We start from the raw sequence: 54953 nt of genomic DNA, 5'->3' as shown, positions 1-54953 counted from the left end.
TGGCAACAAGGTTTCTACATGAGCCAAAGCAGCGTCTACCCTGCTTACAAAAACCTGCATTGCCGCCCAGGTAGCAGGGCCGCCGTTTTTCATCGCCAGGTCATGCCAGTGACGCGTCTGGATTTCTTTGAAAAGGTAGTGGGCATTTTTTGAGCGGAGTGCCATGGCCATGCCTGCTTTATGCGAATCAAGTTGTTTCGGCTTATCCAGATAAGGCCATACCGATAATACATCGTACAGAGGAGTCATTTGATACACATCACTGCGCCCTAAAAAGAGGGAATAATTTTTTGCGTGGCCGTCTGTGGCTCTCAGCAAGAAAAAGAGCAATTGCGTCAATATAAAAAACAGGGTGTCGCTCGCTTGTGAACTGCGCTGAAGTAAACGCAGGCATTGCTGCATGCCGGGGCCACCATCGGCTTCATATTTTTGATCAGGTGATATACCAAGTGCCTGACAAAAATCTTCTTGCGGCAAACGGGCTATCCAGCGGCCATCGTCCATCCATGCGCGATCAAAACGCTCGACAATCAGGGCTTTTTGTTCCCCAAATGTAGCCATGGAAGTAGTGGCGACTGGCAAACCCATCGCAGCGATAATTTGCGCGCACAGCCATTCGTTTTCGACAGAATCCGACAGACCCAGACGTTGTCCACCAATAAGTCCTAACGGTAATTTAAATATATGCGTGGTGGGCGTGGCACCATGTGGGCGACACCATTGATGTTGATATCGAAGGAAAGCTGTTTTTTCCTGTGCGCCAGCAATGGAGATACGAAACAGTTCGTCATCTTGAACGAATCGCTGATCAGAAGGAACAGTTTGCAAATGCCTCTCAACTTCTTCATCAGAGAGCGCCTCATAGGCCATGCGATTCCATCCATCTGGCGTGGCGTCATCAGGAAGCAATTGCACGGCACCTACGCAGTCACGGCCTATAGCTTCAAGCAAACCGAAAATGTCTGTACCTGCCTTAAAGCGTTTCCCTAGCCTTTTTCGGATCTGATGATTGTCAGGCAGCAAATTATCGAAGTAGTTTCTGACGGCATCGCCCTTTATCTCCAGCGAAATACTTATCGGCATTGAAAGTGACAAAGACCGGCTATGGGGCGACTCCAGCCAGGTCGTCTCATATCTGAATGTATGAGAATCACGGTCAACCTTCCAAGCTCCTACTAGCTCGCCATTCATCCACACATGTAATGACCGGGTCACCAGGAGCCTTTCTTGACATTGTCCAGGTCACGCATTTGCCTCAGTGCCTCATTGTTGATGCTTAGTTTTTTGAGCTTTTGCAATGCTTCATTGGTGCTGTCCTGTTCTTTAATCTCTAGTGGCACGACACTACTCACCCCACTACCATACGTCGAATTTTGCTCAGCAGTATTTGGTGATATTTCGCTTAATACTATGCTCACGTCCAGTATCGACAGTAATTGCATCATTTGATCAAAACTAACCAGACCGGGATTTGCTTCAATTTCTGCAATTCGCCCTTGACTTACACCTGTGAGAGCACCTAGTTGCGCTTGTGTCAGGCCACGCTTCTTCCTGAACGCACGAAGATGGTGACGTAGCTGGGTGGCAAATTGAATTGGATAAGAATTAGCCATGATATAACTCGCACATAAATGCCTATTTATAAAGTTATTTAGATAAGCCAGGAACTGCAAGCATTACTGCATTACTTCAAAAAATCTTCTGAACTTGTATTTCAATATACATGCTGTGACCAATATTTTCAATATATATCCCGTATCCTATATTATAAAAATATAAGTTATAGCCTATATTATTCATTTTCAAGCTTCATTGGTTAACATCAAATATTAGTCATAGGCAATATTAATAAATAACAGGAAATAGCTAATATTTCTCAATGACATCAATGAGCATGTTTCCATATCACTTTTGAATATCAAGCTCCACAGGGTGAGTCATAACGCACCGTGCTGATAAACGAAAGCATAAGACCTGAAATCTCCCCACAGAGACACAGAGACACAGAGACACAGAGACACAGAGAAAGACTGGGGGCTGGAAATTTCTGCGTACCGCTGTGGTGAAATTCACTAAGCTTGATGTCTGCACGAGAAATTCATTCCCCCGCATCCAGATACCCAAACACCGCCCGCCTCACCCGCCTGCGCAAATTGGCGGCACTCGTATCTGCGCGCACACCCGCCGCATCGACCATGCCTTTGATGATGCCCATTAAATCGACCATGACTTCTGCATCGCTGGCACCTTCTGGCATATCTGCCTGGGAGAGTATGTCGCGCATGGTTTTGCGCAGGCGGGTGGACTGGCGTTTGAGGTCTGCGGCTACAGGCAGGCGCAGTTCTTCTGCGTCGAGTATTTTTGCCAGCGCCGGTCTTTTTAACTGATGGGTGACGGCAACGGCTATCAAGTCTTCCAGTGCCTTGCGACCGCCCTGTTCCAGGTCTATTTTCTCGGCATCTTCAACCAGTGCGGTGGTCTGTTCCAGTATCAGCGCCCTGCTGATGGCATCTTTTGAGGGGAAGTACTGGTAGAGCGAGCCTATGCTGACGCCAGCCTTTCTTGCCACGGCATTGGTGGAGCAGGCGCTCAGGCCTTCAGTTTCGAGAATGTGAGCAGCAGCTTGCAATATGGCTTCTACTGTTGCGACAGAGCGGGCTTGTGTGGGGCTTTTACGAGGGGCCAGCGGGGTGGCGGCTTTGCTGATGGGCTTGGGCATGAATGCGAGTTTTCAATATGAGCGATAGCTCATATTATATCTCTACTTTATTGAACTTAACGAACTTAAGGAAAGCAAATAATCATGCAAACACAAAACCACCATCAACAACGAAGCGATCAACAACAAAGCGATCAACAGTTATTAAACGCCACCGTCATCGCCGTACGCCAGGCGGCTGACCTGCTGCTCCAGCGTTTCGAGCCAGATGCACGTCCCGCAGACTTGCCGCAACTGCTGACGATGATAGAAGACAATGACTCTGCCGTGACCGCGCAATTGCGGGCGTCTTTGCTGGCTCTGCACCCTGGTGCGCAATGGCTGGACGATGAAAAATCCGGTGGCCCTCTGCCTGCTGGTGAATGGTGGGTGGCTGATCCGGCAGAAGGCAACGTCAACCATATCCATGGCACGACTGAATGGGCGGTGACGGCGACGCTGGTGCGTGACAACGTGCCTGTGCTGACGGTGGTTGCTGAACCGCTGGCAGCAAAGCTGTATACGGCGGTGCTTGGCGGTGGTGCTTATCTGAACGGGCAGCCCCTGCATGTATCGCAAAAAAACAGCCTGGCGGCGGCCCTCGTCAGCACTGGCCAGGCGACGCCGGGTGAAGGCAAGCTCGCTTACAGCAAGATAGGCCAGTCTGTCACGGCCATGCTGGAGCATGCGCTGCTGGTACGCATGGCTGTGCCTGCGACCATGCAACTGGTGCAGGTCGCCAGCGGGCAACTCGATGCGTTCTGGCAGCACGGCAATGTCTTGTCTGGCCTCGTCAGCGGTGCCTTGCTGGTGACTGAAGCCGGTGGCCAGATAACGGACTGGACTGGCCAGCCCTGGACTTTATCCAGCCCCAATTTTATTGCCAGCGCACCTGCGATGAACAGTCAGTTGGTAGCCGTTTTGAAAAATATATAAATAGAATAAATAACAGAAAAGAATCGATATGAAAGAATACGCAGTCGTCGGTGCCAGCAGCGGCACAGGTTTGGCAATTACCCATTTGCTGGCCAGCCAGGGTCACACTGTGCGTGCCATTGCACGCAAGCCACCCCCAGCAACAGAATTTATCAAGCCCGTCATTGCCGATGTAAGCAATCCGCCAGCCATTGCCGCAGCGCTGGCAGATGAGCTGGAGGCAGTATTTTTTACGGTGGATATCCACAAGGCATTTGCGACAAAACAGCTGATACGCTCGGTGATGTTTGATGGTTTCGTGAATATGCTGAATGGTGTACAGCGTCACGCAAAACCACCACGCATTATCCTGCTCTCGGTCATGGGGCCAGGCAAATCATCAATGACCTGGCATCTGCTGAACCTGGCAAAGCGCGGCATGCAAAAGAATATCGTGGACAGGGAACAGGCTCTAAAGGATAGCGGCCTGCCGTATGTGATAGTGCGTGCGCCGCGCCTGGTTGATGTGAAAGTTGACGCAGTCAGGCAATTGACGGCAGCAGTACCATCTGCCCAGGCAAACCATCGACTCGACATGAAGCGTACGATCGCAAGACCTGATCTGGCCGTTGCCATGATCGCAGCCGCAACATCAGCACCAGAGCACAGTGTGTGGGATGTGTATGGCAGTGATGCGGGGCCTGTGCCTGCATGGCTGGGCTAAAACCTGAGAATGAAGAGTCAGCAGAAAACCTCGAAAGAACTGTCCAGACTTTCTTGATAGCATTATAATTATTGCACTTGTATTAATTGAATTATTTCATTTTTTGATTTGATTTGTCACAGGGCTTGCCGGATTTTTATCTACCCGGCAGGTTTTTTCTTTTTCGCTCAGGTTTTTAAAACTGAACCTGCCTCAGGCGATACATCCACCATGGTATTCAATGAATTCTATCTACAAAAAACTGTCGTCCTGTAGTACTTATCTCATCGTATGTGCAGCACTTGCACTTGCCCCTGTTGCGACTCACGCGCAAACCACGCAAGATGCGAAGCCAGATACAAACAGCGCTGCACCTGGCGTGCGCCGCATTGCCATCACCATTGATGACTTGCCATTCGAAACCCGGCATTTGAAACTCGCTGACGTGCAGCGTGCGACAAAAACCATGCTGGCAACTTTGCAAGCGCACAAAATCAAGGCACTGGGTTTTGTCAATGAAGACCGTTTGCTGGTCAAGGGCGAGGTCGATGCCCGCATAAGATTGCTGGAGTCATGGCTGGATGCGGGCATGGAATTGGGCAATCATAATTTTGCTCATCTGGGTTTTCATGGCAGCAGCCTGGCAAAGTATCAAGAGGCCGTGCTGCGCGGTGACACTGTCACACGCTGGCTGCTGCAAGAGCGCAAGCAGGTGCCGCGCTACTATCGTTTTCCCCACAACCAGACGGGCGATAACGCTGAAGTCCAGATGCAATTTGAACAGTTCCTGCACCAGCATGGCTACAAGATCGCGCCTTTCACGATAGAACATGATGATTTCATCTATGCCCGCGTGTATGAAGATGCGGTTCTGAAAAACCGCAAGGATGATGCAGAGCGCTTGCGCAAAGACTACCTGGCCAATCTCGATCGCGCCGTCAACACTTTCGAAACCATGAGTGATGAAATGTTTGGACGGCAGGTTTCTCACATCCTCAACATCCATGTCTCGCTATTGAATGCCGACATGCTGGACAAAATGCTGGGCAAACTGGAACAGCGCGGCTATCAATTCATTACCCTGGAAGAGGCATTGCAAGACCCGGCCTATCAACTGCCGGCCGGGCCTAGCGGTCAATATGGCATGTCATGGCTGGCGCGCTGGGCACGCATGGCAAAAAAACGCCTGTCAGTATATGGCCAGCCAGACCCTGAAGAATGGATCATGAAGCGGGATCAGGAGTTACAACATTGAGGGATTTTCCAATCGTTGGTTGGGCCGGGCCTCGCTAGGCCGGGCCTCGCTAGGACGGGCCTCGCTAGGCTATGCTTCATCAGCCCAACACTCGGCATTTAAATAACTTATACGTTTGTTGAGGCTCAGTGTTGGGCTAATACACCGTAGCCCAACCTACGGGCAGCCAGCAGCCCGATCTTGCTGACAAGTTTGGCTGTACGATCAAATACAAATGGTGGATAGCCATGCAGCTACCCACCATTTTTTAACTACACATTACCAGCACAATGATATCAGCGCACAGTTGGCACACTGCGCGGCACGATCGCAAATTCAGGCTGGGCAGAGTAATCAGGCAAGACACTCCGTTGCATGAATTTTTGCCAGGCTGTGGCACCACCGGTAAAACCAGAATCTGCTGAATACGCCAATGCTGGCTGCATATTCGATGGATAGCCCGTAGCTGAGCTTGAATAACCTGTCATCTCACCGACTTTCAATCCCAGTGCCTTTGCCATTTCCGGGCTGTTACAGGCCATGCCAGCGACGACAGGATTACGGCTGGCTTCATAAGCTTGCCCAAACGTGGTGTACAAGGGCGCAGTTGCACTTGCCCTGAGGTTGAGGCTGTAGATACCACCAAAAATCCAGCAATAATCCGGTGCCAGCATGCGGTTCACAGGGAACTTGGCTTTCCAGCTCAACAGCGGCTGGGCCTTGCTGTAGCCAAGCTCAACTGCGCGCCCTATGGCTGATGTGAAGAAGTCATCCATCCACGGTGCGATACCTATGCCATTGGCGTACACAATTGCGCCTGGGCCAGTAATGGCACCGAAGATATTGGCTGCCGCATTATTGCTGTAGGTCGTGTTGTAGTAATCGAGATTATTCGACAATATCCTGGTGAACTCGGCCTTGAGCACATCGTTGTCGGGCGTGATATAGGCTGTCTCGGCCAGGTTGCGTATATCCCATGCCTGCACCCTGACGTTAGACTGATAGATCAGACCCTGGACATTGGCGCGGTAACCGGGGTTGGTCTGGAACACATCCCACATGGCCCAGAACTGCATTTCTTCCAGGTGATAATAATCACCTGTGACCAGATAAGGCAGGTAACTGAAGGCTGGCGTATGCGCAGCATCGGCAGTATTGGTATTGGTACAGGTGCCGCCACAGACAGGGAAAGCTTCGCGCAACTTGGTAGCCGGGTTGTAGGTATCACCCGGATTACCCAGGATGGTCATGTAGGGATAATCACGCAGGCTGATGGGCCTGTCGGTTTTTTGATCGCGGTAATGGGCAGACCAACTGCCTGCCAGGTCTGCAGTCGCCAGCGTGGCATCTTTGGCGCGCTTGTCCATGCTCAACAGGTACGCAGCAGACCAGCCAGGCATGAGGCCGATATCAGGCCTGCCACCGGTGGTGGGCATGTACGCCATGGCCAGTCCCGGCCCCATGGGCTGGAAGTTGGCACCGCTCATGAGGTTTTTCATGCTGTTCAGCGATGCCTCTGAAATGATGATGCGCTGGTCATAATTGGGCACTGCCTTGCTGGCGATCAGGTAAGCCTTGTTATGTGCGATATGGGTTTGCGGTGCTACGCCCCACCAGAAAGTCTTGCGCCAGCGGGTATGGTGGAAATGGGTCAGGTTGGCTTTCGAAAACACGCTTTGCCCACCAATGACAACTTCGGCATCATAGGTGAAATTTTGCGGCGCAGGCTGGTATGCCCAGTCATTCTCTATCGTCACATCGACCCTGGCCTTGCTAAGGCCGGGGTAAGCACGTATGGCGAAACGGGCATGCAGATGTGGATGCGCAAGGCCAGTGGAATCGTAAAGTGGTGCCGATACCAGCCATTCACCCACTTGCGATCCGCTCAGCCAGTCTTGCATCTTGCTGCCCCTCAGTGCCTGGTCTATCGACGCGGTATACAACCTGCCAGCGACCGTGATATTGACACTACCATTGAAACCGGCATTGAGCAGATCACCAGGCTTGGCGGTCTGTGTAGGAATTGGTGCAGTCGTTGCCAGTTTCAATTGCAGGGTTTGCGTTTCGCTTTTACCGAGTTGCGGCAAAACGGCCGTAATGATGGCATGACGCACGGAGCCATCCGCATGCCTGGCTTTGACATCGACTTGCAAGGGGATGCTGATGCCGTTACTGAGTTGCCCTACAAGACCGTTCGCACCCGGCACATCGCCAACCGCAAAGGCCTGACCAAAAGTGACGGGGACATTGCTCTGTGCAATATCGGCAGTACTGCTGATTTTGACATCTGGCAGTGCGGCGCTGATGCCTATGCTACTCTGGACTTGCAAGACGGGTTTTGCAGTCTGGGCAAACGCGGAAGATAGTGCGAGCGTGAGCAAGGTCACGGCTGCACATGCAACCGGAATTTTTTTTGACATGATAATTTCACTTTCTCTTGTGGGAGGTGAGTTTGGGCATAGCGTATATGCCTCTTGAAACTGGAACCCGTTTCATCAGCATGGATGAACAGCGATGAGTTCCAGTAAATGATAGTCAAAAAATAACATCAGCACTTGACCGTTCATCGCCAGAACCTTACCGGTCATGCAGAAAACTTCAGAAACAAAATACCGTGCAACCAAGCACACAAATGGATACAAATTGTTGCAACTTTCAAAACTTTAAGCGGCTAAGATGGCCCACCCAATTTGATAAAAACAAGAATGAAAACCCTTCAAACAGCAGTGTCCGGTTCCCACAAAAAGACCATGTATCAGAGTGTGTCAACGCGCATGCTGGCGTGTATCAGCCTGGCCTTGCTGGCGACCGCCTGCAGCAAAAAAACTGAAGATGCATCAGCTTCATCTGTGGCACAAGCCAGTAGTGCCACCACGGCCAGCCAGGCTGCAATGACGCATACGCCTGCACCAGCCGCCCCATCTGCACCGGCCGCAGCCGGCGCCGACAAGTTGCAAGACTATATCGCCTGCTACAACCAGCTCGACAGAAATGCCCACCGCAGCATTGCCCGCTATCGCAGCTGGGTCAAGGATATGGATGCAGGCCCCAGCGGAAAAGAAATGGTGGTCTACGGCCTGTATAAAATCGATGTCGATGATATTGCCAAGTGCAAGACCAGCTTTGCTCAAGCGGTAAAAGGCACGCCAGGCAAACTCGACGCCGCCGCCACCACCTATATAGACAGCCTGGCAGAACTGGGCGCTTTGGTAGCCGACGCCGACGTGTATTACAGCCGTGAAAACTACAAGGATGATGCCTTCGCCAAGGGCAAAAAACTGCACGCACCTCTGGCCGCCAGCATCAAGAATTTTGAAGAAAAGAGTAATATTTTTTCTGATGAAATTGAAGCAGAAAACGACAAGGTCCTGGATGCAGAAATGCAGCAACTGGAAAAAACCGAAGGCCGCCAATTACCTTATCTGCAAATGGCATTGATGAGCAAGGCCAAGCATTTGATACGCCTGATCGGTGAAGAAAAATTCGACGCTGCTGCTGCCGCAAAAATCCTGGCCGATTATGAAAGCGTGACCGACGAAGCCATCGCCTACGTCAAAAAGAATAGCGAAAGCGCAGGCAGCGGTTGGTCAAGTCTGGAGAGAGCCACTGAAGATTATCGCAAGGCTGCCAAAGAACGTGTGCGCCGCATCCGTGACAAAGTGGCTTACAGCGAAGGCGAAAAAATGATGCTGAAACCAGGCTCAGGCTGGATGGTAGAAGGCAGCCAGGAAAAAGTCACCAAGGCTTACAATGAATTGATAGAGGCGAGCAATCGCATGCATCGCTGATACTAACTAATACTCGTTGATGCGGCACTTGTGCAATATCGATTTTGCGCAAGTCCCGTCCAAGGAACCAACCCGGTAGTACTCCAGGTCCCCATCTGGAGTTGCTCTTTACAATGCCCTTGTTTTTCGAGGGCATTTTTTTATGGTTGTACAGACTTACACTGCGCTGCCTGCTTATCAACTACTGCCTTGTCTCCAAACAGCAATTTCACGCCGCATAGCGAACCAAATATTTTGCTCTGGTCATGCCCTACTCCTTGCACATCAAAATAATGATGGCTGGCAGTTGTTGGCATGGGTTTGGCAACGGGCGTATGTTTGCCAAGATATTGCTCATACGTCCAATAGGCATGAGCACGGTCGTAGCGTGTTGGCCCTTCTGCTTCGGCACCGCAAGACTTGTCGAGTACGCGATGGTTGGGGTCGGTGTCCATGCTGCCGACCAGATAGGTCACCTGCCTTTGCAAGTGGCGTATATATAAATCCATGCCCGACATACCTTTTGCATAAGCGACCATGTCTTGCATGCCATAGCGGTAATCATCATAGGCGGGGCAGACGGTTTTGTCGTAGGGCGCAAAGCTGCCAGAGCCTGAGCGATCCGGTCTGTCTGGTGTGAAATACAGATAAGAAGACGGGTTCGCTACCACATACTGCACATCCAACCCTCTTGCCCGCAGGGCTTCATCGACATGGTTCAGCACGGCGTAACGATGTATCAACTGCCCACCGCCAGAATGCCCGGCGAAAATAATCTTCTTCAGCGATGGCATGCGCGACTTGTCTGCCAGCAGTTGGGCGATATCATCAAGCACCTGCAAAGAACTCAAACCCGCTTGTGTGCCCGTCCCTGGCAAGGCAGCATCACCACCTGCCCAGCCCTGCACAGACCATACCGGCATGCGGTCAAAACCCTTGCCGGGACTGTCAAGGTCGGGCTTGCCAGGAAAGTTGGGCGCCAGCACCAGCACTTCATCCAGCGAGCGGCCAGATGCCTGCAACAAGGCCATCGCTGCGGCATAGTAATCATCACCATTGCGCTGTATGCCATGCTGGACGATGATGACTTCACGTATTTCACGCAAGGCACTCAAGTCACCGCTCAGGCTGTGATTGGCATACACAGGAAAATCATAACCGTCCTGCTGGCCAGGTAGCGGCAGGTGTAAGCGCTGCCACGTGGGTGCGGCGCTGGCTGGCTGTATCAAACTGGAAATAGCCAAGGTCACGAACGTCAACTTACAGAAGAAATTAGATGCTTTCATGCCTGCCTCTGTGTATTTTGGGTGACTGGAATGATAGCATTGCCACACATTTGAATTTGAAGTTTGCACCCAACCAATAGGAAATTAAATGCAATGAAAAGTAGTATCTTTTGTTTTGCCACTGCCCTGCTATTTGCGTCAGGCAGTAGCTTTGCACAAGACACTGCTGGCAGTCTTCGTGAAGTCATTGCCTTGAGCATAGTTAATATGTACTACACGACGGCTGATGAACTAACATCTTTTTGCAGCCAGCTTGACCCGGCCTACAGCCCGCGCTTTGCAGTAAAGAGAGTGGAATGGGACAAGGACATCAAGCGTATGTATGTAATGAATTCTGCCATGTTTAAAATAATGGGATCGACAAAGAAATCATCGGCAGGCACCGCATCCGCGGACGGCCTGATTACGATCGCGGAAAAAATGATAGAGATGTCTAAGCAATCAGCAAAAAACTCAAATCCAGATTACGAAATCCCTGCAGAATGGAAAGAACTGAAGTTTGGGAAAAATATAAAAGAAGACGTGCAAATAAGCATGTCAGGTTTTGATGAAACAGAACAAAAGCGGCGCTGTGAATATGTGCTCACAAAAAGAGGCATGCCAGCAATACCGCTCAAAGAATTACCCTGATTGATTTTGACACTTACTAAAATCAGGCAATTCAAGCACCGTGTAAAAAACTCTGGCTAATGCTAGCATATGCCTCATGGAAGCGACCACACCGCCATGAGCAAGCACAACACCGACTGGATACGTCACGCGCCGGGATCTGAACGGCTGGAACGTATCGAAGCTTATTTCGCAGGTAACGCTTATGCGATGCACAGGCATGATACCTATGCCATAGGTAGCACGCTGGCGGGGGTGCAAAGCTTTGCCTATCGAGGCAGCGAGCGTCATAGCCTGCCAGGTGGCACTATCGTCCTGCACCCAGATGAAGCGCATGATGGACAGGCTGGCACTGGCGATGGCTTTCATTACCGCATGATCTATGTCGAGCCTGCCCTGATACAGCAAATCCTCGGCGGCCAGGCTTTGCCTTTTATCAAGCATGGCATCTCCAGCGACCCGCGCCTGTTTGCTGCTACCCTGCCCCTGCTGCAAGCCATGGACAAACCCATGGATGCGCTGGAAGAGCAGGATGCCCTGTTCGACCTGGCCCATGCCATGCATGCCTGTTCAGACAAACTCGCTGGCACAGCGGCCAGCAAACTGCATTTTGATTACCAGGCTGCTGAACGCGCGCGGGAATACATCCACAGCGCCATGACTGACAACATCACGCTGGATGAACTGGCCGGGCACAGTGGCCGCGACCGCTGGAGCCTGTCACGCGATTTCCGCCTGCTGTTTGGTACCAGCCCCTACCGCTACCTGACCATGCGCCGCCTTGACCTGGTCAAAACCTTGCTGATGCAAGGATATACACTGGTCAATGCAGCACTGGCTGCCGGGTTCAGCGATCAAAGTCATATGAGCAAGCATTTCAGCAAGGCCTTTGGCCTGACACCTTTGCGCTGGCTGAACATGCATGGCAAGGTACACAGGCCTTAACACCTGACGCACAAATGTACAAGAATTGCTTTTGCGTCTTGCGTATGCTTGGATTTTCACTCACCAAGCCAGGGACGCCAGCCATGAATGCGACAGCAATCAACGACAGTAAAATTTATCACAGCATTAATTTCTCTAACAAATTCAGCCTGTTCAGCGAACAATGGTCACAAAAAGTCATCGCCGAGATGAACGACTACCAGTTCAAAGTCGCCAAATTGCAAGGCGATTTCATCTGGCATGATCATGCCGACACAGACGAAAGCTTCATCGTCCTTGAAGGACAACTGCGCATCGATTTTCGCGATGGCCATGTGCTTATATCTGCTGGCGAAATGTTTGTCGTTCCCAAAGGCGTGGAACACAAACCCTATGCAGAAAATGAAGTCAAACTATTGCTCATAGAACCGCGTGGTGTGGTCAACACTGGCGAAGAAGGTGGTGAACGTACCAGTGAGCTGGATGTGTGGATATGAGGTTGATGCCGGTTGCGGATTAGTCTTGCGATCGACATGCCTCCCCGCGATGTAGCAGATGGCTCAAGGTAGGGCGCATTATAATGCGCCGCATGTGTGCGACGTGTACGGCACAGATAATTTCCCAAAGCATGCAATGATCTCATGCGGCGCATTGCAATGCGCCCTACGTCACGGCCGATTTAACATCGGTTTATTGTCAGACACAACCGCATGTGATCTCGTGGTGCTAATTGCATTAATGATGCCATCGCGACTATTACGACTATTCCGAAGACTTTAAAAACGTACCTCATATTCAACACAAAAATCTCAATACCGTCATGCCAGACTTGATCTGGCATCCAGCGGCATTTGTCGCGCCCCGATGTCGGTAATGATGGCTGACATCCCTACACACTTCCAATCACGAAATCTGCACAATTCAATCAACAACACGGCTTAAGGGCACTGGATGCCGGATCAAGTCAGGCATAACGGGTTGAGGGCTATTGTTCATCCTTGACATTGCCGTCTTTGATCTTGAGTTCATTGCGTGATTTACGCAGTACGGTCATTCGGGGCCGAGGCTTGCAGGGTGCACTGTGCGCACCGCTCTATCTCACCACAAAAAACCGGTGCGCATGGCGCACCCTGCAAAAGAACTCAAATCCCGCAGCGCTCCCAGATTGCCAAAGAAGATTTAATGAGGATTAAAGTATGTAACATTCCAAACGGACAATAAAAATCTTCCAGCGACAATACCAAAATTCTGTAGTATATTACATACTACAAGACAAAACATGATTGAAGATAGTTGCTATTACTGTCTTACTAACCACAAACCCAGCATGCCAATACCAGCCAGCACAGCCCCCCTAAGCCGTTCCCTCGCCCGTGAAGAGGTGTACCGCAGCCTCAAGCAATGGATCATAGAGTTGCAGCTTGCCCCCGGCGAAATACTGCGTGATCAGGATTTGGCAGCGCAGTTGGGCGTGTCACGCACGCCCGTGCGTGAAGCCTTGCGGCAGTTGGAGGATGAAGGTCTGGTCATCACCAGTTTTCATAAATGGACCAAGGTGGCACCATCGAATCTGGAGGATATCATCCAGCTTTATCCTGTGGTGGCTGCGCTGGAAACTGCCGCGCTGGAACTGGCCTTGCCGCGTCTGACGAGTGCAGACTTGCAAGAACTGGAAGCGACCAATGCTGCACTGGCGCAGGCCATTGCCATTCATGCGCATCAGCGTGCGACTGAGTTAGATGCGCATTTCCACGCCATCATCGTGCGTGCCAGCCAGAATCTGGAAATAGAAAAACTACTGGCCAATCTGCGCCCGCGCATCAAGCGCATAGAGCTGGCGCATTTTGGCGACCAGCGCATGGCACCGCAATCGGTAGAAGAGCATCAGGCCATCATCGCTGCCCTGCGTGCTGACGACACGAACGCAGCGGTACGGGCCATCAAGCAAAACTGGAGTCTGCCGCCTGAGTTATTGAAACTGGCTGCTACTACTGCATCCACATAAACCTGCCTGTCTATTTTGGAGAAACCCATGTCATCTGCCCTGCTCATCATCGATTTCCAGAACGCCATCTTCATAGCACCATCAGCCTATCAGGCAGACGTGATACTGGCACGCATCAGCGACCTGATCGCCAGGGCTCGCAAGGCGGGTATGCCCGTCGTATATGTACAGCATAATGAAGCAGGCACTGCATGGGAAAAAGAGTCAGACACCTGGCAGTTCCCCGCTGCAATTGCTCCTCAGGTTGGCGACTATGTTTGTGCCAAACAGCATAGCAGCGCCTTCCAGCAAACCGGCTTCCAGGCCGGGTTGGCGGAGCGCGGCATAGCCGAAATTTTTGTCTGCGGCTATGCCAGCGAATTTTGCCTCGACAGTGCGATACGTCAGGCAGCAGCGCTGGGTATCAAGACCAATGTGATTGCTGACGCGCACACCACGCGCAATCGCCCGCACCTGGATGCACCGACGATCAGCAATCACCACAACTGGGTCTGGAGCGAGATGGGGCAGATCAATGTCATCCCTGCTGCGCAATTACCATTCTGATTCACTTTATGAGATGGGGAAAACCATGACCGACATCAGCACCGGACTGGCACAACCTGCCAGCGATATCCCGCCAGGATTTGCATCGCTGTCGCAAGGCGTGTTTCACGCATCCACCATCGTCTTCCCGGATGTCGCGTCCTTCCTGCGCAGGCAGGCGCAAGCGCATACCGGATACAGCTATGGACAAAACGGCACGCCCACACACTATGCGCTGGCCAATAAACTGTCTGAGCTGGAAGGTGGCGGCCACACGGTGCTGGTGCCGACTGGCCTGGCCGCCATCGTCCTGGTCAACAGCATGTCGCTGAGCGCAGGTGACCATGTGCTTTTGCCTGACTCCATTTATGGCCCCACGCTGGAAACCACCAAAACCCTGTTCGCCAAATGGGGGGTGCGTCATACCATCTACCCCAATGATATAGGTACTGGCATCACTGATTTTTTTGAAGACGCTACCAAACTGGTATGGACGGAAAGCCCTGCCTCGAACAGCATGGAAATGCAGGACATACCCGCCATCGTCGCCGCTGCCCATGTGCGCCAGATCAAGGTGGCGATGGACAATACCTGGGCTACGGCACTGGGGTTCCGGGCGCTGGATGCTGGCGTGGATTTCAGCATACAAGCCCTGACCAAATATGTGGGTGGGCATTCTGACTTGCTGATGGGCGCAGTCAGCACACGCGATGAAACTGCATATCGCAGCCTGCGCGACACGGCAGAACTGCTAGGTTATTACGTTGCACCCGATGAATGCTTTCTGGCTCTGCGCGGCCTGCCCACGCTGGCATTGCGGCTGGAACGCCAGTATGCATCTGCCCTGCGCATTGCAGAATTTTTGCAAACCCATGCAGCAATAGACCAGCTCAATTACCCACCACTGCCAGGTGATGCTTATCATCATTTATGGAAGCGCGATTTCAAACTGGGTAACGGCTTATTGTCGTTCACTTTGAAGCAAGATAATCTCGAAGCGATCGAAAGTTTTGTCGCCGCCTTGCAGGTTTTTACATTGGGCAATAGCTGGGGTGGCGTGCATAGCCTGATCGCCGTCGCACCACAACGCGCCCCCAAAACCGGCTGGCTGCTACGCCTGCATGTGGGCATCGAACATGTTGATGATTTGCAGGCTGATCTTGAACGTGCGCTGGCCGCATTGCCTGAAATGGTGTCGCAAGCAAAACCACATGATAAACTGGCATCTGCATAAACAGGGACCAGACAGGGCATGCAGCGACAATGGATGAAAGCATCAATACACACTCCCAGGCAACTGAAGCCAAGAACGCAGACGCACGGCGCATGCATTTGCAGGTGCAGGTGCAGGTAACAGCGGATTTTTGCGCAGCCCTGGAAACAGAGTTGGCCGCGATGATGCATGAACGCCTTGTGGTATTTCGCCAGCGCTTCATACTCAGCAAATTGCAACTACGCATGCAGGGTTCATTAAAATATGTCATCGCCCTGGGGCTATGCCTGTCAGTAGCCATGATTTACCTCGACAGCATCAGCAGGCAGAGTATCAAGCTCGATATTGCTTTCTTCACCCTGTTTTCAGTTGCTTTTTTCCTGACCAGGGATATGGACAAGTTCATCGCCAGACGCGACAATCTGGTCAAACCCTACTGGCGATGGCTGGCAAGAACCAGGGCTTCCAGTATGCTCAGAATCGCAAAAAAAGCCCTGCCCTTCAGGGCAGAATATGAATTGCGCGACGATGTGATCGTGTACTACCGTATCAACAACACCGGTAGCAAACTTGCCTGGACCAGGAGTTTGAAGCACTGCTACCTGAGCGGCCAGCATGCGACTTTGCTTTATAAAAAAGAATCCTCGCTATATCCTTACATACTTATCATGCACGAAGCACCGGAGGAGTTGGCGTTGTATCTGGATGCGTTGGGGTTACAATCCATGCCATCGTCCCAGGCAAAAATGTCATGAAGAAAGTCAGACTCACCGCTGTACTTTTTGCACTCACCATCTGCTGCCAGACACAAGCCAGCGACTTCGCCGTGCAATTGCAAGCCCAGGGGTTTAGCAAGCAAGTGCGCCAGCGTAGAGGGGGGATCAGCATGGACCGTATCAATCTGCCGTTCTACGGTGTCAAGACAGATCAGGGAACCTTGCTTGTCACAGAAGGATTGCGTCGCCCAAATGGCATCACTTTTAACATGAGCAGCAAGCAATATCACTATGAAGCTCATGACAATGGTGAATTTGGCGGCGAACTCATCGCTATTGACGAGCAAGGCCAGAAGCTGATACTCAGCAAGGAAAACACCCGGGGATTTTTCAGGCTGGACGAACAGATCTATATACTCACAGGGCTGGCTCACTTGAGTATGGATCAGGGCCACCTTTATCGCCTGGATGAAAGTGGTAAGAAACCGATGCTCGTATCTGTCACATCACTAGCGGGCGCAGTTGTGGATATCGCCATAGCCAATAATCGGGTATATATACTGACACGTAATGATCTGGAAGTACTGGAATTTAGTCATGGTAAAACCAGGCGCGAAGTGCTGATCCACGACGCCCCCTGGTACAGTGTTCCTGCCAATCTTGCCCTGTCGGATGATCAGTTCATCATAGGCATGCATGCCGGCGTAGCTCTGGCGAGATATGACAAAGAGAGAAAATACATGAGCGTAGAATATTTCTCCAAATAGGAAGTCAGGTCTGAGTAAAAAACTCTGCAGCACGGTGAAACCTTAATGCACTTGCAAATTCGTGGCTTGCCCATAACTACAGAAAGTATCTACATCAGGAGTGTCTATCATGAACCAGCACAATAAAAATTTCTTCATGCTCCACAAGGCGGCAATCGGGCCGCCCGGGGTAATGAGGAACTATCATGAAATATCTCTCACGTTCTTTGCGCAGGCACCATGCTGCGCGTTTGAAAAAGAAACGTCAGCATTATTTTTATAGCTGGGAAGAAAAACTCAGTATCTTGCGCCTGGGTATAGCTTTGCATACTCCAACAAACTGCAGTTGCCATATGTGTGGTAATCCACGCAAGTATTTCAAAGAACGCACCATTCAGGAGAAACGCTGGCTGCAAGTAGTCGAATAATGCGGAATTAAATCGACTCTGTAAGTGCGATTAGCGCAGCGTAATCGCACGCATGCCTGGTAAACGACATCAAAAACATGGGGGGACCTGCAGCCATTTACATGTGCAACATACGTACGATTACGCGCCGCTAATCGTACCTACGACACTGACAAAATTTCCAGCAACCTCGCAAAGCCTGCCGGGATTTCATGCATCTGATCTGGTGAATAAAGCACATTCAATACCTGGTCTCCCAGACCAAGATCGACAACATCAATTGCCAGCCAGTCTTTAGACCAAAAATCTATCGCCCCGATTTTGGAGGAGGATGAAAATTCCAGTCTGTTCAAATCACCAAAATCGCCCTCCAGATATTCAGTCCAGGTCAGGACATAGGAAGCTGGCATCCGGGGCTCTACAAGTTCCTTGAAGTAGGCAAGGTGTTCATTCATATACGGTCGCGTTCAAATCGGGAACACGCATATTATCCTGAACGTATCGCCGGACGTCACAAATAAGGTTCAATGTTGCGCATGGCCCGCGCCACATAATCGTCTTTTTCGCCCACCGGCGCAACGTAGTGGATGGCGCCTTCTGCCGCCTCGATGCCTGCCAGACGGGCGATGATCCAGGCGGCCAGGTATTGCGATGCCAGGCAACCGCCAGCTGTGGCGACATTGTCCTTTGCGAAGAAGGGCTGGCTTAGCACCTCAACTCCGGCTTCCTGCACCCATGGTTTGGTGGTGAGATCAGTGCAGGCTGGCACGCTGTTGAGCAAACCCAGCTTGGCGAGTATCAATGTGCCTGAGCATTGCGCGGCCAGTAATTGTCTGGCTGGATCAAGCTGCAATTGCGCCATCAGGGCAGCATCTGCCACTACTTCGCGCGTGCGCATACCGCTGCCAACGATGACGGCGTCTGCCGTATTCGCTTCTGCCAGGGATATCTGTGATTCAAGCAAGAGGCCGTTCATCGAGCGCACCTGAGCCGTGGGGCTGGCGATGGACACGCGCCAGCCGGGTGTCTTGATGCGGTTCAGGATGCCGAGGGCAATCAGTGAATCAAGTTCGTTAAAGCCCTCAAATGTCAGGATAGCGATATGCATGTCTGCTCTTTCTTTATCAATGGAATGGCGATGAGGCATAATAGACTGACAAAACAATACAATCAAATAATTGTCATGGATACGCTTTGCGATGAACAGCCGTTATAAAGTTTTAGTCGATAGCTTTGCCAGTGAGATACGTTCAGGCCATTTACCGCCCGGCACACGCCTGCCTACACACCGCCAACTCGCGGCAAAGCATGGCCTGGCCCTGGTGACTGCTACCCGTGTTTATGCTGAGCTGGAAGCCATGGGGCTGGTCAGTGGCGAAACTGGGCGCGGTACCTTCGTGCGCGAAACTGCACTCTCCCCTGGCCATGGCATAGATCAGCATGCAACCGCAACGGGGATGGTTGACCTGAATTTTAATTATCCATCTTTGCCGGGCCAGACTGAATTATTGCGCACTGCGCTGCGTCAACTGGCATCCTCAGGTGACCTTGATGCCCTGCTGCGCTATCAGCCACATGCTGGCCGGCAGCATGAGCGGGCCGCTATCGCACGCCACCTTGCCAGCCGTGGATTGAATATACATGGCGAACAATTGCTCATCGTCAGTGGTGCCCAGCATGGCCTGGCTGCGACAGTGATGGCTTTGCTGCAGCCTGGTGATGTGGTGGCGGCAGATGCGCTGACTTACCCCGGCTTCAAGGTGGTAGCCGAAGCGCAGCGTCTGGAATTGTTGCCTATCCCCATGAACGAACATGGCCCTGATCTGAACGCGCTGGAGAAGTTATGCAAGCGGCGCAAAGTACGGGCGGTGTACACCATACCAACCATGCACAATCCACTGGGCTTTGTCATGGGCACGCAATGGCGACAAGAGCTGGTGAGTATTGCACGCAAACATGGGCTGCTCATCATAGAAGATGCCGCTTATGCGTTTTTGGCAAACAAGCCACCTGCACCACTGGCTGCGCTGGCACCAGAACTGACGGTGTATATATCCGGCTTCTCCAAGAATGTGTCCACCGGGCTCAGGGTAGGATATGTTGCAGCGCCCGCGCAATGGGTGAGCGCAATTGAACGCGCCATACGGGCCACGACCTGGAATACCCCTGCCCTCATGACAGCGCTGGTGTGCAACTGGCTCGATGATGGCACGGTAGCCCGACTGGAGAAAGAAAAGCGTGCAGATGCCAAAGCCAGGCAAACCCTGGCTGGCAAAGTACTTGCGGGATTTAACTACACCAGCCACCCTGCATCGTATTTTATCTGGCTGCCGCTGCCAGCAGAACTTCGTGCTGACCAGCTTGCCATCGCGCTGGAACGGGAACACATTGCGGTATCAACGGCTGAACCCTTTGCGACGACGGAGCATGTGCCGCATGCGATACGTCTGGCGCTGGGGTCGGTCGATATGGATGTGCTTAAAAGCGCGCTTGAAAAAGTCAGGTACGTGATCAATCAATATGCGTATTGATTGCTTCCTAAAAAACCTTGCATCGTTTAATTTTCAGTTCTTACTCTGAACCAGAAACCCAATTCAACAACACAGATTATTTTTCAACGGAGTATTAATCCACAGACCACCAAAGCCTAAGCTCGTAAAAGCGGTTATCAGATCGACGCGCCATGGAGAAAATAATTTCCATGTCAAACCATTCATCAACTGTTGAAAATACGATCTCATCATATTCAAGATCAGATTTGAGCATATTTATGAACTTATTTGCCAATGAGATCGATTCAGCATTAGGCTCTTTTACACCGAACTCCGCCTCACTCTGAGTCTGCTGCAAAAACCTGGCGAATTCCTTCATATCTAAAGTCGATAAAGCAGTTTGTCCTGGTTTACTCAGGCGGCAATGTGCTTGCCTAGATGCCTCAGTATATGTGTACACGAGGCCACCTTCTTGGTATTCGATATCCGATCTTTCTTGCATAACTTCAAGCAAGTTAAGCAATTCTTTTTTTAACATGGCGCACTTCCTGTATATTCAACCAGCCTGCACCTCAAGCCGCTGCCTCATCAATTCTACAAATGCATCCAGCGCCGGTTCAGGCCCCGCACCAAGATTGGCATTCGTCCCCATGTCATCGATCTCGCGCAAGACCGTGCCGCCGCCCATGGAAGTCTGCCCCAATACATAGTAGCGAATATGCTGGCTGGTCTTGTTGCGTACGACACCAGAAAAATGCGGTGCCAGTACCCAGGTGCCAGCACTTTGCTTGACTTCTTCCAGCGACTTGCCAGTCAGGTCTACTGGTGCAGCTTGCGGATAAACCAGCACCAGCAAGCTATGGGTGGCATCCAGCTCAAACTGGTGCCAGCGGTATTGCATGGCCTCTTCCTGCAGGCTGGGTATTTCCTGCGCTTTGCAACTGAGGTGATAAAACAGGTAGTAAGAATTCTCGTCGGCCTTTGCGACGATATCAAATAATTGTGCCGCCTGGCGGAAGACATAATGCGGCAATATCTGGTAAGCAATGTTGTAAGACAATTGTTTCAGCGATGCACGTGCCGGTGGTTTGCTTTTGAAAAAGTCGAACAGTCCCATGGTGTCTTCCCGGATTTTTTATATGTTTTTCTGTGCTTCGCCAATGAGAACTTGACTTACAAGGCGGCAGAGAGGATGACAAATGAAACCATGGCGGACAGCGATTTGTCAAATGGCCGGGTCAGCCATGATTGGGGACACGCAAGATTCCTGCATGCGTCTGCGCGGCACAGATTTTTTGTCCCGAGATGTTGTGGCACCATGCGGCGCATTGAAATGCGCCCTAGGTCACGGCATATTCTGCAAAATCAGGCCAACGCTTCCAGCGCCCGCGCCAGCACTTCCACATCATCCAAAGTATTCAAGTAAGAAAACGAAGCCCGCGCTATGCTGTGCAGGCCACGTTCCTGCATGTCCAGCGGGGTATAAGGCACACCGTTTGCGCCTATGTAGATGCGTTGCTGGGCGAGTTTGTTTTTTAATGCCATCGCATCATGACCATGCAGGTTGAAGGCGACTATGCCTGACTGCGGCCCCGCACCCAGATCATGCAGGCTGACGCCGGGGATACTTGCCAGACGCTCGCGGCAGGCTTTTGCCAATACTGCACTCACAGCACCCAGGTTGGCGACACCCATGTTCAATGCCAGTTTGACGGACTCGGCCAAACCCAGTTGCAGGGCGACTGCGGCTTCGCTGGTTTCAAAGCGGCGGGCGTCATTGCGTAGATTGATTTCATCTTCTGCCAGGGGGGCAGATGAGACATCCACCCAGGCAGGTTCGAGCTTGTCCAGGAATGATTTGCGCACATATAGCAAGCCCGTGCCGCGAGGCCCGCGCAAGTGTTTGCGGCCTGCGCTTTTTAATACATCACATTGCAGGGCTTTGACATCGACCGGCACCTGGCCCAGGGCTTGCCCGGCGTCGATGATATAGGGCACACCTGCGGCGACCGCGACCTTGCCGATGGCTGCGGCATCATTGATGAGGCCGCTATTGGCGGGTAGCCAGGTCAGTGAGATCAGGCGCACATGCTTATCGATCATCTGCGCCAGCGCATTGGCATCAACACTGCCGTCGGCATGGCAGGGGATGCTTTCTACCCTTGCGCCCGCAAGTTGTGCGGCGCGCTGGTAGTTTGCCAGGTTGCCGCCCCACTCTTGCCGCCCTACCAGTATGCGGTCACCCTGCTGCAAGCTGGGCATGGCGGCGAAAGCGCTGCCAAAGGCGCTGGAGCCAGATGTCATAAGGGCGATTTCATCGCTGCTGGCGTTGATGAGCGCTGCGGCATCTTCGCGCAGGGCTTGCAATCTGTCGGCTACCAGCAAGGCAGCCTCCATGGGGCCGACTTGTGCTTCCAGATCCAGATGAGCATGGATGGCCTGCAGTGCAGCTTGCGGCAATAGCGAGGCACCAGCATGATTCAGGTGCGTACCCTTATCGATGCCCGGCGTTTGAGCACGCAATTGCGCCAGTTGTTCAACACTGATCATGCTGCCACCAGAGTGACAATCGCATCGACTTCCACCGCTGCACCTGTGGGCAAACTGGATACACCTATCGCCGTACGCGCATGGCGACCACGCTCACCGAGGACAGCAACAAAGAGATCAGATGCGCCATTGGCTATGGCGCTGTGGCCGTCAAAGTCCGGGCTGGCCGCGATGAAGACACCCAGGCGCTGCACCTGGACTATGCGCGTGATATCGCCACCGGTAACGGCATCTATCACGGCCAACAAGCGCAGTGCCGCCATTTCAGCTTCTTTGTGTGCGGCCTCTACCGAGCCGCCTGCACCCAGCACGCCGCCCTTGGCAGTGCCGGGGTTGCCGATTTGCCCGGCGATGATGAGCTGGTTACCCTGCAAGGTATAGCTAAGGTAATTCGCCGCTGGTGCTTTGACGGGCGGCAGGGTGTGGCCGAGTTCTTGCAATTTTTTTGAGATGCTAGTCATGGTTGTATTTTTAAGCGAGGGTGGAATTAATCGATAACAAAAGCTTGCCCTGGGTGCCGCGCTCTGCCAGTGCAATATGAGCTTGCGCAACATCTGCCAGCGCATATTCGGCATGGATACGCAGCTTCACCGTGCCATTGGCCAGGTAATCAAACACTTTGCTGGCATGCGCCTGCAGGGCAGCGGATGTGTTCAGGTAATGCGGCAAGACCGGGCGTGTCAGGGTGATGCTCTTCTTCATGAGTTGCAAGACATCAACAGGATCAGGCTGGCCGCTGGCTGCGCCAAACAAAATGACGTGACCGCAAGGGGCGACGACATCCAGGCTCTGGGTGAAGGTGCTTTTGCCGACGGAGTCAAACGCCACAGCTACACCACGTCCCTGGGTTTTATCCAGCACGTGGGCGACCCAGTCTTTACCGTCCGCATAAGCCACAGGCTGCGCGCCAACACTGCTCAACCAGTCAGCCTTGCTGGCAGACGATGCCGTACCAAACACCGTCAGGCCGCGTGCCACCAGCAATTGCACCAGCCAGCCGCCGACGCCACCGGCAGCAGCATGCACCAGCACTGATCCAGATACCGGCAAGCGCGCCACATCATCAGCCAGCATGATGGCGGTAAGGCCATGTTCTATGGAGGCGCAGGCATCACGCAGGCTGACTGCATCCGGTATGCGTATCAGATTGGCGGCAGGTACGGCCACCTGGCTGGCATAAGTACCCTGCACGCCCGTGGTGTAGGCTACCCGGTCACCTGCGTGCCAGCCGCTGCCCGCCGGTGCTGTAGCGATGATGCCAGTACCCTCTATGCCCATGGGCCAGACTTGCCTGACACCAGGGTAGCGGCCTTCGCGCTGGTAGATATCAACAAAATTCACACCTGCCCAGGCAGCATTGACGATAACCTCGCCACTTGGTGCAGACACTTCCTGCAGTTGTAATTGCTCAGGCCCGCCAAACTGGTTCACGATAATTGCTTGCATGGTATTTCCCTTAAACATGTTGATACCGAACTTAGTGGCACCATTATTGTCGTAATATAGGTGAGTAAAAAACGATACTTTCGCAATATGAAAGTGAGGAAAATTCAATATGCAAGGAAAACTGCCGCCCCTGTTCACGCTGCAAGCTTTTGAGGCAGCCTCGCGCCTGGGCAGTTTTAGCCGCGCTGCCGATGAGCTGAGCCTGACGCCGGGTGCCATCAGCCGCCAGATACGCCAACTGGAAGACTGGAGCAGCCTGACCCTGTTCAAGCGCCATGGCCCCAGGGTCAGCCTGACGGATGACGGCGCAGCCCTGTTGACACGCCTGGCAGGTCCCTTGTCGGCCCTGCACCAGGCCATCTATCCACCGGCAGATGCTACGCAAAAAACCCTGCACATCACCACTCTGGCATCGATTGCCAAAGAATGGTTGCTGCCACGGCTGGCCAGCTTCAGCGCTATCCATCCTCACATACGCCTGATCATCGATACCGACTATGCCCTGGTGCGCGCCGCCCCGCGTGTGGCGATGGTGGCGATACGCCACGGTGCCAGGCAAAGCACGGACCAGATTTGCGAAACCCTGTTCACGGATAGGCTGCTGGCCATGACTTCGCCAGAACTTAAAGCCAGGCTGGGCACAGATGCGCGCCTGTGGCCCGCATCAGCCATGCTGCAACACCTGTCACTGGACCCGGCAAACTGGTTGTCCGCCGCTGGCCTGCCCGAAGATTTCACTTTGCAGGGCCAGGCATATAACGATGCCGATGTCTTGCTCGAAGCCGCCCAGCACAGCCAGGGCATCGCCCTGGGACGCCTGAGTATCGCCTGGCGTCGCCTGCAGGCTGGTAGTCTGGTACTGGCTAGCGATACCATCTGCCCTACCTCACGCGACAATCTGCTGGTCTTGCGGGAAGACAGCGCCACCTTGCCCGAAGTGCAAGCGTTTACAGGCTGGCTGCGTGAGCAGGCGCGGCTGTGGCAGCTGGAAGTGGATAAGTTCGACAACGAGCATCATGTCTTGCAGGTAACAGAAAAATAAATACTCCGTCCTGGAGGGAAACCACTTTTGCCGGGCAAATTGAACCTTAGGCTGATTCAACTGTCTGAATACCGGACATAGCCCTGACGAAAATCCAAATGAAGATTAAAATAAGGGCATTACAGCCATACTTCTGCAGCCTTACTTCGAGAGTCGCTTCATGAAACCAGTGAACAAAACCATAGACCTGGCCAGCATTGGCGCTGTAGCAGGTATAGCAGCGTTGGCCGGACTGCTGTTGTTCAATATCCATGAAACCAGGCAAGCTGTTGTTGCCAGCCTTCAAGCCAGCAATGCCGTCAAACTGGCAGCAGGCAATGCCAAACCAGCCTCCCGCCTGGTTGGCAAATCAGACTGGAAGCAGTTAAGCGCTGCCCAGCAAAAAACCTTGTCGCCGCTGGTGTCGCAATGGGACAAGCTGGACGACAGGAACAAAGCAAAGTGGGTCAACATTGCAGACCGCTATGCCAGCCTGAAGCCTGAAGAACAAAAGCGCATGCAAAGGCGTATGGAATTATGGGCACAGCTCAGTCCCGAAGAAAAACAGATCGCCCGCCTGCATTACTCACAGGCTAAAAAAATCGAAGCCGCCCAAAAAAACAAACAATGGGAGCTGTACCAGCAATTGCCAACAGAGAAAAAACAATTCCTGGCCAGTGGTGCGCCTTTCCAGTTCGTGACATCACAAACACCAAAAACCCTGGCGAACAACATCACTACCGCTAGTGCAGAAAATGCCATCACATCTGCGACAGAACAAAATTCAGCCTCTGGTAGCGTGACATCTGACGTAGAAGTATCAGCTTCACCAGCCAGTAATGGTGATTTGCCTGTGGTGGTGAAGTAAGTATTTTAAGGCAAGGAACTGGCATACAGCCACCTTCAGGTACTTGCATCCTGATCAGATTAATGTAATTCTCAGGCATCACATTTCCATCAGGATGCCTTCATGGTTTTTTCTACCTCATCCGGGCAAAACAGCGACACTGATCGTTTATTGGGCATGAATATGGCACCATTTATTGGTGTCATTCTGGTGCTATTGCTGGTGATGATCACGAGCATACCTGGGCAGCGGGATATTTTGCTATGGAAGTTGCCACCCCCAATCAATGTTGCCTGCGACGGTATGGCCGAAATATCCTTTACAAAAATCACCATAGACTTTGATGACAACATATTGTGGGACGGGCATGTGATATCTCTTGAGGAAATGCAAACCCGCTTGTCGCAGATAAGCAAGACCGAAGCCTTACCACCAGTGGTGTACTTGAAACCATCTTTCATGACCAGTCATGCGAGCCTGGTATCGGTTACCAATAGCATACGGCGCAGCGGAATAGACAGCATACTTCTGGAAATAAGTGAGTTCAGGACAGTGTCGTAGGACCACACCGGCTTTTCAGGCTGATGTGCCGGTGACGGGGAAGTAGAGTTGCAAGAACTGGCATGCACTTGCATCCTGCTTGAATTAATGTAATGCCAAGGCATCTGCACTTTCTTAAGGATACATCATGGTTTTTTCTGACTCACTTGAGCAAGACAAAGACACTGAGCGTTTTCTGGAAGTGAATATGGCACCGCTTATTGGCATCCTGCTGGTACTCATGATGGTGATGATCGCTGGTGTGGCACCAAAAAGAAATATGTTACTGATGGACATAGGCATGCCTTGGACCAGCAATTGCGGCATAGTCGGCATCAACATCGACATTGATTTTGATGACACCCTGCTTTGGAATGGTGTCGCTATATCTGAAAAAGAGTTGCAACAACGTCTGATCAGGATAGCGTCAGAACAACCAGAAATAAACTTAAGGCCATCTTTATGGCTAGCCACGCGGCAGTGACAGCAGCTACCAACAGCCTGCAAAATGCAGGTGCTAACAACATATCTCTTGTCACCACCGTATCGCATGTGTTTGTCAGGCAGCATCTTTTTTGAACGTTGGGGTGCCAATTTCCTTCTTTCACGGTAAATCGACACCCTGAAGCTTTACATCAAAGATAACAAGTCAGAAAGCACCTTGCCGGTATCAAACCCTGTTTATACATTTTCCTGCGTCCTGTGTTAGTGACAAGTGGCGTTGGTATGCCATAATTATTCATTTTCGGGTGGCGATGATACCGCCACCTCAGCCTTAAGCACTTAAATCAAATGCAGCTATTTTCAATACTCCGCAATGCAGAGAAGGCGCTGGACGCCGTCACTGAGTCGTTCTCGCCAAGACCTGGAGCTACTTCCGCAGAGATACGCAAGAATGGTTTGCTTTGCCTTGCCATTGGCCTGCTGTGCTTTGCACTGAGCGGCTCGCTGATCTTCGCCATGCCCAAAGCACCGGGCCTGGCGATGCTGCCCGTCTTGCTTTCGTATGCGTTCATGATCGTTGGCGCTTACCGGGTAGTTTTTGGAAAAACGCCCGCACCAGCACACCATGGAGAACTCTCCATCAAGCGCGTTTTGTTCGCAGTCTTCACTATTGTTTTCATGTGTGGAGCGATAGTAAGCCTCACCTACCTGGGCACCCTGCTCTATGAGCTTTTGCATGCAGGCGGTACCTGAGCTTCGTAGCTAAGATTAGTGAAACGTAATCGTACGCATGTCGAACGTTCGATTTCCCCTTAAATCGTATATCCCACTTCACACAAACGGATCTTGCGCAGATGGATCCCAACCTGCGCTGGGATGGCCTGAATACAATTTGGGTTGACCAATCCAATCACCTTTTTAACTCGCCCAACAGTATTGCAAGACCTGGTACTAAACGGATTTCTGAACCGATATCCGCTATATCTTGAACATCCCTACAAACTTCCCCGCATCCCATTTTTTGCGATCAGAAACCTGACCATCACCCAGTTCTATCAGCCTAGGCACACCCGCGCTGTTCAAGACTATGTCGATGGAAAAGAAAGGGCTGGAAATACCTTGTGCAATCTTTTGTACGATGTCTGGTACGACATCATCACGCGCATGGGCCCGGCCCTGATAGATGAAATAGCGTTCTTCGGTTTCTGGCAAAAGCGCTTCATATTCACGCACGCAAACGCCACCTTCTATCTGGCCACGATAGCGGTCTATCAGATCGATAATTTCGCGCACTTCTGCGGCATTGCGGGCGATTGATCCGCGGCTCGTCGTCAGTGATTTTACATAGTCTTTGACGAAAAATGCTTGCCATCCTGTCGCTGCAAGTGCAGCATCGATATCAGCATCGCGCGACAGGAAAATGGTTTTCGGTGTAAGGTCTTCGCAGGCCGGATACCATTCTGGCAGATAGTGACATTGCTTGTACTGGCTGGGGGAATTGATCAAGCTCGCATTTTTTGCCGCCACTGCCTGCGCCAGAGCGGCATAGCGTTCAGGCGTCAGCATCCAGCCGCGATATAGCATCTCTCCCTGAAACTGCTGGAGCGGCCTTGGCTTGAATTCTCCCGATTCAAAATCATCCTCAGAAAACAGGAAACAGGTCAACCCTGCTGCTTTCGCAGCATTGAATTCTTCTTCGTACTTTTCATCAGGCGTATTTTTGTCGAATGGATTGCAGGGATAAAGGAGTTGCATATTTTGTTTCGTCAGTATTTTCAAAGGCTGGTGCTTTTTCTCGTTTATTTAGAACTCATTTCATCAATAGGCTGAGGTGCGTTCTAGTAACGCAGAAAAATTGCACGCACGTTGTGTTTTTCACTAACGAATAAATGCCAAAGTCGCCGTGAAGTAGGGCGCATTGTAATGCGCCGTATGAGATCATTACCTACTAAGAAATCTGTGACGTGTGCATCGCGTACATGCGACACATTACAATGCGCCCTAAGATTTTCCCATTTTCACCATTGCCGTGAATTCGCTTATAGGGGCTGTGATTTCTGCAGGAGATTTATCTCAACGACACGGCTAACATATTCATTTGAGGTAGTGCAGTTGGAAAACATGCGTGCGATTAGCCGAGGCTAATCACACTTACCCCAGGCATCTCAATCGATGCTAATTACCCTTATAAATCCCCGCTTCCAGCGTGTATTCGCCGCTGCGTACATAGTAAGTGGATTTATTTTCGAGTTGTTTCGTGACGGGATTATTGTAGCGGTAATCGACCCAGCCTTTGCCCTTGGCTTTTGCGCCTTCGACGATTTCCTTGCGGAAGAACTTGCCGTCAGCATCTGGCAACACCAGCATGTTTTTTCCTACCAGTTTGGGATTGACGGGGTGAGCGAGGGTAGTGCCATCGAGACTGCGCACAACGAGATAAAGGTCGCCTTTAATGAATTCAGGATTTTTATTATTGACTTCTTTGATGAGTGCTTCAATGCTGTTTTTCTTGACATAGGCGAGTCCTTTTTCAACCATGTCAATGGCATCAGCCGGGCTGTCGGCATAGGCATCAGGAAAAACCATGGAACTTAACAAAGCCAAGAAAATCAGTGCGCGTCGTTTCATGGTGTCTCCCGAGTGGTTATGGTCTTGGCTTAGTATAGGCAAGGAGCATGGGTGAGACAAGACAAATTGACGCTTGGCAGCTGAGCTGTTTCATTTGTATCTGGACTAAAAAGTAAGTACCAGACAGACATGTCGCCATTTTTTACTCATTTGCAGAAAAACCGCACTGGCAACACCACAAATGCGGAAAAAAATCAGCTTGCCTGAATTAGCATTTCTATCCGGGCATTCTCAATCACAGCTCTCTTATTAACACTCTTTTCAATCAATTCGGAAAGCACGCAATATGCAATTACTCTACCAAACCCATTCGCCCTATGCCCGTAAAGCCCTGGTGTTCGCTCATGAAGCCGGGCTGGCTGAACAGATAGAAGTCATCCACCATGAAACCAGCCCTACCAATCGCAATGAAGCGGTATATGCACAAAACCCTTTGGGCAAGGTACCGGTGCTGCTGCGAACTGGCTTGCCGCCGCTGTTTGATTCTGATGTGATTTGCGAATATCTGGATACCCTGCACACTGGCAGGCCGCTGATTCCATTGCAAGGTGAAGCGCGCTGGCATGCCTTGCGGGTGCAGGCGGTGGCCAAGGGCATGGCGGATTCTGGCATTGCCGTGCGCTGGGAAACCACGCGCCGCCCGGAACCCTTGCGCTATCCGCCATTGCGTGATGGTCATACCCAAAAACTGCTGGCAAGTTATGACTGGCTGGAACAAGAGCTGGACATAGATGGCCCTGTCCACATCGGCCACGTCGCGCTGGCAACTTCACTGAGCTGGCTGGAGTTTCGCGAACTACCGGGCTTCAGGGACCAACGCCCAAAACTGACAGCATGGTATGAAGCATTCATCACGCGGCCATCCATGCTGGCGACTCCTTTGTCTGGTGAAACCCACGACTAACCAGAACGCATTTCATCAATAGAATGAGATGCGTTCTAAATTAATCAGCCTCATCCAATGGCACAGGAATAGCCAAACCGCGCTTCACCAGCCCCAGGCTGACATTGGTGGTGAAGCGTTTGACGTTGGTGTTCTCTTGCATGAGGCGCGACATCAATGCATCAAAGGCTTCCATATCGGGTGCGGTAACGATGAGGACAAAATCAACCTCGCCGGTGACATAAAAGGCTTGCTGTATATGTTCCTGCTCATTGAGCCAGGTGCGTAGTTGTGCCAGCAATTCTGGCCGCTCACGTTCGACTTCCAGCGAAACGATGAAGAAATTCGGGCGGCCTATTTTAGCCGGATCAACAATCGCTGCGTCACGCATGATGACACCCTGCTCACGCATACGGCGCAGGCGTCTTTGTATGGCCGACGGTGACAAGGGAACCTGTTCAGCCAGGCGCTCAGCCGCCAGGCTGGAGTCTTGCTGCACGAGGTTGAGTAAGTGGCGGTCGAATCTGTCGAGTTGCATGTTGTCTGACTTGGCTGGAATTGGCGAAATGAAGCCCTGTTTGCGCCATTTGCTTGAATACCGGATTGTAGCATTCTGCTAGTGTGGCTATTTACGTACCCTGGGTTTGACTTGAAAAGCCTGGCTGAATACCTGGCGCGCCAGCGCATGTGCGTCTTCGGGCAACCAGCCTTCATAATATGAGGAGATAGCCTCCAGAATTTCACGACGGGCGAGTACGGTGTTTACCTGTTCTATAACCTGTTCGCCGAAAGGGCTTTTGGAACATGCGGCGTAACCCAGCAAGAAGGCGGGTTGCTCTTGCAGGGGATAAAATTTCAGGTCGACAAAATCAGCACTGTCACGGCTGTTGAGGAAATTGGCTTCATAGGGGTAGCCCAGCATGAGGTTGACACGGCCCAGGGCATTCATCTGGAACAGGCTTTTTGCTGCATTGGGTGCGCTGTTAAGGAAGATACTTTTCTTGCCCTTGTGAGCAAGCAGCAGTTCATCAATCGCTGCGCCATAACTGCGGCCACTCTGTACGCCGACGGTCAGCACATCATCTTCCAACAGCTTGCTCAAGTTGAGTTTGTCACCCGCACCCAGATAGGGGCGCAGTTGTGCAATGTGTGTACGCGGGATCATGGCACCGGGTGGTATCTGTGCAAAAAATGGCGTAGAAAAAACCATGGTTTTTTCACGCTCTGCATTTTTAAACAAGCCCAGGGCACAGGCATTGCTTTCATCCTTGAGCATCAATTCAAGACGCTTGAGCGGGACATTGATGAATTTATGCTGATAACCTGGCAAGTTGGGGATGAGATGGCGTTGCAGGGCAAGATCAACAATGCCCTCGCCCTTGCCCGGCCCCTCAGGAATATACAGTGGTGGCAGAGGGAAGACATACCAGTTGACCTCGCTGACAGCCGGACCAGCAGCCTGAATCATGCTACTGACAAGCAAGCTGGCGATCAGGGTGATGCCCTTGATCCACTTTGCAATACAAGCACCCAGACATGAAGCATCTCGCATCCGTCTTCTCCCTGATCACTGTTACACGACAACACAGTGTCAGTATGTCACATTTTGTCAGTTTGACAAAGATGGACAAGAGGTACTTCTGCAGGGTGCGCCGTGCACGCCAATTTTTGTTCAGCATACTTCAAAGACTGCGTGCATGGCGCCCCCTACTGCGATACATGAGTTACGCAAAATCCCCATCCGTCGATACCGACAAGACCCGCCATTGCTGCAGCTCTTGCTGGTGTTTTTCCAGGCTGGCACCGACGACTTCTATGGCGTCTGAACCGGCTGCATAACGCAACGGTGGTTCTGCCATATTGCTGATGGTCACCACAGCTGCGCCTAGCTTGACGGGGTCACCGGCTTGCTGGTGATTGTAGCTGGCAAAGCTCTCGCGGCTGTTGACACCACTGCTGGCATAGTCGGCTATCGTCTTGTCACCATAGCGCACCGATGTCTGGTCGAGGAAATCTGTCCTGAAGAAGCCGGGTTCAACAATGGTGATATGGATGCCGAAGCGTGCCACTTCCAGCGCCAGCGATTCTGAGAAACCTTCTATGGCAAACTTGCTAGCGCAATAGACAGATGCACTTTCAAAACCGACGATGCCGCCTATCGATGACAGGTTGAAGATATGCCCGCGTCTTTGTTCACGCATGACGGGCAAGACTGCGCGTGCCATGTTCATGCTGCCATAGACATTGGTATCGAATTGCTGGCGGATTTCTGCGGTGCTGATTTCTTCAAACAGGCCAAGCTGACCATAGCCCGCATTATTGACCAGCACATCAAGACTGCCAAACTGTGCACAAGCTGCCTTGACGGCGGCTTGTACCTGGGCTTCATCATTGACATCCAGTGTCAACGCCAGCACCTTGTCGCCATAGCTGGCAAACTGGGTTTGCAGTTTGCTGATATCGCGGCCAGTAACGACAACCTTGTCGCCGCTATCGAGTGCGGCCTTGGCGATGGCTGCGCCTATGCCACGGGTGGCACCAGTAATTAACCAGGTTTTCTGTTTCATGATTTAGCTTTCAGTAGTTACCCGCGCTTTGCAGGAATGAGGTCATGATAGGTAAATAACGCCATGAACTGAATGCCGGAAACTTTCTGATTCTTGCCTAATCCTATTTCTGTCAGTAATTCGGCCTGCTAAACGGCAAAGATTATTGCTATGATGAATGCCTATTCCTATTTCTATTCCGACCATCAAGCATATGCAAAGCAAGGACGACATCAATCACAAGCTGAGCGCCATGGTGGCCAGCATGGCACCGCAGGAAGGCTTTACTGCATCTGCGCTGGACTATGTGCATTTCATGCGCAGTAACCAGGCGTATAGCCGTACGCCTGTCATGTATGAGCCCTGTATCTGCATCATCGTGCAGGGGCGCAAGCGTGCTTATCTGGGCGATGCCATGTTTGTCTATGATGCCAGGCAGTATCTGGTGGTATCTGCCCCCATGCCATTTGAAGCAGATACCGAGGCCACGCCAGATCAACCCATGCTGGGCATCCATGTCGGCATACAGCAGACTCTGGCGGCAGAACTGGCGCTGGCGGTTGAAGAGGCGCAGATTGCCGAATCTGCCAACTCTGCCAGCACAGATGCCACAGCAGCCTTCATGTATGCCACACAGGTCGATGATACTTTGGCCGAAGCTGCATTGCGCCTGCTGCAGGCTTTGGCGTCGCCGCTGGAGGCAAAGATACTGGCACCTGCCATCGTGCGTGAAATTTATTTCCGTATCCTCATGGGCGAACAAGGTGCGGCCATGCGGGCAGCCCTGAGCCAGGGCAGCCACTTTCAAAAAATCACCCGTGCCCTGCGCAAAATACATGAGGGCTTTAGCGACAAACTTGACGTTGATAGCCTTGCGCGTGAATCTGGCATGAGCCTGCCCGCCTTTCATTTGCATTTCAAGCAGGTAACCAGCACCACGCCTATCCAGTACATCAAGGCCATGCGCCTGCACAAGGCGCGCCTGCTGATGATACGTTCTGGAATGAATGCTTATACCGCATCCAATACCGTTGGGTATGAAAGCAGTTCACAGTTCAGCCGTGAATTCAAGCGTCTGTTTGGCCGCAGCCCGCTGGAAGAAGTCAGGCAAATGCGTACGGCTTTACGCATGCATGATGGGGCTGGCTTGTCTTAATCAAAATACAAGGTAAAATAATCCCATCCTCAAGCCTGCCTACCTTCAGCAAGGAGTTTCCCCCATGACTATTACTGTCGTCAACAACACTGGCTACGAAGCATTTCTCACCGTCAACAAAGGCGACCTGGTCATCGCGCACTGGGCGCGCATAGGTGGTAACCACAAGCTGGAAATCCACACACATATCATAGGCACCATCGTCGCCAAGGCCAACTTCCAGAATCGGGAATACGTGTCGGACAGGATGCAGTTGAACGACACCGCCGCCTACATTGCACAGATGGAGCAGGACCTGGAAAACAAGTCCTATGTCTTGCGCCTGGTGGAAAGCGGCAGCAGCGAACCACCCTTCATGCAGTTGTACAAGACCTGCACACCTGCTGTCAGTTTCATCATCCAGATGCATGGCCTGTTCGAGCAGGAAATCACCCAGTCGCGCGGCTTTATTCCATACAATTTGCGCAATGGGCCCGCTTATACGCTGCAAGCTGTCATCAATGGCATTACGCTGCCACCTGTGCATTTCAGTGACGAGAATGCGACGATTACAGCAGAGACTGTGCAAAACGATCCTGTCGCAGGTTTTTACAGGCTGGAAGTGGCCCAATCAAAAACTTGAAAACCAGAGGCAAGCAATGAGCACATCCAATGCCTGGTTTTATTGGGCCGCTCTGTCGGCGATGTTTGCGGCGATGACGGCCATTTTTGCCAAGATAGGCATACAGGGCGTAGATTCTGACCTTGCCACCCTGATCCGTACCGGCATCATCATCGTCGTGCTATCGCTGTTTGTGGTGTACACCAGTAAATGGGCGAACCCACTCGCCCTGTCTGGCAAGACCTGGCTGTTTCTTACCCTCTCTGGCCTGGCGACGGGAGCATCGTGGGTATGTTATTTCCGCGCATTGAAGCTGGGTGATGCATCCAAGGTCGCGCCTGTCGATAAATTCAGCCTGGTGCTGGTGGCGGTGTTTGCCTTTGCGTTTCTGGATGAACGGCCATCCTTGCAGGAATGGGCAGGCATAGGCATGGTGGCAGGCGGGGTTTTGTTGTTGGCGTTCAAGCGGTGAGCAGTTTCGTAGGTTGGGCCGGGCCTCGCTAGGCTACGGTTTACCAGCCCAACGCTCGGCGTTACAACAACGTGTACGTCTATTAAAGGCCAAGTGTTGGGCTGATACACCGTAGCCCAACCCACAAGTCTGACGAGGCCCAGCCCCAACCTGCTAACTTCAAGCGGCCTTCCTCCCTTACTTCAAACTCGCCTTCAGTTCCCCACCCGCCTGCAGCATCGCCGAGCGCACAGCCGGTACTTTGGCCAGCACATTCAACAAACCAAAATCATGGATCATGCCCTTGTAGCGTATGGTCGTGACCTTGACGCCTGCGGCATCAAGTTTGCGGCCATAGGCTTCGCCTTCGTCACGTAGGACATCAAATTCAGCGGTTTGTATCAGGGCTGTCGGCAAGCCAGTCAATTGCTCAGTCGTGGCGCGCACAGGGGATGCGTAGATCTCCTGGCGTTTGGCTGCATCGGTGGTGTAATTGTCCCAGAACCATTTCATCATATTGCGGGTCAGGAAATGGCCTTCAGCAAATTGCTTGTAGGAGTCATTATTGAAGTCCGCATCCGTCACCGGCCACAGCAGGATTTGTGAGCGCAGTTTGGGGCCGCCTTTGTCCTTGGCCATCAGGCTGACCACGGCTGCCATATTGCCACCTACGCTATTGCCTGCCACCGCCAGGCGGCTGCCATCGACATTGATTTCTTTACCGTGTTCTGCCACCCATTTGGTCGCGGCGTAAGCCTGCTTGATGGCAACGCCGTAACCGGCTTCTGGTGAGGGTGTGTAGTTAACGAAGATGGCGACGGCACCGGATTCTGCCACCAGGTCACGCACCAGTCTTTCATGGGTAGGATAGTCACCCAATACCCAGCCGCCGCCGTGGAAGAACATAAAGCCCGGCAAGGTTTTTTTGACACCGGCAGGACGTACGATAGTCAGCTTGATGTCACCACCATCGACCTTGATGATTTTCTCAGACACATCAGCAGCAGGCAATGTGAGCTTGACACCGGCTTGTGCACCCACCAGCACGCCACGCGCATCGGCTACCGATAACTGTTCAAGCGGTTTACCGCCACCGGCTTCCAGCGCCTGCAAAAAGGCTTGCGTAGTGGGTTCGACACCGGGACTACCCGCCGCGACGGCATTGGTAACGGCGAAGCTGATGGCGCTTGCAGCGAGGAGCGATTTCAAGTGTGTCATGGTCATTTCCTTTTCATGTGATGGCAGCGTGATTACTGCCGTTGGGGGGTACTACAAAACTGGTTTTGTTTCTGATCGCCTGACGTAGTTCTTCTGGCGACTTATTACATTAAATAATTCACTATTAAATAGTGCGCTATATATTTACAAGATTTGCTAGCGACGAAACGATGCCTTGGACAAGCGGATATTGTCCGTCTTCGCAATTCACATTTGCATCCTCTTGCGGATTCACTTATCCGCACATTAATATCCATACATTAATATCCACATATAAATATATACGCTATTAAATAGCGCACTACCTATCTGTCAGGAATAAAAACGCCAAAACTGCTTTAAGCATGGATAAACTCATGCACGCTCACATTAAAAGCACACAGGCTTGTGGTCAACATCTATTGATCAACAGCCTGTTACTCAAGACAAGATCCCATTCAAGCATGTGCTCAAACATTTTTCATCAGCGCTGCGCGCAGGGCCAGAATTTCTTGCTTCAGATCACGCGCCTCGTCGGCAGTACATTCGGTCGCACACAAGACCGAAGTTGGCAGACTCGCTGCCTGCTTGCGCAAGTCGCTGCCAGTTTTGGTCAACGAGATAATCACCTGGCGTTCATCTGCCGCTGACCTGACTCTGGTGATCAACTCTTGCACTTCCATGCGTTTGAGCAAAGGCGTCAAGGTAGCCGAATCGAGTATCAGGCGCTCACCTATGTCATTCACGGTTTGTTCATCCTGCTCCCACAAAACCATCAGCACCAGATACTGCGAATAGGTGATTCCCATTTGCTTGAGCAACTTGCGGTACAACTTGTTCATCGTCAGCGAAGTTGAATACAGGGCAAAACAAAGCTGATCACCCAGTTGCGGCGTTGACGCTGTTTTATTGGTTGTGGTTTTCATGCTTTGCATTTTAAATAGCACACTATTTATTTGCAAGCTATTTTTTGAATTATTTAACCAGTTAGCAGGTGCGCCGTGCGCACCATATCGCATTTTCCAAGGCATTTAGGTTTTGACACTCTGGGGCACGCGGCTCACCCTGCAAATGTTCCCTAAGGGCGTACAAGACGCAAGTTAGGCCGTTTGGGCGGCTCTGCCGCAACCGTGTTGACGATCTGCAATTGTGCCTGCGGCCTGTGTGTAGCACCAGGTTTGAATCCGTTGTCCATTTGCGCCAGATGAGTTGCCTGTTGTTCCAGCAATCTGGTGGCAGTGCTGGCTACTCCTAACAGGACAGCGTCTTTGCGGTTTGCATAGTCCATGTCACTGACGGCATGCTTGATTTGCCTGATGCTGGCTTCCTGTTTTTTGGCGGAAGTACTGATTTCTGCCATCAAGCTGTTGACATGCTGCATGGCAGCCAGCATTTGCTCGGTGCCAGCGTTGCTCTGGCTGATCAGCCTGCTGCCGCCATCCAGTTTTTCACGCGTCTCAGCGAGCAGTTTTTTTACTTCATTGACTGCACAGGCCACGCATAGCGCCAGGTCGCGCATTTCTGGTGCAGTTGTGGCAAAGCTACTCCCTGCATCAGATGTATTCGCGTCTTCTAACGTTGCCTTCAGGGTCAGGGTGTCGATCTGGAAGACGAGCTCATCAATCACGTGGATGTTATCAAGAATCTTGTCCGACGCATGCCGGATCTGTGTCATGACTGTGAACGCCTCGCTGGCTGCCTGCCCTTTTTTAACGGCAAGCTCGCTGGCGTCATCAGCATGCTGCATGGTCTGGCGCGCTTGCTCGCCATTGTGGCGTATCTCTGATGTCAGTTCTTTGGTGGCCAAGCTTATTTGCCTGTGTAAACCAGCCTGCTGCTGCATGCGTGAAGACAACACCATATTGTTGCTCAATATCTGGCCCGATGTCCTGGTAATGTTGCCGGTACTCAGGCGCATGTCCTTGGCGGCTTTTGTCAGCCGGGTCTGCAGTTGCTGCAGGGAGGCTAATACACTGGCGTCTTCAGGCACTTCTGGCGTAATACTGACATTGAGATCACCGTCAGCGATTTGCCTGGCTACCTGTGCCACATAAGCTGGTTCACCACCCAGTTGACGATACATGAAATGGATAAGAAAGTACGCCAACGCTGCCGCGAGGACAAGACCCAGAACAATGACCGCCAACATCAGATTACGCAGGGTCGCATAGCTGGCTTCCGCATTTTCATACTCTTTTTTTGTCATGTCCGATTGCATGCCGCGCAAACTATTCATGGCGCTGATGATGGGGTCTTTGAGCCGGTCTGCAAGCAGGCTGATTTCTTTGGTTTTTCTTGTGTCAGCGTCGCGCAGAACTTTGATGACAGGCAGGGTAACTGCACGATCAAAACTGGCCAGCAAGGATTTCAATTCATCTGTTTTTTTTCTGGCCAGAGGTGACATGGGAATGCCGGCAAGCTCTATCCATAATTGATCTATCGCATGATGGTCACGCTCTATTTCATCTGCGCTTACCTGCATTTTTTCTGGCACGGGGTCAGCCAGTGCAGCCAGGATAACATAGCGATTGCTCAATAATAATTTGTCTACGCTGGCGATTTTTTCCAGGCCCAGGGCATGCGCTTCATGGCTGCTTTTCAAACTCTCATGTGAGGCCCTCATCGCATACAGCCCAGTCAGGCCGACCAGTATCATGAATGCGCTCATGATGCCCATCACGAGCATGAGCCTGGTTTTTAGCGTCGTCTTCATAACCCTGCCCCGATCGTCAATCTTTAGAAATAAATAAAATAGCAAAAACGCATCAGCGCCTTTACCCGTCGCGCTTCTTTGCTTTGATAAATATGAAGGTATAGGATAATTGCCGGATGGAAAACCAAATTTAGCAATGTTTGACGGTCAGCAATATGAATTCACATTCATATTGAAATGACATTGCCTTGCATATCTGGTGCAAACACCGGCCGCAATCTTTCTGCGCTGGCAAGCTGTTTTTACAGGCGGGTTATGCTCTGAAAATTTCTTGCTATGTGCGTTATTTAACTGTTCAGGTGAGATTGAACGCGCATGCTATAAGCTCGATTCACTCTTAAGGAGATATCATGCTCGATAATCCTTACGTCGCTTACATCCCTGATCTTACGGACAATCCTCACCGTGGCCCTGGCCCTGATTTGATGGGCGCGGGCACACTGATCGGTGACAAGATTGTCAACCATGCCGATGAGCATCTGGGCGACATCAAAGAAATCATGCTGGACACACATGCAGGCAGTATTGCCTACGCCGTAGTCGCGCATGGTGGCATCCTGGGAATAGGCGAAAAACTGTTTGCCGTACCGTGGTCATCATTGAGTCTGGACACAGTCCACAAACGCTTTGTTCTGGACATAGCAAAATCATATTTTGAAAATGCCCCTGGTTTCGACAGCGAAAATTGGCCGGATACGGCAGATCCTGCATGGACGGACTCAGTACAAAGTTATTACAGCAAAAACCTGTGATTGCATGACGGAAATGTCCATGACAAACCCTATCGACAGGTAACACCGGCATGTCGTTTTTCATCAGTACCCATTCCATACTCAGGCAATGGATACTGAAAAAAATGTGTCAAAGAATATAGTTGATTTGTCTTATTGGTTTGCTTATTCGCTTACTTATTGGACTACTTACTGGTTCTGCTCAGAACAAAAATAATTTCTTGCTATGTGTGTTATCGAACTGTTCATATCAGTTTGAGCGCGCATGCTCAGACCTCAACTTACTCAGAAGGAAAAGATGATGCTTGATACTACTTATATCCCTATTGAACCTGGCAATGGTCACAAAGGCCCAGGCCCTGAACTGATGGGTGCCAACACCCTCACAGGTGACAGTGTTGTCAACCAGGCTGATGAAAACCTGGGCGACATCAAGGAAATCATGCTCGACATGCGCACAGGCCGTGTTGCCTATGCGGTCGTGGCTTTTGGCGGCATATTGACCATAGGCGAAAAACTGTTTGCAGTACCATGGTCTGCACTGACGCTGGATACGATTAACAAGCGCTTTGTATTGAACATAGAAAAAAGCCGCTTTGAAAACGCCCCAGGTTTTGACCCTGACCATTGGCCGGATATGGCAAACCAGGCATGGGCAGATTCGATACACAGCTACTACGGCCTGACAGTATGAAAGCATGACGAAGCGTTGCGTGAGCAGATCGCGGCAGTCAGAATGACGACCCTGGTTTACGAACAGCAGCATTTCGTTTTTGTTGATGATGAATAGAAGAAACTGGCGCTGCAAACTTAGTCTTTGCAGCGCCTTTTGCATTAAAAAACAAATCCGGCAGCCAGCCGCCGCAAAGAATAAGTCTTCCCTCCGGGACATCCCGTAGTTCTCCCCCTCTTCCATTTCCAGGCACATAAAAAAATACTTCATGTGTACGCTATCGAACTGATCTGCCTGATTGCGGCGCACATACTGGAGTCTCCATTTCTATTGAAGGAAAAGATAATGATTGATATTAATTCCAACATTTATGACACGGGCCCGGATAACAATGCTCACAAGGGGCCAGGCCCCGAGGTGATGGGTGCGCGCACTCTGACGGGTGACAATGTCGTCAACCATAAGGATGAACACCTGGGCGAAGTCAAGGAAATCATGCTGGACATGCGCACTGGCAAAATAGCCTATGCAGTCGTCGCTCATGGTGGCTTGCTGGGAATAGGTGAAAAATTATTTGCCATACCCTGGTCTGCCCTGACGCTGGACACAGTCAACAAGCGCTTTATCCTGAATATAGAGAAAAGCCATTTTGAAAGTGCCCCTGGCTTTGATCCTGACCAGTGGCCGGACATGGCAGATGAAATCTGGGTAGATTCGGTCAATGCCCATTACGGCACCAAAACATGAAGCGATGATCAGGACAACAGGAAAACAGGAGAACAATATGGATTACACAGAAATGCAATTTGCCTTCAAGGTATATGAAAAAGCCCTCAACAAACGCAGCCGTCATTTGTTCCGCACACCAGAGCCAGTACGTGAAGCGGAAGAGGCAAAGTACACCTTGCAGATGGCAGTCAATGAAGTGCTGGCTGAGACACGTGAAGTAGCAACAATGATCAGGACCAGTCCATATTGATGGCAATACTTTTCATCAGGAATATAAAAAATAGCAGCCTTTAAAAAGCCTGCTATTTTTTTCCTGCTTTCAACAAGCTGCCACAGCCACTGGCCTGATCAGGTCCGGCATTGACCAGTGGCAGCAGTGCTGCAAATGGACTCAGCAAGGCCAGGCCTATGGCACCGCCGGCACGCATGGCCATCACGCCCTTGTCGACAGATATTTGCGGATGTAAAAAAGTACCTCGCACATACAGTGGCGCACGCAAGGACAGTACACGCAAACCCTTGCTATTGGGTTTGATGGTCAGATTCAAATCTTCCTTCTGCATATTGATACTGCCTGTGATATCGATCAGCGCTTCGTCAGTATCAATCAAGAAACTGCGTGCATTCATTTGCCCATTGGTGACAGCAAAATCTGCCAGCATGCAATTCAGTTTGACCTGTTTGTCACCAGACAGACGGGTCAGGATGACATTGCCTATATTCAACCCCATTTCTTCCAGCAAGAGCTTGCTGACTGATCCATGGTCTATCATGCTGCTCAATTCACCATTGGAGGTTGCCAGCAAACCTGCCACAGAGTTACCGGTAGCTGCCAGGTTGGCATCAGCATTGATTTCGCCCACAGTCAGCTTTGATGTCGCCAGTGTAGGTATGAACTTTTGCAACTGTACATGTCTTGCTGTAACACGCATTTTTGCCTTTATGGCATGCGCATGGACACTGTCGCTATCGCTGTCTTTATTACTGCCGCCGCCATTGCCATCCAGCGTGATATGCGCCTGCATTTGTCCGCCAGACAACTCGAAACTCAGTGGCAACATGGAAATCACGCCATCTTTCATGAGCAGCCTGGTTTGCAACTTGTGTATGGGCAGCACTTTTTCACGTATCAGTTTGGCGGCGCTCAGACTCACATCTGCGTCAATCGCGCGCCAGCGCTCGGTACGAAAGGTTTCTACTGGCAAGAGTTTGTCACTTGGTTGTACCGCAGGCGTACCACGCTTGAGCTTGCTGGCATTGGAGTCGGCACCGACCAGCGGGGCCAGGTCGGCAGATTGCAAGACTTCAGAACTCATATTGCCTTGCAGCAGGGGGCGTAACTTGCTTGCTTTTCTGGTTTGGTAATCCAGGCTGCCAGACAGATCGCTGGAACCGACCTTGCCGGTAAATTTTTCATACTTCCAGTGATTGTCGATCTTGCCCAGCGTGGCACTGAGATGGCCTGCAGTGCTATAGGCAGGCGTTTCGGGCAAGACTATGCCGGTTAAAGGATACAGGCGCGCCATGCTGTTGCCCGAGATTTGCAAATGCATGTTTACCGCAGCCAGCTCGCTGGGCTTGGTGACACTGCCTTCAACACTTACCTTGGTTTGCCCCATTTGCAGTTGTGCCATGATGGGGAAAGGCTGGGTCTGGTTTTGCAAACTCAGGATGGCACCGGCCTTGCCGCTGCCTGTGACAGCTTCACCATACAGCTTGCCCTTGAGCTTCCAGCTGATACCGTAGCTGGCTTCGGTAGTCAGGCTTTCTATATCGGCAGTGATATCGGCATGCCGGATGGCGTCAATATAATGTACCTTGCCCTGGCTGAGTACCAGCCTGCGCAATTCCAGCCGCCAGGGTGAAGACGAAGTGCTTTTCTTGAAGGTCCAGTTATTTGTACCATCGGCAAAGCGCTGCAGAAAAAGACTGCTGTCCTGAAAACGCAACAAGGGTATATCCAGCCTTTTTTCCAGCAAGGCCAGCGGGTTCAGCGAAAAAGACACTTCATTGATATGTGCCATGTCTTCTGGCGGTGCCACTGCCCGGGCTGATGCAGAAGCTGACACAAGTGCCGGGCCAGGTGCAGGTTTTGTTTCTGGCATGGCTGCCGGCTGACCGATATGGATGTCCTGCGCCAGTAAATGTGGCCAGGGAATCTTGCCACGCCAGCCTGTTGCCGTTTCTGGCCCGCTGAGCTGCTTTTCCCAGCTCAGCGCCAGGTTGCCGCGTATGCTGAATGGCCGCCCCAGGGCTTCACTGGTACGTTCGTTGAGCCAGGGCTTGGCGCGGTTCCAGTCCATATTGATCAAAATCATCACACAAATGGCTGCCAGGCTGACGACGCCAAGCACTAGCCAGAGACTGATGCGCAATATTTTATTGTTGGGTTTCATGAATATCTGTTTGCCTTTTATCGCCTGCCTATAGCCTACTGCAAAACTATTATGCTCTATGTACGGCAGCGTACTGACGTCACTTTTGGCAGGATTTATAAAGGAACCTGAGCGTTACAGACCGCTCTTGAAATTCTCTTTAATTTAACCGGAAATCATCATGCATGAAGTCAATAGCAATCTCCGCAATGGCATGGACACTGCTGCCATCCGCGAAGCAGCCAAAAATCTTGATGACGGCGCCGTCACTGCAGGTTATCAAGGCAAGCGTGAAGAAGTCATCGCCATGCTCAATGGCGCCCTGGCCACGGAACTGGTGTGCGTCTTGCGCTATAAACGTCATTATTACACAGTGTCTGGCGTACACAACGGCCCTATCAAGGCAGAATTTCTGGCACATGCGATGGAAGAACAAGCCCATGCCGATTTGCTGGCAGAACGCATCATCCAGCTGAATGGCAAACCCGATTTCAACCCGGCTTCACTGACTGCACGCAGCCATGCTGAGTATGACGATACAGAAGACGTGACTTCCATGGTGAAAGCCAACTTGATCGCTGAACGTGTCGCCATAGAATCGTACAGGCAAATGCTGGAGAAAATCGGCGATAGTGATCCGACCACACGACATATGCTGGTGGGAATTATGGCGAAGGAAGAAGAACATGCGGAAGACATGAGAGATTTGCTGGCTTAAGAACAAAGGCAACACCAAAGCAGTAAAAAGTTTAAAAACAGCTTCAAATATTGCAGTACCCAACCCTACACTGAAAGGTAACCATCATGCTCGAATCTGATTTTAAATCCGTCAACAAAGACATCAAAGTATTGCTCAAGGATGCACAGGCATTGTTTAATGCAGCCGCTGCCCTCACTGGCGAAAAAGCCGATGAAATGCGCGCCCGCGGGATGAAGATGGTCGACTCAGCCATGCAGATGACGCATGATGCACAGGCATCGGTGGTCGCTACTGGCAAGCAGGTCGCAGAATCTACCGATGCGTATGTCAAGGATCATCCATGGAGCACCCTGGGCGCAGCAGCAACTGTAGGCTTGCTGGTAGGCTTGTTGTGCTGCCGTAAATAAACACTTACTACATCGGAGGGCCTGTGTGGCACCTGGCTGCACAGCCCTCTATCTTTCAAAGTCTTAAGCAGCTTTTTTTTGTAACTCAACACAGCACCATCCGGCTCGCCACCGTACAAGCCCGGTTCGCCACATACTGCGTGGCTCTACCTGCCACTGCCAATATACTCCTCTGACTAATTTCGCTCGGGAGGGGGCATGATGAAGAGAAGGCATTTCCTGCATAGTCTGGCATCTGCCGTGGCTTACAGTCTGCTACCCTTGGCCTATGCCAAAAATAAATTGAAGCCCTTGGCAAAAACACGGCAACGCTTACGGCCTACTGATTCTGGCTGGCCCTCTACTGTCCAATGGCGAAAATTGGGGCGGGACACAAATGGTCATCTTCTGGCAATAAAACCCTCGCTGAGCGATAGCGACGGCGCATTGAAATACATGGAGAACCCTTACTGGGTGGGAGACCAACCTGAGGGAACGCAAAATTCAGGCTGGCTTGATGCCTGGGCTCCGGCAAGCAGCGTTTATGCTGTCAAGGCGGCTCATGCAGGAGAAATTGCTGCGGCAGTCAACTTTGCGCGAGAGCACAATTTACGGCTGGTCATCAAGGGCGGTGGCCATAGTTATCTTGGCACTTCCAGTGCGCCTGACTCTTTGCTGATCTGGACCAGGGCCATGGATCAGGTGGTCTTGCACGATGCCTTCGTGGCGACTGGCTGCGAAGGCCATCAGCCTCCCGTGCCTGCAGTCAGCGCAGGTGCTGGCACGATGTGGATAGACTTATACCATGCCGTGACGACCAAGGCAGGACGCTATGTGCAAGGTGGTGGCTGCATGACGGTGGGCGTCGCGGGTCTGGTGCAGAGTGGCGGTTTCAATTCTTTTTCCAAGGGTTTTGGGACAGCGGCGGCAAACTTGCTGGAAGCTGAGATCGTCACGGCCGATGGTCAGATCCGGGTAGTCAATCCACGCCAGGAGCCAGAACTATTCTGGGCGATTAAAGGCGGTGGCGGCGGCAGCTTTGGCGTAGTCACCCGACTGACACTACGCACCCATGATTTACCACAGTATTTTGGCGCGGCCTGGGGCAAGATAGCAGCGAAATCGGACGCTGCCTTCAATCAGTTGCTTGCACACTTCATAGCTCATTACAAAACACATTTGCTAAATCCGCACTGGGGTGAACATATCCATGTGGGCACAGGCAATATCATGGAAATCAGCATGATCAGCCAGGGCCTGGACGCAACTCAGGTGCAAGCAGCATGGGAACCACTTTTTGACTGGGTAAAAGCCCGCCCCGATGTATTTACCATACAGTCGCCCCTGGGTGCCGGGGCCTGGGATGCACGTGGCTGGTGGGATGTACAGAAAAATACCAATTCCATGACTGCCGATACCCGGGAAGGCGCACCCAGACATCATGGTTGGAGCAAGAGTGACCTGGACGAATTGGCAATCATTTTGCATGGTTATGATTCGCTCTGGCTGCCCACCAGCTTGCTGGAGCCACAACAACAAGCGCAACTGGTGGCTGCCCTGCATAATGCTAGCCGTCATCAAATGCTGCGGCTGTTCTTTGGCAAGGGATTGGCTGGGGCATCGCAAGAGGTGCGCGCTGCCACGCTGCAGACGGCCACTAACCCCGCTGTTGTCGATGCCTTTGTGCTGGTTATTATCGCCGATGGTGAAAAACCGTCCATGCCAGCCAAACCACACCCGGCCCCGGCTAATTTGCAGGCAGCACGTAAAAACGCCAAGAATATTGCCAACGCCGCCGCCGAGCTACGCCGCATTGCACCGGACTCTGGTTCCTATGTTTCTGAGAGCAATTACTTCAACAGCAATTGGCAACAAGACTATTGGGGCGACAATTATGCAAAGCTGCGCTCCATCAAGACTACCTACGATCCTGATGGCTTATTCTTTGTCCATCATGGTGTAGGTAGTGAAGACTGGAGTAAGGATGGCTTTACCCGTTTAACCTGATATCAGGGCAGCTTTTTTCTTGCCTGCGCTGTTTGTGTTACTTGCTCTACACAAAAAACCCGCAATTGCTGCAAGACCTGGGCCACGGCCTGGTTGCTGGCGAGGACGCCGCCATAAGCATCTTCACTGGTGGTTGGGATGCTGATGCTGAATTCGCGCCAGGCGATGATTTGCTGATTTTGCCGGTCTGACAGATGAGCGCGTAGTTTGAAATGGATGCGGCTGGGTGTGCTGCTGAAGTCTTGTTGCAGGCTGAGTATTTCCAGATCCAGCCGGTAAGTTGTCAACACGGCGCTGGGAGCCTGCAAGACAACCTTGAAGATGCCGCTGGATTCCAGCGTAGTAGCGACCAGAGGCATGAGCATGGCGGCGGGTGGTTTTTGCCACTGGCTTTGCTGGAATTCTTCAACCTGGTATGGCTGGCGCATGAAGAGCATACGACTGGTGTCAAATCCGGCAGCAGCACGGATATTGCCAACCAGGATACTGGCCGTAACAGTAGCAGGTGCAGGCGAGCTGCCGGGCGCGACTGCATCCAGCCGGTAAACTGCCATCGGTGGCACGTTGGCGGGTTGCAGGGCTGAGCAGCCAGCAAGGGTTAATGCCAGTACGGGCATTAAACTGGCTGCGCTCAGTTGCGTCAAAAAATTCGTCCGTATTTGCTTCATGGTGTGACTCCTTTAGATTCGCCCGGACCTGCCGGTGGGGTTTTTCGCCCTCTGATCAAACTGCTGGGATTGTGTTCTGTCTGTTCTATGAGGCGCGTCATGGAGGCTGACAAGGTCGTCAGTTCAGCCATCAGCCTTTGCAATTCCGGCAGGGTATCGCTGCTTAACTGGCGTACGCCACCGCCCAGTTCATCTGCAGTTTTCCTGGTGCTGTCGCTAGCAGCGCCAGCCTTGTCTGCCATGCTCGCTACGGCATCAGCACTCTTGCCTATGCGCTGGAACAAGGCATCGATTTTTGCACTGGCCTGGGCAGTATTCGCAGTGGTGACAGCGGCATTGCTGATAGCCACGCGCATGGCATTTTTCTGCGAGGCCAGCGTATCCATGACGGTGGAGGTGTCACGTAAAATCTTGCTGAAGGCGGCGCGGTTTTCATCGTTCAGGATGGCGTTGACATTGGCAGCCGTACGGTCAAGATTGGCCAGCACTGCGCTAAGGACATTTTCCAGCCTGGCACTTAAAGACGGTTTGGTCGGTATCTGCGGATAGGCCTGGCCCTCTGTCGCCTGCAAGAGTGGTGCGGCAGGTGAGCCACCACTTAACTCTACATAAGCGATGCCGGTCAGCCCCTGGGTTTTTAATACCGCCTGGGTATCGGTCTTGATGGGTGTACCCGCGATAATCGAAAATACCAGTCGTACCTGCTGCGGATTGCTGGGGTCCAGGCTGATAGTGCGTACCTTGCCTACATTCACGCCCTGGTATTTAACCGGCGCGTCCAGATTCAAACCTGAGACCGACTCATTGACGACAGATTGATACAGGACGGTTTGCTCGCGCTTGCCCAGGCCGACTGACAGCCACAATACCGCAGCGACCAGCAGCGCGCCCAATGCCAGTACAAAGGCACCAACGGCAGCATAATTTACTTTGGTTTCCATGGGTTTTCCTGTGCGCTCTTTTGTTCATTCTTATATTCGTTCTTATGTTCAGATTCTCCTGCTTGTTGCTGCGCAGCCCTGCCGCGTGCGCCATCAAAATAATCGCGGATGACGGGGTGCTCCAGCTTCGACAACTCTTCCATGGTGCCTACCGCCAGTACTTTGCCTTCGCCCAAAACGGCCACCCTGTGGGTGACTTGCCATAACAAATCCAGGTCATGAGTGATCATCACGATGGTGGGCTGGTATAGCGCATGCAGATGCCGTAGCAAGGCATCCAGGCCACCGGCACTGGCAGGATCCAGGCCGGCGGTCGGTTCATCGAGGAACAAGAGTTCCGGGTCCAGCGCCAATGCCCTTGCCAGTGCGGCACGTTTCAGCATGCCACCACTTAACTCTGCCGGATAAAGGCCCGCAGATTCTGGCTTGAGACCACTGAGCGACAATTTCCAGGCGGCGATTTCATTGATACTTGCCTCATCCAGATCACTGTGTTCGCGTAAGGGCAAGCCTATGTTTTCTGTGACGGTCAGCGTGCCAAACAAACCGCCTTTTTGAAACATAACACCACAACGCTGTCGCAAGGAGCTGGCCTGTTCGTCACTGATACCAGCCAGATCACAACCGAGTACCTTGACCGTGCCGGAATCCGGCGTATGCAGCAAAATCATTTCCCGTAGCAAGGTTGATTTGCCAGAACCACTGCCACCGACGATCGCAAAAATTTCGCCACGGCGTATCTGCAAGTCCAACCCCTCATGCACGACCTTATCACCAAAGCGGGTGCAGACCTGCTGCATTTCTATGGCATAGTCATAGCTCTCTGCCTGGGACGTGGACTGGGCTTCTGTCATTACAATCCCAACAGATTGAAAATGACAGAGAACACGGCATCCAGCACGATCACAATAAATATCGCCTGCACCACACTGCGCGTGGTCTGGCGGCCTACGCTGTCGGCATTGCCCTTGGTGCGAAAACCCTGATAGCAGCCGATGATGACAATCACCGCTGCAAACACCAGCGATTTACCCAAACCTATGAGCAGCGTCTTGAGAGGGATTTCTGTAGCAAAGCGATCGACGAATTCATGCATGCCCACGTCCAGCTGGCTACTGGCCATCAGCATGCCACCGGTGACACCGATCAGATCGGCAAACAGCGTCAGCAGTGGCAGGGCCAGCATCAGCGCGACCAGTTTGGGCAACACCAGCAATTCTATGGGCTTGATGCCTATGGTTTGCAGGGCATCGATTTCTTCTGTCACCACCATGGTACCTATCTGCGCCGCATAGGCAGAGCCAGAGCGACCAGCAATGATGATGGCGGTGATCAGCGGTGCAAATTCACGCAGCATGGCATAACCAACCAGTTCGACGACAAAGATATTCGCGCCATAATGCTTGAGCTGGTCAGCTCCCTGATAGGCGATCACGATACCCAGCAAGAATGAAGTGACACCGACTATGGGCAGCGCTTCAAAACCAGCGATCTGGATATTATGCAAGATAGTGCGGCCACGCCAGCGGCGCGGGTGCAGGAACAGGCCCAGCAGGCTGATTGCAGTTTCACCCAAAAAGCTCAACAGCGCCAGATTGTCTTTGACTACGTCTACGCTGGCCTTGCCGATTTTTTCCAGCATGCCCGGAGTTTTAATGACCGGGCTTGCATCATGCGGCAACTCACCAAGTCCATCCAGCATTTTCTGATATTGCGCAGGCCAGCCTTGCATGCTCAGTTGTACTCCACTGTCACGCAATTTCTTCAGGCGCGACTGCAAGACCCAGGCGGTAATACTGTCTATCTTTTGTATTTGCTGGCCATCCAGTTCCAATACTGCCTCATGTCGCATCAGCAAAGAATCCAGTTGGCGAATGACATTGCCTAGCTGGCAGACTGTCCACGTACCGGAAAATTGCAGTGCGCCTGGCGTGATCTGTTTGATGCTGGCAGGCATGGGCGCAGGATCATTGGCAGCCCTGGGGCTGGCAACTTTACTTGCCACCTCAGTGACAGGTTTGATGGGGCGGGAGGGAACGGCGGGCATGATGATTTATTATTGGATGCACATGCAGGCTAGCTTGCCGCTTTATTGAGGCTTGATCTGTACGCTGGCGTACCAAGCCTGGCTTTCATTACCTGACGCATCAGTGTCTGAATTGAACCAATCCCTAGAATTACAGTCACTCATCCATTGCTACATCACCTACCTCACAGGACTAAGGATGAAACACTGGAACAGGCGAGACTTCATGTTGAGTAGTGCAGCAGTGCTATTGAGCCCGCATGCTTTTGCCAGCAATGATACTGGCTTCGCCGGCTCTGACAACGAGGTGGTTGATGCAATCGTCAATACCTTCTTCAAAAGCCAGCCCTTCTATGGCGTAGTGATGCTGGGCAAGCGGGGCAAAGTGACTTTTGCGCGCGCAGTTGGGATGGCCAATATTGAAGAGCAACGGCCTTTGCGGGTAGATACACCGTTTGCGGTTGCCTCTATTTCAAAATGGCTGACTTCGGTCACGGTATTGCGGTTAATTGAAATGGGCAAGCTGGAGCTTGATGCGCCAGTCGGCACCTACCTGGCATCATTCAACAAGAATACCGGCAGCAAGGTGACACTGCGCCATTTGCTGTCTAACAGCAGCGGCATACCGAATCTGTTTTCTTCCAGGATCAAGGCTGAACCTGCCTTGTTCACGACGAGCATGGATACGGCACAAGCCATGCGGGAATTTTGTCAGGGTGATTTGATTTTCCCGCCGGGCAGCAGGTTTGATTACGCAGCCACCAACTGGATCATCGTGTTGGCTATCATAGAAGCGGTCACTGGTCTGAACTTCCAGCAAGCCATGCGTGCTATTACTCTAGACCCGCTGCGGTTGCCAGTCACCCGCGCCGACCAGGCTTATGCCGATGATGCATCGACCGCTGTGGCGTATGCAAGCATCCAGCCAGCTGTGCGAAAGACTGACCGGCGTCAGCCGTATATGGCTGCTGCTGGTGGGTATTACAGCACGGCGGACGATTTGATGAGAGCGGCTTATTCCGTCTTCAACCAGAATTTCATCACACCTGCGTCACTGACACAGCTCACGCATATTGAAGTTGAAAGTGAAAACTATGCCCTGGGTGGCCGTGTCAAGACCCTGCAAATCGCCGGACAGCCGCAGCGCTTTGGCTGGGAAACTGGACGGACGACCGGTTATCGCTCAGTACTCGCACACCGCCTGGATGGTGAAGATACCGTCATCATTTTGAACAATACAGATATGTCGCAAAAAACCCTGGATGAATTCGCTTACAGCCTGCTTGGTGCAAGCGCTGTTTCCTGAGGCATAGTTGAGCTGCTCGAAATGCCCGAAATGCCCGAACAGGTGATCGGGTTTGCCCGTACGTCCTGCATAGGCCAGGATTGAACAAAGCACTTACACAAAATCACTCCAGCGACCCAGTACCGCATCTTCATGCAAGTACCTTGTGGGCCACCGTTTGTGCTGGAGCGATTTTGCGTAAGTGCTCTATTGTTGCGGACAGTCGCGCGCAATTCCTGGGTAAAAAATGTGCAGTAAGAATTGACTGACATTTATTTTCGCCGTTTTCCTGTCCCACTTCCGTGCGCTGGCGAACAGACGCCTATTTGCCACTCCATCAGGATGCAAGTGTGCTTCAGATAAAGCACATTTGTCGATACGGTTTATTGATCAAGATAACAATTGCAAGATCATCAAAGCGAATCTGAGCTTATCTGTTTGTCAGCATCTCTTAAACCCGAGCGCAACTCTAATGATTGTGCATTTTTAAAGAAAGAAAAAATCATGCTCTATACTATCGCGGTAATTTTACTTGTCATGTGGCTGCTGGGTATGGTGTCGGCTTACACCATCGGTGGCTTTATCCACATCCTTTTGGTGATCGCTATCGTCATGATACTGGTCCGCGTGATACGCGGCGAGCGACTCTGAAGCCTTTGCTGTCTGCACTCGGGGCGCTGCTAAAACATGGCATCGCCTTACCTTTGCTGCTGCCGGAAATTATCCACATTTTGCAGCGCACCCTGAGTGAATGGCTACGCCACCGTGCTGCCAGCAAGGGCGCGGCGCTGGCTTTCTACACGCTGTTTTCCATGGCACCGATCCTGGTGCTGGTGCTGGCAATTGCCGGTTTTTTTTATGGCAAACAAGCCGCACAGGGACAGTTATTTCATCAATTGCAAAGTCTGGTCGGGCACACCAGTGCAGAAGCCATACAAGCCATGCTGGCGGGCGCGCGTAATGAAGAAGAAGGCCGCCTGGCTACCATGATTGCCAGTGTGCTGTTACTCATTGGTGCCACCAGCGTCTTTGCCGAACTCAAAGAAAGCCTGGATGAAATCTGGCAAGTGCCGCATCAGGCCGATAGCAGTATCTGGCATTTGCTGCGTACCCGTCTTTTATCCTTTGGCCTGATCCTGGTGCTGGCATTTTTAATGCTCGTGTCACTGGTGATCAATGCCGTGCTGGCGGCGCTGGAACATTACTGGAGCGGCAGCCAACTCGCCATCTCCCTGGTATTCCTGCCTTTGTCTGCCATGGTCGGCTTTGCTGTGATTGCCTGCCTGTTTGCCGTCATCTTCAAGATGCTGCCAAAAGTGCGCCTGTCGTGGAATGATGTCTGGGTTGGTGCGCTGGGTACGGCAGGCCTGTTCCATGCGGGTAAATACGCGATTGGCCTGTATATCGGCAATAGCGGCGTGGCCAGCAGTTTTGGTGCCGCAGGATCAATGATCGCCATTTTATTGTGGGTGTATTACTCAGCCCAGATTTTTTTGCTGGGGGCAGAATTTACCCGTCAATATGCGTACAGTCTGGGCAGCCTGCAAAATGAAAGCAGAATGCCGCCTTGATCACTCAGGACTCAAAGGCCAGCTATTTTGCAGTAACCCGCCAGATGATATTACCAACGTCATCTGCCACCAATACCGCGCCAGCAGTATCTACTGCAACACCAACGGGACGCCCCCTGGCTTTACCATCTGCAGTCAAAAATCCTGTCAATACATCTTGCGGTGCACCACTGGGCTTGCCATTCGAAAATGGTACAAAGATGACTTTATAGCCGCTGTGCGGCTGGCGATTCCATGAACCATGCTGACCAATCAATGCGCCGCCAGCATAACGTTCGGGCAGTAGTTTTGCGTTGTAAAATGTCAGTCCCAGCGATGCCGTGTGCGCACCGAGTGCATAATCGGGGGTAATGGCTTTGGCCACCAGATCAGGTCTCTGCGGCTTGACGCGCACATCCACATGCTGGCCGAAATAGCTGTAGGGCCAGCCATAAAATGCGCCGTCCACTACTGAAGTCATGTAGTCAGGCACCAGATCATTGCCCAGTTCATCCCTTTCATTGACCGCTGCCCATAAGGCACCACTTTGTGGCTGCCAGGCCAGGCCATTGGCGTTGCGCAAGCCACTGGCAAATACGCGCATGCGGCCAGTGGCGATATCTATCTCATGGATGGCGGCACGCCCTGCTTCTTTATCCATGCCATTTTCACCGACATTGCTGTTAGAGCCGACAGAGACATACAGACGCAAACCATCAGGGCTGGCGACCAGATCCTTGGTCCAGTGATGATTGATTGTGCCGGCGGGCAGGTCTGCCAGTTTGGTACCGGGCGCGGTGATCTGGGTTTGTCCGCGCTGGTAGGGGTAACGCATGATGGCATCGGTATTGGCGACATACAGATAATCACCTACCAGTGCCATGCCAAAAGGTGAATGCAAGCCTTGCAGGAAGACGGTGCGCGTGGTTGCCTTGCCCTGGCTATCCATGCCACGCAAAAGCGTGATGCGGTCAGCACTTTTGACCTGGGCACCGGCAGATCCCTTGACCATGGACTCTACCCATTTCTTGACGCGCTTGACGCCACTGACAGTGTCGTGCACCGCAGGCGCATTGCTTTCTGCCACCAGCACATCGCCATTTGGCAATACATGCAACATGCGCGGATGATCCAGACCTTGCGCATAGGCAGAAACGGCCAAACCGTCAGCAGCGACGGGCTTTTCTCCCTCTGCCCAGCCTATGGCTTTGGCGATATTCACGGTCGGCAGCAGCTTTTTATCTGGTTCAGGTAAAACCGGCTGACTGCCAAAACCCGGCGTGTCAGAATGTGCGGGGGCCACCATGCATGCTTGCAAGCTAAAAAGCATGCAGGCACGGAAAATATGTTTATTGAGTGTCATCTATTTCTCCCGAGCCATGCCAAAAAACAGCTCTCGAATGAACAATATGAAAACACCTGGCGTGACAACACGTCTGTTCGTCAACCCACACTGATGACACGAGGAAAGTTAAGTTGCCATGCAATGGCAGAGATAAAACCAGGTGCATCGTACGATTTGGGCAAAATACCTGGCCATGCAAAAATAGCCATGGATGCTGATCCAGTCGGGAAATGATGCAGGAATCATCAAGATTTACCGGCAAATCGCACTAACA

At 51.9% G+C, this 54953-nt stretch carries 59 protein-coding genes (1 of these 59 cut by a window edge); 33 read left to right on the top strand and 26 right to left on the bottom strand.

Annotation, left to right across the window (positions count from 1 at the left end; all coding sequences use genetic code 11):
- The 3 genes from AC07OI_RS12795 to AC07OI_RS12785 all read right to left on the bottom strand — a co-directional run.
- Positions 1-1191 carry the 5' portion of a type II toxin-antitoxin system HipA family toxin gene (locus AC07OI_RS12795; RefSeq protein ID WP_495257494.1) on the bottom strand. The gene continues 99 nt to the left of window position 1, outside the view, so only the first 1191 of its 1290 coding nucleotides appear in the window; it begins with the start codon at positions 1189-1191; the stop codon falls past the left edge of the window.
- Between the two features lie 20 nt (positions 1192-1211).
- Positions 1212-1613 carry a helix-turn-helix domain-containing protein gene (locus AC07OI_RS12790; protein WP_495257493.1) on the bottom strand — a complete coding sequence of 134 codons (402 nt, stop codon included), beginning with the start codon at positions 1611-1613 and terminating at the stop codon, positions 1212-1214.
- A gap of 485 nt (positions 1614-2098) precedes the next feature.
- On the bottom strand, positions 2099-2719 hold the full coding sequence (locus AC07OI_RS12785) for a TetR/AcrR family transcriptional regulator (RefSeq protein WP_495257492.1): 621 nt from the start codon (positions 2717-2719) through the stop codon (positions 2099-2101).
- An 84-nt stretch (positions 2720-2803) separates the two neighbouring features.
- On the opposite strand from AC07OI_RS12785, the gene AC07OI_RS12780 reads away from it, so the two are divergent.
- The 3 genes from AC07OI_RS12780 (at position 2804) to AC07OI_RS12770 (ending at position 5571) form a co-directional block, all read left to right on the top strand.
- Complete coding sequence (locus AC07OI_RS12780) at positions 2804-3634, top strand: inositol monophosphatase family protein (protein WP_495257491.1); 831 nt, start codon at positions 2804-2806, stop codon at positions 3632-3634.
- A 28-nt stretch (positions 3635-3662) separates the two neighbouring features.
- Positions 3663-4337 (top strand): NAD(P)H-binding protein, encoded by a 675-nt coding sequence (locus AC07OI_RS12775; protein WP_495257490.1) that lies wholly within the window; start codon positions 3663-3665, stop codon positions 4335-4337.
- 220 nt (positions 4338-4557) lie between these two features.
- Positions 4558-5571, top strand: coding sequence for a polysaccharide deacetylase family protein (locus AC07OI_RS12770; protein WP_495257489.1), 1014 nt, complete (start codon positions 4558-4560; stop codon positions 5569-5571).
- Between the two features lie 275 nt (positions 5572-5846).
- Here AC07OI_RS12770 and AC07OI_RS12765 read toward each other — a convergent pair whose 3' ends face one another.
- A complete protein-coding gene (locus AC07OI_RS12765; protein WP_495257488.1) occupies positions 5847-7970 on the bottom strand; it encodes a hypothetical protein in 2124 nt (707 codons plus the stop codon).
- A 285-nt stretch (positions 7971-8255) separates the two neighbouring features.
- Between AC07OI_RS12765 and AC07OI_RS12760 the strand changes: the two genes are divergently transcribed.
- Positions 8256-9338 carry a YiiG family protein gene (locus AC07OI_RS12760; protein ID WP_495257487.1) on the top strand — a complete coding sequence of 361 codons (1083 nt, stop codon included), beginning with the start codon at positions 8256-8258 and terminating at the stop codon, positions 9336-9338.
- 140 nt (positions 9339-9478) lie between these two features.
- Here the strand turns inward: AC07OI_RS12760 and AC07OI_RS12755 are convergent, their stop codons facing one another.
- The gene (locus AC07OI_RS12755; RefSeq protein ID WP_495257486.1) at positions 9479-10603 is read right to left on the bottom strand and encodes a hypothetical protein; all 1125 of its coding nucleotides are present in this window, start codon (positions 10601-10603) and stop codon (positions 9479-9481) included.
- Positions 10604-10696: 93 nt separating this feature from the next.
- Here AC07OI_RS12755 and AC07OI_RS12750 point away from each other — a divergent pair, with 93 nt between their 5' ends.
- The 9 genes from AC07OI_RS12750 to AC07OI_RS12710 all read left to right on the top strand — a co-directional run bounded on the left by AC07OI_RS12750 (position 10697) and on the right by AC07OI_RS12710 (position 17769).
- Positions 10697-11233 (top strand): hypothetical protein, encoded by a 537-nt coding sequence (locus AC07OI_RS12750; protein ID WP_495257485.1) that lies wholly within the window; start codon positions 10697-10699, stop codon positions 11231-11233.
- A 96-nt stretch (positions 11234-11329) separates the two neighbouring features.
- Positions 11330-12157 (top strand): AraC family transcriptional regulator, encoded by an 828-nt coding sequence (locus AC07OI_RS12745; RefSeq protein ID WP_495257484.1) that lies wholly within the window; start codon positions 11330-11332, stop codon positions 12155-12157.
- An 83-nt stretch (positions 12158-12240) separates the two neighbouring features.
- On the top strand, positions 12241-12633 hold the full coding sequence (locus AC07OI_RS12740) for a cupin domain-containing protein (RefSeq protein WP_495257483.1): 393 nt from the start codon (positions 12241-12243) through the stop codon (positions 12631-12633).
- Between the two features lie 782 nt (positions 12634-13415).
- Positions 13416-14141 carry a GntR family transcriptional regulator gene (locus AC07OI_RS12735; protein ID WP_495257482.1) on the top strand — a complete coding sequence of 242 codons (726 nt, stop codon included), beginning with the start codon at positions 13416-13418 and terminating at the stop codon, positions 14139-14141.
- Between the two features lie 27 nt (positions 14142-14168).
- Positions 14169-14687 carry an isochorismatase family protein gene (locus AC07OI_RS12730; RefSeq protein WP_495257481.1) on the top strand — a complete coding sequence of 173 codons (519 nt, stop codon included), beginning with the start codon at positions 14169-14171 and terminating at the stop codon, positions 14685-14687.
- 25 nt (positions 14688-14712) lie between these two features.
- A complete protein-coding gene (locus AC07OI_RS12725; RefSeq protein WP_495257480.1) occupies positions 14713-15900 on the top strand; it encodes a trans-sulfuration enzyme family protein in 1188 nt (395 codons plus the stop codon).
- A gap of 29 nt (positions 15901-15929) precedes the next feature.
- Entirely contained in the window at positions 15930-16634 is a 705-nt protein-coding gene (locus AC07OI_RS12720) for a hypothetical protein (protein WP_495257479.1), read from the top strand.
- Positions 16631-17362 carry a hypothetical protein gene (locus tag AC07OI_RS12715; RefSeq protein WP_495257478.1) on the top strand — a complete coding sequence of 244 codons (732 nt, stop codon included), beginning with the start codon at positions 16631-16633 and terminating at the stop codon, positions 17360-17362. Before AC07OI_RS12720 ends, AC07OI_RS12715 begins: the two co-directional genes overlap by 4 nt.
- Positions 17363-17547: 185 nt before the next feature.
- Complete coding sequence (locus AC07OI_RS12710) at positions 17548-17769, top strand: hypothetical protein (RefSeq protein WP_495257477.1); 222 nt, start codon at positions 17548-17550, stop codon at positions 17767-17769.
- Between the two features lie 140 nt (positions 17770-17909).
- Here AC07OI_RS12710 and AC07OI_RS12705 read toward each other — a convergent pair whose 3' ends face one another.
- Complete coding sequence (locus AC07OI_RS12705; RefSeq protein ID WP_495257476.1) at positions 17910-18203, bottom strand: hypothetical protein; 294 nt, start codon at positions 18201-18203, stop codon at positions 17910-17912.
- Positions 18204-18259: 56 nt separating this feature from the next.
- Positions 18260-18856: a DJ-1/PfpI family protein gene (locus tag AC07OI_RS12700; protein WP_495257475.1), complete on the bottom strand. Its 597-nt coding sequence runs from the start codon at positions 18854-18856 to the stop codon at positions 18260-18262.
- A gap of 91 nt (positions 18857-18947) precedes the next feature.
- On the opposite strand from AC07OI_RS12700, the gene AC07OI_RS12695 reads away from it, so the two are divergent.
- A complete protein-coding gene (locus tag AC07OI_RS12695) occupies positions 18948-20279 on the top strand; it encodes an aminotransferase-like domain-containing protein (protein WP_495257474.1) in 1332 nt (443 codons plus the stop codon).
- A 94-nt stretch (positions 20280-20373) separates the two neighbouring features.
- Here the strand turns inward: AC07OI_RS12695 and AC07OI_RS12690 are convergent, their stop codons facing one another.
- From AC07OI_RS12690 to AC07OI_RS12670, 5 genes are all read right to left on the bottom strand, one after another.
- A complete protein-coding gene (locus AC07OI_RS12690) occupies positions 20374-20778 on the bottom strand; it encodes a hypothetical protein (RefSeq protein WP_495257473.1) in 405 nt (134 codons plus the stop codon).
- A gap of 18 nt (positions 20779-20796) precedes the next feature.
- Entirely contained in the window at positions 20797-21357 is a 561-nt protein-coding gene (locus AC07OI_RS12685; RefSeq protein WP_495257472.1) for a hypothetical protein, read from the bottom strand.
- A 248-nt stretch (positions 21358-21605) separates the two neighbouring features.
- On the bottom strand, positions 21606-22790 hold the full coding sequence (locus tag AC07OI_RS12680) for an aminotransferase class V-fold PLP-dependent enzyme (protein ID WP_495257471.1): 1185 nt from the start codon (positions 22788-22790) through the stop codon (positions 21606-21608).
- The gene (locus tag AC07OI_RS12675) at positions 22787-23251 is read right to left on the bottom strand and encodes a RidA family protein (protein WP_492701667.1); all 465 of its coding nucleotides are present in this window, start codon (positions 23249-23251) and stop codon (positions 22787-22789) included. The genes AC07OI_RS12680 and AC07OI_RS12675 overlap by 4 nt, the downstream gene beginning before the upstream one ends.
- 10 nt (positions 23252-23261) lie before the next feature.
- On the bottom strand, positions 23262-24236 hold the full coding sequence (locus tag AC07OI_RS12670) for a quinone oxidoreductase family protein (protein WP_495257470.1): 975 nt from the start codon (positions 24234-24236) through the stop codon (positions 23262-23264).
- 109 nt (positions 24237-24345) lie between these two features.
- Between AC07OI_RS12670 and AC07OI_RS12665 the strand changes: the two genes are divergently transcribed.
- The 5 genes from AC07OI_RS12665 (at position 24346) to AC07OI_RS12645 (ending at position 27841) form a co-directional block, all read left to right on the top strand.
- Positions 24346-25278: a LysR family transcriptional regulator gene (locus AC07OI_RS12665; protein WP_495257469.1), complete on the top strand. Its 933-nt coding sequence runs from the start codon at positions 24346-24348 to the stop codon at positions 25276-25278.
- Positions 25279-25438: 160 nt separating this feature from the next.
- A complete protein-coding gene (locus AC07OI_RS12660; RefSeq protein WP_495257468.1) occupies positions 25439-26125 on the top strand; it encodes a DUF3106 domain-containing protein in 687 nt (228 codons plus the stop codon).
- Between the two features lie 102 nt (positions 26126-26227).
- The gene (locus AC07OI_RS12655) at positions 26228-26665 is read left to right on the top strand and encodes an ExbD/TolR family protein (RefSeq protein ID WP_495257467.1); all 438 of its coding nucleotides are present in this window, start codon (positions 26228-26230) and stop codon (positions 26663-26665) included.
- 127 nt (positions 26666-26792) lie between these two features.
- Positions 26793-27128 (top strand): ExbD/TolR family protein, encoded by a 336-nt coding sequence (locus AC07OI_RS12650; RefSeq protein ID WP_495257466.1) that lies wholly within the window; start codon positions 26793-26795, stop codon positions 27126-27128.
- Between the two features lie 308 nt (positions 27129-27436).
- Entirely contained in the window at positions 27437-27841 is a 405-nt protein-coding gene (locus AC07OI_RS12645) for a hypothetical protein (protein WP_495257465.1), read from the top strand.
- A gap of 225 nt (positions 27842-28066) precedes the next feature.
- Here the strand turns inward: AC07OI_RS12645 and AC07OI_RS12640 are convergent, their stop codons facing one another.
- Both AC07OI_RS12640 and AC07OI_RS12635 read right to left on the bottom strand, forming a co-directional pair.
- Positions 28067-28843 (bottom strand): ATP-grasp domain-containing protein, encoded by a 777-nt coding sequence (locus AC07OI_RS12640; RefSeq protein WP_495257464.1) that lies wholly within the window; start codon positions 28841-28843, stop codon positions 28067-28069.
- 420 nt (positions 28844-29263) lie between these two features.
- A complete protein-coding gene (locus AC07OI_RS12635) occupies positions 29264-29716 on the bottom strand; it encodes a cache domain-containing protein (protein ID WP_492701683.1) in 453 nt (150 codons plus the stop codon).
- Positions 29717-30002: 286 nt separating this feature from the next.
- Here AC07OI_RS12635 and AC07OI_RS12630 point away from each other — a divergent pair, with 286 nt between their 5' ends.
- Entirely contained in the window at positions 30003-30620 is a 618-nt protein-coding gene (locus AC07OI_RS12630; RefSeq protein WP_495257463.1) for a glutathione S-transferase family protein, read from the top strand.
- A gap of 40 nt (positions 30621-30660) precedes the next feature.
- Here the strand turns inward: AC07OI_RS12630 and AC07OI_RS12625 are convergent, their stop codons facing one another.
- From AC07OI_RS12625 to AC07OI_RS12615, 3 genes are all read right to left on the bottom strand, one after another.
- Positions 30661-31137 (bottom strand): Lrp/AsnC family transcriptional regulator, encoded by a 477-nt coding sequence (locus AC07OI_RS12625; protein WP_492701689.1) that lies wholly within the window; start codon positions 31135-31137, stop codon positions 30661-30663.
- Between the two features lie 87 nt (positions 31138-31224).
- A complete protein-coding gene (locus AC07OI_RS12620) occupies positions 31225-32151 on the bottom strand; it encodes a TIGR02285 family protein (protein WP_495257462.1) in 927 nt (308 codons plus the stop codon).
- Positions 32152-32323: 172 nt separating this feature from the next.
- Positions 32324-33166, bottom strand: coding sequence for an oxidoreductase (locus AC07OI_RS12615; RefSeq protein WP_492701693.1), 843 nt, complete (start codon positions 33164-33166; stop codon positions 32324-32326).
- 157 nt (positions 33167-33323) lie between these two features.
- Between AC07OI_RS12615 and AC07OI_RS12610 the strand changes: the two genes are divergently transcribed.
- The 3 genes from AC07OI_RS12610 (at position 33324) to AC07OI_RS12600 (ending at position 35374) form a co-directional block, all read left to right on the top strand.
- Positions 33324-34301, top strand: a complete 978-nt coding sequence (locus AC07OI_RS12610; protein ID WP_495257461.1) for an AraC family transcriptional regulator — start codon at positions 33324-33326, stop codon at positions 34299-34301.
- A gap of 64 nt (positions 34302-34365) precedes the next feature.
- Positions 34366-34923: a hypothetical protein gene (locus AC07OI_RS12605; RefSeq protein WP_492701697.1), complete on the top strand. Its 558-nt coding sequence runs from the start codon at positions 34366-34368 to the stop codon at positions 34921-34923.
- 16 nt (positions 34924-34939) lie between these two features.
- Positions 34940-35374: an EamA family transporter gene (locus AC07OI_RS12600; RefSeq protein ID WP_492701699.1), complete on the top strand. Its 435-nt coding sequence runs from the start codon at positions 34940-34942 to the stop codon at positions 35372-35374.
- A 177-nt stretch (positions 35375-35551) separates the two neighbouring features.
- Here AC07OI_RS12600 and AC07OI_RS12595 read toward each other — a convergent pair whose 3' ends face one another.
- From AC07OI_RS12595 to AC07OI_RS12585, 3 genes are all read right to left on the bottom strand, one after another.
- The gene (locus tag AC07OI_RS12595) at positions 35552-36571 is read right to left on the bottom strand and encodes an alpha/beta hydrolase (RefSeq protein ID WP_495257460.1); all 1020 of its coding nucleotides are present in this window, start codon (positions 36569-36571) and stop codon (positions 35552-35554) included.
- A 449-nt stretch (positions 36572-37020) separates the two neighbouring features.
- Entirely contained in the window at positions 37021-37476 is a 456-nt protein-coding gene (locus AC07OI_RS12590; RefSeq protein ID WP_495257459.1) for a MarR family winged helix-turn-helix transcriptional regulator, read from the bottom strand.
- A gap of 152 nt (positions 37477-37628) precedes the next feature.
- Positions 37629-39263, bottom strand: coding sequence for a methyl-accepting chemotaxis protein (locus tag AC07OI_RS12585; protein ID WP_495257458.1), 1635 nt, complete (start codon positions 39261-39263; stop codon positions 37629-37631).
- A gap of 350 nt (positions 39264-39613) precedes the next feature.
- Here AC07OI_RS12585 and AC07OI_RS12580 point away from each other — a divergent pair, with 350 nt between their 5' ends.
- The 4 genes from AC07OI_RS12580 (at position 39614) to AC07OI_RS12565 (ending at position 41646) form a co-directional block, all read left to right on the top strand.
- Positions 39614-40015: a PRC-barrel domain-containing protein gene (locus tag AC07OI_RS12580; protein ID WP_495257457.1), complete on the top strand. Its 402-nt coding sequence runs from the start codon at positions 39614-39616 to the stop codon at positions 40013-40015.
- A 277-nt stretch (positions 40016-40292) separates the two neighbouring features.
- Complete coding sequence (locus tag AC07OI_RS12575) at positions 40293-40688, top strand: PRC-barrel domain-containing protein (protein WP_492701709.1); 396 nt, start codon at positions 40293-40295, stop codon at positions 40686-40688.
- Positions 40689-41012: 324 nt separating this feature from the next.
- A complete protein-coding gene (locus AC07OI_RS12570) occupies positions 41013-41414 on the top strand; it encodes a PRC-barrel domain-containing protein (protein ID WP_492701711.1) in 402 nt (133 codons plus the stop codon).
- A gap of 37 nt (positions 41415-41451) precedes the next feature.
- Positions 41452-41646 (top strand): hypothetical protein, encoded by a 195-nt coding sequence (locus AC07OI_RS12565; RefSeq protein WP_492701713.1) that lies wholly within the window; start codon positions 41452-41454, stop codon positions 41644-41646.
- Positions 41647-41698: 52 nt separating this feature from the next.
- Here the strand turns inward: AC07OI_RS12565 and AC07OI_RS12560 are convergent, their stop codons facing one another.
- Positions 41699-43792, bottom strand: coding sequence for an AsmA family protein (locus tag AC07OI_RS12560; protein ID WP_492701715.1), 2094 nt, complete (start codon positions 43790-43792; stop codon positions 41699-41701).
- Positions 43793-43952: 160 nt separating this feature from the next.
- Between AC07OI_RS12560 and AC07OI_RS12555 the strand changes: the two genes are divergently transcribed.
- The 3 genes from AC07OI_RS12555 (at position 43953) to AC07OI_RS12545 (ending at position 46864) form a co-directional block, all read left to right on the top strand.
- Positions 43953-44489, top strand: coding sequence for a ferritin-like domain-containing protein (locus AC07OI_RS12555; protein ID WP_495257456.1), 537 nt, complete (start codon positions 43953-43955; stop codon positions 44487-44489).
- A gap of 86 nt (positions 44490-44575) precedes the next feature.
- Positions 44576-44878: an ElaB/YgaM/YqjD family protein gene (locus AC07OI_RS12550; RefSeq protein ID WP_492701719.1), complete on the top strand. Its 303-nt coding sequence runs from the start codon at positions 44576-44578 to the stop codon at positions 44876-44878.
- Between the two features lie 198 nt (positions 44879-45076).
- Positions 45077-46864, top strand: coding sequence for an FAD-dependent oxidoreductase (locus AC07OI_RS12545; protein WP_495257455.1), 1788 nt, complete (start codon positions 45077-45079; stop codon positions 46862-46864).
- Positions 46865-46866: 2 nt separating this feature from the next.
- Here the strand turns inward: AC07OI_RS12545 and AC07OI_RS12540 are convergent, their stop codons facing one another.
- The 4 genes from AC07OI_RS12540 to AC07OI_RS12525 are packed head-to-tail and all read right to left on the bottom strand — an operon-like array spanning position 46867 to position 50520.
- Complete coding sequence (locus tag AC07OI_RS12540) at positions 46867-47532, bottom strand: ABC-type transport auxiliary lipoprotein family protein (protein WP_495257454.1); 666 nt, start codon at positions 47530-47532, stop codon at positions 46867-46869.
- Positions 47529-48473, bottom strand: coding sequence for an MlaD family protein (locus AC07OI_RS12535; RefSeq protein WP_492701725.1), 945 nt, complete (start codon positions 48471-48473; stop codon positions 47529-47531). Before AC07OI_RS12535 ends, AC07OI_RS12540 begins: the two co-directional genes overlap by 4 nt.
- Positions 48458-49327: an ABC transporter ATP-binding protein gene (locus AC07OI_RS12530; protein ID WP_492701727.1), complete on the bottom strand. Its 870-nt coding sequence runs from the start codon at positions 49325-49327 to the stop codon at positions 48458-48460. Before AC07OI_RS12530 ends, AC07OI_RS12535 begins: the two co-directional genes overlap by 16 nt.
- Entirely contained in the window at positions 49327-50520 is a 1194-nt protein-coding gene (locus tag AC07OI_RS12525) for an ABC transporter permease (RefSeq protein ID WP_495257453.1), read from the bottom strand. Before AC07OI_RS12525 ends, AC07OI_RS12530 begins: the two co-directional genes overlap by 1 nt.
- Before the next feature lie 178 nt (positions 50521-50698).
- Here AC07OI_RS12525 and AC07OI_RS12520 point away from each other — a divergent pair, with 178 nt between their 5' ends.
- The 3 genes from AC07OI_RS12520 (at position 50699) to AC07OI_RS12510 (ending at position 53355) form a co-directional block, all read left to right on the top strand.
- Positions 50699-51805 (top strand): serine hydrolase domain-containing protein, encoded by a 1107-nt coding sequence (locus tag AC07OI_RS12520; RefSeq protein ID WP_495257452.1) that lies wholly within the window; start codon positions 50699-50701, stop codon positions 51803-51805.
- A gap of 483 nt (positions 51806-52288) precedes the next feature.
- The gene (locus AC07OI_RS12515; protein ID WP_423010614.1) at positions 52289-52435 is read left to right on the top strand and encodes a lmo0937 family membrane protein; all 147 of its coding nucleotides are present in this window, start codon (positions 52289-52291) and stop codon (positions 52433-52435) included.
- 71 nt (positions 52436-52506) lie between these two features.
- Positions 52507-53355 carry a YihY/virulence factor BrkB family protein gene (locus tag AC07OI_RS12510; protein WP_492702517.1) on the top strand — a complete coding sequence of 283 codons (849 nt, stop codon included), beginning with the start codon at positions 52507-52509 and terminating at the stop codon, positions 53353-53355.
- 22 nt (positions 53356-53377) lie between these two features.
- On the opposite strand, the gene AC07OI_RS12505 is transcribed toward AC07OI_RS12510, so the two are convergent.
- On the bottom strand, positions 53378-54697 hold the full coding sequence (locus AC07OI_RS12505) for a PQQ-dependent sugar dehydrogenase (RefSeq protein WP_492701733.1): 1320 nt from the start codon (positions 54695-54697) through the stop codon (positions 53378-53380).
- Between the last annotated feature and the right edge of the window lie 256 nt (positions 54698-54953).

The sequence above is a fragment of the Undibacterium sp. GW821-FHT07F11 genome, assembly GCF_059418665.1.
This window is presented reverse-complemented; position numbering and strand designations above follow the sequence as displayed.

What these genes read in the sequence shown, in the direction of transcription:
- AC07OI_RS12780 (WP_495257491.1), top strand. Translation starts at nt 2,804, where the DNA reads ATGCAAACACAAAACCACCATCAACAACGAAGCGATCAACAACAAAGC.
- AC07OI_RS12570 (WP_492701711.1), top strand. Translation starts at nt 41,013, where the DNA reads ATGATTGATATTAATTCCAACATTTATGACACGGGCCCGGATAACAAT.
- AC07OI_RS12520 (WP_495257452.1), top strand. Translation starts at nt 50,699, where the DNA reads ATGAAACACTGGAACAGGCGAGACTTCATGTTGAGTAGTGCAGCAGTG.
- AC07OI_RS12760 (WP_495257487.1), top strand. Translation starts at nt 8,256, where the DNA reads ATGAAAACCCTTCAAACAGCAGTGTCCGGTTCCCACAAAAAGACCATG.
- AC07OI_RS12545 (WP_495257455.1), top strand. Translation starts at nt 45,077, where the DNA reads ATGATGAAGAGAAGGCATTTCCTGCATAGTCTGGCATCTGCCGTGGCT.
- AC07OI_RS12550 (WP_492701719.1), top strand. Translation starts at nt 44,576, where the DNA reads ATGCTCGAATCTGATTTTAAATCCGTCAACAAAGACATCAAAGTATTG.
- AC07OI_RS12600 (WP_492701699.1), top strand. Translation starts at nt 34,940, where the DNA reads ATGAGCACATCCAATGCCTGGTTTTATTGGGCCGCTCTGTCGGCGATG.
- AC07OI_RS12750 (WP_495257485.1), top strand. Translation starts at nt 10,697, where the DNA reads ATGAAAAGTAGTATCTTTTGTTTTGCCACTGCCCTGCTATTTGCGTCA.
- AC07OI_RS12505 (WP_492701733.1), bottom strand. Translation starts at nt 54,697, where the DNA reads ATGACACTCAATAAACATATTTTCCGTGCCTGCATGCTTTTTAGCTTG.
- AC07OI_RS12650 (WP_495257466.1), top strand. Translation starts at nt 26,793, where the DNA reads ATGGTTTTTTCTGACTCACTTGAGCAAGACAAAGACACTGAGCGTTTT.
- AC07OI_RS12770 (WP_495257489.1), top strand. Translation starts at nt 4,558, where the DNA reads ATGAATTCTATCTACAAAAAACTGTCGTCCTGTAGTACTTATCTCATC.
- AC07OI_RS12585 (WP_495257458.1), bottom strand. Translation starts at nt 39,263, where the DNA reads ATGAAGACGACGCTAAAAACCAGGCTCATGCTCGTGATGGGCATCATG.
- AC07OI_RS12565 (WP_492701713.1), top strand. Translation starts at nt 41,452, where the DNA reads ATGGATTACACAGAAATGCAATTTGCCTTCAAGGTATATGAAAAAGCC.
- AC07OI_RS12590 (WP_495257459.1), bottom strand. Translation starts at nt 37,476, where the DNA reads ATGAAAACCACAACCAATAAAACAGCGTCAACGCCGCAACTGGGTGAT.
- AC07OI_RS12640 (WP_495257464.1), bottom strand. Translation starts at nt 28,843, where the DNA reads ATGCAACTCCTTTATCCCTGCAATCCATTCGACAAAAATACGCCTGAT.
- AC07OI_RS12685 (WP_495257472.1), bottom strand. Translation starts at nt 21,357, where the DNA reads ATGGGACTGTTCGACTTTTTCAAAAGCAAACCACCGGCACGTGCATCG.
- AC07OI_RS12730 (WP_495257481.1), top strand. Translation starts at nt 14,169, where the DNA reads ATGTCATCTGCCCTGCTCATCATCGATTTCCAGAACGCCATCTTCATA.
- AC07OI_RS12725 (WP_495257480.1), top strand. Translation starts at nt 14,713, where the DNA reads ATGACCGACATCAGCACCGGACTGGCACAACCTGCCAGCGATATCCCG.
- AC07OI_RS12515 (WP_423010614.1), top strand. Translation starts at nt 52,289, where the DNA reads ATGCTCTATACTATCGCGGTAATTTTACTTGTCATGTGGCTGCTGGGT.
- AC07OI_RS12555 (WP_495257456.1), top strand. Translation starts at nt 43,953, where the DNA reads ATGCATGAAGTCAATAGCAATCTCCGCAATGGCATGGACACTGCTGCC.
- AC07OI_RS12785 (WP_495257492.1), bottom strand. Translation starts at nt 2,719, where the DNA reads ATGCCCAAGCCCATCAGCAAAGCCGCCACCCCGCTGGCCCCTCGTAAA.
- AC07OI_RS12610 (WP_495257461.1), top strand. Translation starts at nt 33,324, where the DNA reads ATGCCTATTCCTATTTCTATTCCGACCATCAAGCATATGCAAAGCAAG.
- AC07OI_RS12660 (WP_495257468.1), top strand. Translation starts at nt 25,439, where the DNA reads ATGAAACCAGTGAACAAAACCATAGACCTGGCCAGCATTGGCGCTGTA.
- AC07OI_RS12745 (WP_495257484.1), top strand. Translation starts at nt 11,330, where the DNA reads ATGAGCAAGCACAACACCGACTGGATACGTCACGCGCCGGGATCTGAA.
- AC07OI_RS12620 (WP_495257462.1), bottom strand. Translation starts at nt 32,151, where the DNA reads ATGCGAGATGCTTCATGTCTGGGTGCTTGTATTGCAAAGTGGATCAAG.
- AC07OI_RS12525 (WP_495257453.1), bottom strand. Translation starts at nt 50,520, where the DNA reads ATGCCCGCCGTTCCCTCCCGCCCCATCAAACCTGTCACTGAGGTGGCA.
- AC07OI_RS12740 (WP_495257483.1), top strand. Translation starts at nt 12,241, where the DNA reads ATGAATGCGACAGCAATCAACGACAGTAAAATTTATCACAGCATTAAT.
- AC07OI_RS12665 (WP_495257469.1), top strand. Translation starts at nt 24,346, where the DNA reads ATGCAAGGAAAACTGCCGCCCCTGTTCACGCTGCAAGCTTTTGAGGCA.
- AC07OI_RS12755 (WP_495257486.1), bottom strand. Translation starts at nt 10,603, where the DNA reads ATGAAAGCATCTAATTTCTTCTGTAAGTTGACGTTCGTGACCTTGGCT.
- AC07OI_RS12715 (WP_495257478.1), top strand. Translation starts at nt 16,631, where the DNA reads ATGAAGAAAGTCAGACTCACCGCTGTACTTTTTGCACTCACCATCTGC.
- AC07OI_RS12695 (WP_495257474.1), top strand. Translation starts at nt 18,948, where the DNA reads ATGAACAGCCGTTATAAAGTTTTAGTCGATAGCTTTGCCAGTGAGATA.
- AC07OI_RS12635 (WP_492701683.1), bottom strand. Translation starts at nt 29,716, where the DNA reads ATGAAACGACGCGCACTGATTTTCTTGGCTTTGTTAAGTTCCATGGTT.
- AC07OI_RS12765 (WP_495257488.1), bottom strand. Translation starts at nt 7,970, where the DNA reads ATGTCAAAAAAAATTCCGGTTGCATGTGCAGCCGTGACCTTGCTCACG.
- AC07OI_RS12605 (WP_492701697.1), top strand. Translation starts at nt 34,366, where the DNA reads ATGACTATTACTGTCGTCAACAACACTGGCTACGAAGCATTTCTCACC.
- AC07OI_RS12530 (WP_492701727.1), bottom strand. Translation starts at nt 49,327, where the DNA reads ATGACAGAAGCCCAGTCCACGTCCCAGGCAGAGAGCTATGACTATGCC.
- AC07OI_RS12630 (WP_495257463.1), top strand. Translation starts at nt 30,003, where the DNA reads ATGCAATTACTCTACCAAACCCATTCGCCCTATGCCCGTAAAGCCCTG.
- AC07OI_RS12670 (WP_495257470.1), bottom strand. Translation starts at nt 24,236, where the DNA reads ATGCAAGCAATTATCGTGAACCAGTTTGGCGGGCCTGAGCAATTACAA.
- AC07OI_RS12700 (WP_495257475.1), bottom strand. Translation starts at nt 18,856, where the DNA reads ATGCATATCGCTATCCTGACATTTGAGGGCTTTAACGAACTTGATTCA.
- AC07OI_RS12540 (WP_495257454.1), bottom strand. Translation starts at nt 47,532, where the DNA reads ATGAAGCAAATACGGACGAATTTTTTGACGCAACTGAGCGCAGCCAGT.
- AC07OI_RS12625 (WP_492701689.1), bottom strand. Translation starts at nt 31,137, where the DNA reads ATGCAACTCGACAGATTCGACCGCCACTTACTCAACCTCGTGCAGCAA.
- AC07OI_RS12720 (WP_495257479.1), top strand. Translation starts at nt 15,930, where the DNA reads ATGGATGAAAGCATCAATACACACTCCCAGGCAACTGAAGCCAAGAAC.
- AC07OI_RS12655 (WP_495257467.1), top strand. Translation starts at nt 26,228, where the DNA reads ATGGTTTTTTCTACCTCATCCGGGCAAAACAGCGACACTGATCGTTTA.
- AC07OI_RS12790 (WP_495257493.1), bottom strand. Translation starts at nt 1,613, where the DNA reads ATGGCTAATTCTTATCCAATTCAATTTGCCACCCAGCTACGTCACCAT.
- AC07OI_RS12575 (WP_492701709.1), top strand. Translation starts at nt 40,293, where the DNA reads ATGATGCTTGATACTACTTATATCCCTATTGAACCTGGCAATGGTCAC.
- AC07OI_RS12735 (WP_495257482.1), top strand. Translation starts at nt 13,416, where the DNA reads ATGATTGAAGATAGTTGCTATTACTGTCTTACTAACCACAAACCCAGC.
- AC07OI_RS12675 (WP_492701667.1), bottom strand. Translation starts at nt 23,251, where the DNA reads ATGACTAGCATCTCAAAAAAATTGCAAGAACTCGGCCACACCCTGCCG.
- AC07OI_RS12580 (WP_495257457.1), top strand. Translation starts at nt 39,614, where the DNA reads ATGCTCGATAATCCTTACGTCGCTTACATCCCTGATCTTACGGACAAT.
- AC07OI_RS12705 (WP_495257476.1), bottom strand. Translation starts at nt 18,203, where the DNA reads ATGAATGAACACCTTGCCTACTTCAAGGAACTTGTAGAGCCCCGGATG.
- AC07OI_RS12690 (WP_495257473.1), bottom strand. Translation starts at nt 20,778, where the DNA reads ATGTTAAAAAAAGAATTGCTTAACTTGCTTGAAGTTATGCAAGAAAGA.
- AC07OI_RS12560 (WP_492701715.1), bottom strand. Translation starts at nt 43,792, where the DNA reads ATGAAACCCAACAATAAAATATTGCGCATCAGTCTCTGGCTAGTGCTT.
- AC07OI_RS12535 (WP_492701725.1), bottom strand. Translation starts at nt 48,473, where the DNA reads ATGGAAACCAAAGTAAATTATGCTGCCGTTGGTGCCTTTGTACTGGCA.
- AC07OI_RS12680 (WP_495257471.1), bottom strand. Translation starts at nt 22,790, where the DNA reads ATGATCAGTGTTGAACAACTGGCGCAATTGCGTGCTCAAACGCCGGGC.
- AC07OI_RS12710 (WP_495257477.1), top strand. Translation starts at nt 17,548, where the DNA reads ATGAAATATCTCTCACGTTCTTTGCGCAGGCACCATGCTGCGCGTTTG.
- AC07OI_RS12595 (WP_495257460.1), bottom strand. Translation starts at nt 36,571, where the DNA reads ATGACACACTTGAAATCGCTCCTCGCTGCAAGCGCCATCAGCTTCGCC.
- AC07OI_RS12645 (WP_495257465.1), top strand. Translation starts at nt 27,437, where the DNA reads ATGCAGCTATTTTCAATACTCCGCAATGCAGAGAAGGCGCTGGACGCC.
- AC07OI_RS12775 (WP_495257490.1), top strand. Translation starts at nt 3,663, where the DNA reads ATGAAAGAATACGCAGTCGTCGGTGCCAGCAGCGGCACAGGTTTGGCA.
- AC07OI_RS12615 (WP_492701693.1), bottom strand. Translation starts at nt 33,166, where the DNA reads ATGAAACAGAAAACCTGGTTAATTACTGGTGCCACCCGTGGCATAGGC.